General features: G+C 60.7%; 43 protein-coding genes and 1 pseudogene. 40 read left to right on the top strand and 4 right to left on the bottom strand.

Features of this window, described 5'->3' with window-relative positions:
- Positions 1-359 precede the first annotated feature (359 nt).
- The 21 genes from NKG99_RS07230 to NKG99_RS07330 all read left to right on the top strand — a co-directional run bounded on the left by NKG99_RS07230 (position 360) and on the right by NKG99_RS07330 (position 32029).
- Positions 360-1691, top strand: coding sequence for a patatin-like phospholipase family protein (locus NKG99_RS07230; RefSeq protein ID WP_352865742.1), 1332 nt, complete (start codon positions 360-362; stop codon positions 1689-1691).
- Positions 1692-1997: 306 nt separating this feature from the next.
- On the top strand, positions 1998-2969 hold the full coding sequence (locus NKG99_RS07235) for an HlyD family secretion protein (protein ID WP_352865744.1): 972 nt from the start codon (positions 1998-2000) through the stop codon (positions 2967-2969).
- The gene (locus tag NKG99_RS07240) at positions 2969-5311 is read left to right on the top strand and encodes an ABC transporter permease (protein WP_352865747.1); all 2343 of its coding nucleotides are present in this window, start codon (positions 2969-2971) and stop codon (positions 5309-5311) included. The genes NKG99_RS07235 and NKG99_RS07240 overlap by 1 nt, the downstream gene beginning before the upstream one ends.
- A 100-nt stretch (positions 5312-5411) precedes the next feature.
- The gene (locus NKG99_RS07245) at positions 5412-6278 is read left to right on the top strand and encodes an HlyD family secretion protein (RefSeq protein ID WP_352866074.1); all 867 of its coding nucleotides are present in this window, start codon (positions 5412-5414) and stop codon (positions 6276-6278) included.
- Positions 6279-6589: 311 nt separating this feature from the next.
- Positions 6590-8104, top strand: a complete 1515-nt coding sequence (locus NKG99_RS07250) for a cyclic nucleotide-binding domain-containing protein (RefSeq protein ID WP_352865750.1) — start codon at positions 6590-6592, stop codon at positions 8102-8104.
- A 179-nt stretch (positions 8105-8283) separates the two neighbouring features.
- A complete protein-coding gene (locus NKG99_RS07255) occupies positions 8284-8643 on the top strand; it encodes a hypothetical protein (RefSeq protein ID WP_352865753.1) in 360 nt (119 codons plus the stop codon).
- Positions 8644-8676: 33 nt separating this feature from the next.
- On the top strand, positions 8677-9258 hold the full coding sequence (locus tag NKG99_RS07260) for a MotA/TolQ/ExbB proton channel family protein (RefSeq protein WP_352865756.1): 582 nt from the start codon (positions 8677-8679) through the stop codon (positions 9256-9258).
- A complete protein-coding gene (locus NKG99_RS07265; protein WP_352865758.1) occupies positions 9251-9841 on the top strand; it encodes a DUF2135 domain-containing protein in 591 nt (196 codons plus the stop codon). The genes NKG99_RS07260 and NKG99_RS07265 overlap by 8 nt, the downstream gene beginning before the upstream one ends.
- Positions 9838-10323 carry a hypothetical protein gene (locus NKG99_RS07270; protein ID WP_352865761.1) on the top strand — a complete coding sequence of 162 codons (486 nt, stop codon included), beginning with the start codon at positions 9838-9840 and terminating at the stop codon, positions 10321-10323. Before NKG99_RS07265 ends, NKG99_RS07270 begins: the two co-directional genes overlap by 4 nt.
- A gap of 503 nt (positions 10324-10826) precedes the next feature.
- Complete coding sequence (locus tag NKG99_RS07275) at positions 10827-11588, top strand: ATP-binding protein (RefSeq protein WP_352865763.1); 762 nt, start codon at positions 10827-10829, stop codon at positions 11586-11588.
- A gap of 378 nt (positions 11589-11966) precedes the next feature.
- A complete protein-coding gene (locus NKG99_RS07280) occupies positions 11967-13322 on the top strand; it encodes an NAD(P)/FAD-dependent oxidoreductase (RefSeq protein WP_352865765.1) in 1356 nt (451 codons plus the stop codon).
- 547 nt (positions 13323-13869) lie between these two features.
- Positions 13870-14310, top strand: a complete 441-nt coding sequence (locus NKG99_RS07285) for a hypothetical protein (protein WP_352865767.1) — start codon at positions 13870-13872, stop codon at positions 14308-14310.
- A 408-nt stretch (positions 14311-14718) separates the two neighbouring features.
- On the top strand, positions 14719-15939 hold the full coding sequence (locus tag NKG99_RS07290; RefSeq protein ID WP_352865770.1) for an acyl-CoA dehydrogenase family protein: 1221 nt from the start codon (positions 14719-14721) through the stop codon (positions 15937-15939).
- Between the two features lie 67 nt (positions 15940-16006).
- A complete protein-coding gene (locus NKG99_RS07295) occupies positions 16007-16810 on the top strand; it encodes an enoyl-CoA hydratase-related protein (protein WP_352865773.1) in 804 nt (267 codons plus the stop codon).
- A 40-nt stretch (positions 16811-16850) separates the two neighbouring features.
- The gene (locus tag NKG99_RS07300; protein ID WP_352865776.1) at positions 16851-18077 is read left to right on the top strand and encodes a CaiB/BaiF CoA transferase family protein; all 1227 of its coding nucleotides are present in this window, start codon (positions 16851-16853) and stop codon (positions 18075-18077) included.
- A gap of 54 nt (positions 18078-18131) precedes the next feature.
- A complete protein-coding gene (locus NKG99_RS07305) occupies positions 18132-18917 on the top strand; it encodes an enoyl-CoA hydratase (RefSeq protein ID WP_352865778.1) in 786 nt (261 codons plus the stop codon).
- Positions 18918-18993: 76 nt separating this feature from the next.
- Positions 18994-19938: a 3-hydroxyacyl-CoA dehydrogenase gene (locus tag NKG99_RS07310; protein WP_352865781.1), complete on the top strand. Its 945-nt coding sequence runs from the start codon at positions 18994-18996 to the stop codon at positions 19936-19938.
- Positions 19939-19940: 2 nt separating this feature from the next.
- Positions 19941-20921 carry a 3-hydroxyacyl-CoA dehydrogenase NAD-binding domain-containing protein gene (locus tag NKG99_RS07315; protein WP_352865783.1) on the top strand — a complete coding sequence of 327 codons (981 nt, stop codon included), beginning with the start codon at positions 19941-19943 and terminating at the stop codon, positions 20919-20921.
- Between the two features lie 96 nt (positions 20922-21017).
- Positions 21018-22667: a fatty acid--CoA ligase gene (locus NKG99_RS07320; RefSeq protein WP_352865786.1), complete on the top strand. Its 1650-nt coding sequence runs from the start codon at positions 21018-21020 to the stop codon at positions 22665-22667.
- 708 nt (positions 22668-23375) lie between these two features.
- Positions 23376-26510 (top strand): PAS domain-containing sensor histidine kinase, encoded by a 3135-nt coding sequence (locus NKG99_RS07325; protein WP_352865788.1) that lies wholly within the window; start codon positions 23376-23378, stop codon positions 26508-26510.
- Positions 26507-32029: a trifunctional serine/threonine-protein kinase/ATP-binding protein/sensor histidine kinase gene (locus NKG99_RS07330; RefSeq protein ID WP_352865790.1), complete on the top strand. Its 5523-nt coding sequence runs from the start codon at positions 26507-26509 to the stop codon at positions 32027-32029. The genes NKG99_RS07325 and NKG99_RS07330 overlap by 4 nt, the downstream gene beginning before the upstream one ends.
- Here NKG99_RS07330 and NKG99_RS07335 read toward each other — a convergent pair.
- The gene (locus NKG99_RS07335; RefSeq protein ID WP_352532602.1) at positions 31992-32384 is read right to left on the bottom strand and encodes a response regulator transcription factor; all 393 of its coding nucleotides are present in this window, start codon (positions 32382-32384) and stop codon (positions 31992-31994) included. The two genes, NKG99_RS07330 and NKG99_RS07335, sit on opposite strands and share 38 nt — an antisense overlap.
- 346 nt (positions 32385-32730) lie before the next feature.
- Here NKG99_RS07335 and NKG99_RS07340 point away from each other — a divergent pair, with 346 nt between their 5' ends.
- The 10 genes from NKG99_RS07340 (at position 32731) to NKG99_RS07385 (ending at position 42931) form a co-directional block, all read left to right on the top strand.
- Complete coding sequence (locus NKG99_RS07340) at positions 32731-33366, top strand: response regulator transcription factor (RefSeq protein WP_352578356.1); 636 nt, start codon at positions 32731-32733, stop codon at positions 33364-33366.
- Between the two features lie 239 nt (positions 33367-33605).
- Positions 33606-34160 (top strand): helix-turn-helix domain-containing protein, encoded by a 555-nt coding sequence (locus NKG99_RS07345; RefSeq protein ID WP_352865791.1) that lies wholly within the window; start codon positions 33606-33608, stop codon positions 34158-34160.
- Between the two features lie 35 nt (positions 34161-34195).
- Positions 34196-35524 (top strand): glucoamylase family protein, encoded by a 1329-nt coding sequence (locus NKG99_RS07350; protein WP_352865793.1) that lies wholly within the window; start codon positions 34196-34198, stop codon positions 35522-35524.
- A 170-nt stretch (positions 35525-35694) separates the two neighbouring features.
- Complete coding sequence (locus NKG99_RS07355) at positions 35695-37407, top strand: thiamine pyrophosphate-dependent enzyme (RefSeq protein ID WP_352865796.1); 1713 nt, start codon at positions 35695-35697, stop codon at positions 37405-37407.
- Between the two features lie 263 nt (positions 37408-37670).
- Positions 37671-38702, top strand: coding sequence for a heme o synthase (locus NKG99_RS07360; protein WP_352866076.1), 1032 nt, complete (start codon positions 37671-37673; stop codon positions 38700-38702).
- A 1-nt stretch (position 38703) separates the two neighbouring features.
- A complete protein-coding gene (gene cyoA / locus NKG99_RS07365) occupies positions 38704-39582 on the top strand; it encodes a ubiquinol oxidase subunit II (RefSeq protein WP_352865799.1) in 879 nt (292 codons plus the stop codon).
- A 2-nt stretch (positions 39583-39584) separates the two neighbouring features.
- Complete coding sequence (gene cyoB, locus NKG99_RS07370) at positions 39585-41564, top strand: cytochrome o ubiquinol oxidase subunit I (protein ID WP_352866078.1); 1980 nt, start codon at positions 39585-39587, stop codon at positions 41562-41564.
- Positions 41561-42193: a cytochrome o ubiquinol oxidase subunit III gene (cyoC, locus tag NKG99_RS07375; protein ID WP_352865801.1), complete on the top strand. Its 633-nt coding sequence runs from the start codon at positions 41561-41563 to the stop codon at positions 42191-42193. Before cyoB ends, cyoC begins: the two co-directional genes overlap by 4 nt.
- The gene (gene cyoD / locus NKG99_RS07380; protein ID WP_352865803.1) at positions 42190-42582 is read left to right on the top strand and encodes a cytochrome o ubiquinol oxidase subunit IV; all 393 of its coding nucleotides are present in this window, start codon (positions 42190-42192) and stop codon (positions 42580-42582) included. The genes cyoC and cyoD overlap by 4 nt, the downstream gene beginning before the upstream one ends.
- 79 nt (positions 42583-42661) lie before the next feature.
- Positions 42662-42931, top strand: coding sequence for a hypothetical protein (locus NKG99_RS07385; protein WP_352865805.1), 270 nt, complete (start codon positions 42662-42664; stop codon positions 42929-42931).
- A 223-nt stretch (positions 42932-43154) separates the two neighbouring features.
- Here the strand turns inward: NKG99_RS07385 and NKG99_RS07390 are convergent, their stop codons facing one another.
- Positions 43155-45587: a PAS domain-containing sensor histidine kinase gene (locus NKG99_RS07390; protein WP_352865806.1), complete on the bottom strand. Its 2433-nt coding sequence runs from the start codon at positions 45585-45587 to the stop codon at positions 43155-43157.
- 504 nt (positions 45588-46091) lie between these two features.
- Positions 46092-47183 (bottom strand): Gfo/Idh/MocA family protein, encoded by a 1092-nt coding sequence (locus NKG99_RS07395; RefSeq protein WP_352865809.1) that lies wholly within the window; start codon positions 47181-47183, stop codon positions 46092-46094.
- Positions 47184-47419: 236 nt separating this feature from the next.
- Here NKG99_RS07395 and NKG99_RS07400 point away from each other — a divergent pair, with 236 nt between their 5' ends.
- Positions 47420-48337 carry a LysR family transcriptional regulator gene (locus NKG99_RS07400; protein ID WP_352865812.1) on the top strand — a complete coding sequence of 306 codons (918 nt, stop codon included), beginning with the start codon at positions 47420-47422 and terminating at the stop codon, positions 48335-48337.
- Positions 48338-48343: 6 nt separating this feature from the next.
- On the opposite strand, the pseudogene NKG99_RS07405 reads toward NKG99_RS07400, so the two are convergent.
- A pseudogene (locus NKG99_RS07405) lies at positions 48344-48448 on the bottom strand (IS630 family transposase); the annotation flags it as partial.
- A 327-nt stretch (positions 48449-48775) separates the two neighbouring features.
- Here NKG99_RS07405 and NKG99_RS07410 point away from each other — a divergent pair.
- The 8 genes from NKG99_RS07410 to NKG99_RS07445 all read left to right on the top strand — a co-directional run bounded on the left by NKG99_RS07410 (position 48776) and on the right by NKG99_RS07445 (position 57558).
- Positions 48776-49786 (top strand): LacI family DNA-binding transcriptional regulator, encoded by a 1011-nt coding sequence (locus NKG99_RS07410; RefSeq protein ID WP_352865814.1) that lies wholly within the window; start codon positions 48776-48778, stop codon positions 49784-49786.
- The gene (locus tag NKG99_RS07415) at positions 49783-50580 is read left to right on the top strand and encodes an SDR family NAD(P)-dependent oxidoreductase (RefSeq protein ID WP_352865817.1); all 798 of its coding nucleotides are present in this window, start codon (positions 49783-49785) and stop codon (positions 50578-50580) included. Before NKG99_RS07410 ends, NKG99_RS07415 begins: the two co-directional genes overlap by 4 nt.
- Positions 50581-50666: 86 nt before the next feature.
- A complete protein-coding gene (locus NKG99_RS07420; protein ID WP_352865819.1) occupies positions 50667-51632 on the top strand; it encodes an ABC transporter permease in 966 nt (321 codons plus the stop codon).
- On the top strand, positions 51629-53122 hold the full coding sequence (locus tag NKG99_RS07425) for a sugar ABC transporter ATP-binding protein (RefSeq protein WP_352865821.1): 1494 nt from the start codon (positions 51629-51631) through the stop codon (positions 53120-53122). The genes NKG99_RS07420 and NKG99_RS07425 overlap by 4 nt, the downstream gene beginning before the upstream one ends.
- Positions 53123-53172: 50 nt before the next feature.
- Entirely contained in the window at positions 53173-54123 is a 951-nt protein-coding gene (locus tag NKG99_RS07430; protein ID WP_352865823.1) for an ABC transporter permease, read from the top strand.
- Positions 54105-55160, top strand: a complete 1056-nt coding sequence (locus NKG99_RS07435; protein WP_352865826.1) for a sugar ABC transporter substrate-binding protein — start codon at positions 54105-54107, stop codon at positions 55158-55160. Before NKG99_RS07430 ends, NKG99_RS07435 begins: the two co-directional genes overlap by 19 nt.
- Before the next feature lie 703 nt (positions 55161-55863).
- Positions 55864-56679, top strand: coding sequence for an AraC family transcriptional regulator (locus NKG99_RS07440; protein WP_352865829.1), 816 nt, complete (start codon positions 55864-55866; stop codon positions 56677-56679).
- A 99-nt stretch (positions 56680-56778) separates the two neighbouring features.
- The gene (locus tag NKG99_RS07445) at positions 56779-57558 is read left to right on the top strand and encodes an alpha/beta hydrolase (protein ID WP_352865832.1); all 780 of its coding nucleotides are present in this window, start codon (positions 56779-56781) and stop codon (positions 57556-57558) included.
- Positions 57559-57671 lie beyond the last annotated feature (113 nt).

The following is a 57671-nucleotide window of genomic DNA, read 5'->3' on the forward strand; positions in this document are numbered from 1 at the left end:
CTCGAAATTCAAGGCTTGTAGGAAGCCTCCGCGCTTTTGACGTTTCTCGCAGGATTGCCGACGGTTCAGTAGAGGCTGCTTCGAGGACTCGAAGCAGCGCGTCGCTCAAACGGCAGCGAGCTGCGCCGCGCCCGATGACGTCAAGGCCGCTCGCTGCGGTTGGCTGGTCCAATCGCATGGACGTTAATTCAGATGTCGATCATGCATGAGACGTCAAAATGCCCAGTGCTTTGTACAAGCACCGAGCGTCGGCCCATGATCAAAGCATGCTCTCGTAAGCAGCGCCCAGCGTCGGGGAGGTTGAACTCGCCGCAAGTCCCTCTCGCCATCTCGCAAGCTGCTTGAGAGAGGAAAGATTCATGACGACAGTCCGGACCCCATGGTCACCGGAAGGCAGATTGTCCCGGTCATTCCGTCCCTGCCTGGCCCGTGCAGCCTGTTCTGCCGCCGTGCGCATCCTTCTTCGTGGGTGCAACTCGATACGGGTCTCCAGGAGAGCAGGGGCGCTCGCGCGAGCAATTGCGCTTAGCCTGTGCGCGAGCCATCTCACCGCATGCATTGCCGCCTTTCCTAGGGATAGCGTCCCACAGCAATTTGCGTCGGCGGCCGAGCCACCCGGCTATCAAAACGACATCCGGATCTGGGGCGATTCCTATGCCAGCTATCCAGCCGGGCGACTCGTCCGATTCCACGACGAGAGACTGAAAGCGTCGAAGTCCGATCCGTCCATAAACACTAGAGAGCTCAACGCTCTTACGCTGTCGGGCGGTGGCAGCAGCGGCGCCTTTGGCGCCGGGATTCTTGCCGGATGGGCGAAAGCCGGGACCAGACCAAAGTTCGATATCGTCACCGGGATCAGCGCGGGCGCGCTTATTGCACCCTTTGCCTTCCTGGGGCCAGCCTATGACGGCGTGCTCAAGGACGGTTTCACCGAGGTCAGCGACGCCAACATTTATACCAAGCACAGTTTTCTCGGAGCGCTCTCAAGCGGCTCGTTCACCAGCAATGCGCCACTCGCCAAGATGCTCGACGAACACATCACCGACGACATGCTTGCGGAGATCGCCAGCGAGTACGCCAAGGGGCGCCGTCTGTTTATCGGCACGACCAACCTCGATGCCGACCGGGCCGTCATCTGGGACATGGGGGCCATCGCCGCGAGCGGGCGGCCGGATCGCAGGAAGCTGTTCAACGAGGTTATCCTCGCCTCCACGTCCATTCCAGGCATCTTTCCACCCGTCAACCTGGAAGTGACCGCGGCCGGCAGGACCTATCACGAGATGCATGTGGACGGCGGCACTGCCACCGAGGTCTTCCTCATGCCAGCCGGACTGACGCTGGGCAAGCTCGACAAGACATTCCACACTAAGGTCAAGGCGCGACTGTATGTAATCCGCAACGGCCGAACCACCCCCGAGTACAGCTCGGTCAAGGCAAGCTTGCCGGATATCGCCGAGAAGGCAGTGTCGTCGCTAATCAAGACGCAAGGCATCGGCGATCTCTATCGGCTCTACGCAATCGCTAAGCGCGATGGGATCGACTTTAACGCCATAGACATCCCGCCGGACTTTACCGTCGAAGCGAAGAGCCCGTTCGACAACCGGTTCATGCGAGCGCTCTACACTGAAGGCTACGAGATAGGCCGCGGCGGCGTCCCGTGGAAAAAGACACCGCCTGGATTTTCCAGATGAGCCTGCCGATGAGACGCGGTCATGGATTGGCGGCCTTCGAAATCGCCCTGCGACGAGCGGACAGGCTCATTGAGAAAGCAGTTCGAGACGACCTGACGACAATCACCAAGCATTGCCCAGACCAAACGGAGACATATGGTGTCGCACATGTCGCGTGACCCGATGAGCAACACATCGGATTCGACTGATGAGTCATTGCCGCACGGCCGCGTTACAACGGTCCCTGGGCAGCAACCCGCCGGTCTGTCTGCGATACGACCGACTCCGGCCAGCGACCAACTCGCTGAGCCATCCAGAACCTCGAAAATGGCGGCGATCATCGTTGTGCTCACAACGCTGGCGATCGTCGGTTTGTCATTGTGGTATCTCGTTCAGCCGCAGCCGCTGCTGGTGCAAGGTGAGGCCGATGCCACGCGCATCGATATTGCGGCTCGTATCGATGGCAGGATCGGACAGCGACCGGTTTCGCGTGGCGACAATATCACGGCCGGGCAACTGCTGGTGGCGATCGATAATCCGGAGCTGTTGACGAAGCTCAGCGAGGCGCAGGCAGCAAGCGTCGTCGCTCAGGCGGATTTCACTCGCATCCAGGTCGGCACGCGCGCCGAGGAAGTTGCGGAACGCAAGGCTGAGGTCGCGTCAGCGCAGGCCAATCTGACGCTTGCCCAGCAGACCTACGACCGGGTCAAGCAGGTCACCGAGGGCGGCTTCGAATCGGTCGCAAAGCTCGACGAGGCGACCGCGTCGCTGGATGTGGCAAAGCGAACCCTAGAGCAATCAAAGCTCGCCTATCAGGAAGCTGTCGCTGGCCACACCGCCGAGGAGCGCGGCGTGGCCCAAGCTGCCGTCGCCAAGGCCGAGGCCGCGATCGCGACCTTGCAGGCGCAGGTCAATGAGATGACCGTCAAAGCGCCGATTGCGGGGCAGGTCTATCAGGTCGGTGCCGAGCTCGGCGAATATGTGTCACCCGGAGTGCCGTTGCTCTCGCTTGTTGACCTCAGCGATGTCTGGGTGGGCTTCGATCTTCGCGAGGACCTGATCAAGGGTCTGAAGGTCGGAGACCGGTTCACGGTCAGAATTCCGGCACTCGGCGACATGTCGGTAACCGTCGAGGTGCGGACCATCGCCACCCGCGGCGAGTATGCCGGATGGCGCGCAACGCGCGCGACTGGCGACTTCGACCTCAGGACCTTCGAGGTGCGGGCCTATCCTGTCGACAAGCTCCCAGACCTAAGGCCCGGCATGAGTGCTTACGCGGATTGGAAGGGGGCGCACTGATGCCGAGTGTGCGTCGTTTCGGCATTGTCGATGTCGCTGTCCGCGAGGTGGCCTGGATCCGTCGCGACAAGGTTGCCCTGCTGCTCGTCATCGTCATCCCGCTGATTGCTTTTGCGATCCTTGCCGCCACATTCAGCAATGCGGTCATCCGTGATCTTCGGGTCGACGTGGTCGATCAGGACAGGACGAAGACGTCCGAGACCTTTGTGCAGGCGATCAGCGCTGCACCGGGCGTCACCGTGGCAAGACGTTCCTCCGATCTCAACGGCGCCATGCATGCTGTTCGCTCCGGCGAGGCCATTGCCACGGTCTATATCCCCGAGAATCTCGAACGCGACATCGCAGGGGGGCACCGGCCGCAGGTCGTGGTCTTCTTCAACAAACAGTTCTTCACGCCTGGCAACGTTGCCTCGAGTTCGCTGCAGGCGGCGCTCTCGGCAGCCATCGCCGACCTGCCTCCAGGACCACACACCGCCGCCTTCACGCTGGGTCCGCTTGTCGTCGAGCAATATGTTCTCACCAACCCGGCGCTGAACTATGCGCAGTTCCTTTTGCGAGCGATCCTGCCCACGGTGCTCCATATCGTGATTGCAATCTCCGCCGGCTATGCGGTCGGCTCCGAGTTCGGGTCGCGCAACATGCGGGAATGGCTGGCGACGGCTGGGGACAGCATGCTTATCGCGCTTGTCGGCAAGCTGGCACCTTACTTCGGCATCTTCCTCGTCATGATGGCTGTCGGGCTCGGGATCATTCACGGCATTTTCGAGATACCCTTCCGCGGCGACCCTGTGCTGGTGGCCACCGGCGCTTGCCTGCTGATCATTGCCTATTTGTCGTTGGGCGCGCTGCTGCAGCTTCTCGTCAGGAACCTTGCATTCGGTCTCAGCCTGACCGGCATCATCTGTTCGCCGGCGTTCGGCTTCGCCGGCGTCGGGTTTCCCGTCTTGGCTATGAACACCTTCTCCCGCGCCTGGGGGGCAATGCTGCCGCTGCGCTGGTACATCCAGATCCTGTTCGACCAGGCGGCCCGTGGCGTATCGGCAGCGGATTCCGCCGAGCCTTTCATGATGCTGGGCGGATTGGCGGTCATCTATTTCAATCTGACCTGGCTGACGTTGCGATTTGTTGCTCGGCATCCGAGGCCAAAGCCGGTCGAATCCCCCGAACAATACAGGTCGGAAGGAAGGATCGGCATTGTTCGAGCATTCACCGACGAATATGGCCGGATTATCCGTAACCGCATGGCCTTCGGTCTGATCGTTATGGCGCCTATCGTTTACGGTGTGTTCTACCCGCAACCCTATTTAGGCCAACTTATCAAGGACATCCCCATTGCCGTCGTGGATGACGATTCCTCCGACGTCAGCCGTACGATCATCCAGGCAGTCAATGCCGACGAAGCGGTGAAGGTGGTGCTTCGGCCGACGACGTTGGCCGAAGCGCAGGCCGCGCTCGCACGCCGGGAAGTGTTCGGCATCCTGGGTATTCCGGCAGGAACCGAACGCGACATCCTGAAGGGCGATCAGGCCAGACTGCCTGCCTACGTCGATTCAGCCTATTTCCTGCTCTACAACCGGACGCTGCAGGGTATTCAGGAAGGCGTGGGCGCGGTCACGGCAGATCTTGCGGCGCGCAGCGCCCGCTCGAATGGCAGCCTCTACCGCGCGGCTCTCGTGCAAAGCTCGCCTGTAGAGATTTTGAACCAGCCGCTTTTCAATCCCACCGGCGGTTATGGCAGCTACATCGTTCCAGCCGCCTTTCTGTTGATCCTGCAGCAGACGCGACTGATGGGCTCGGCCTCAGTAGCCGGGATGGCCTATGAGCAGGGCGGCCGCAGCGCTCGCCGCCGTCGTGGAACCGTGGCAGCGGTGATCGGTCAATGCCTCATGCATCTGCTACTTGCGCTGCCAGGCCTGGCGCTGTTCCTCATCGTGCTGCCGAGGGTCTACGGTTTCTCGGCAACCGATCACGTGCTCGACCTGATCGTCCTGGCCATCCCTTTCATCCTCTCGGTCAGCCTGCTCGGCCAGTTCGTTGGCAACTGGTTCAAGCGGGGCGAAACGGCGGTTCTCCTGTTCGTCGCTATCAGTCTTCCGATCTTCTTCCTAGTCGGCGTCGCATGGCCGCTGGAAGCGATCCCGCCGATGCTTCGGACGGCCAGCCGTATTCTTCCAAGCACCTTCGGGATCGATGGCCTGGTGCGGGTCAACCAGATGGGAGCGACTCTGACGGACGTCTGGAAAGACTGGGTGGGGCTGTGGGTGCTGACAGGCGTTTACGCAGTCCTTGCTATCGCCTCATCCAGAATCGCCACGGGTCGGAGGGTGTCCGATGCTCACTAGACCACGAAATGGTTTCGCAATCGCACTGGCCGTGGCAGGCACGATACTATGCAGCGCTTGGCAGGCGTCGGCAGAGCAGGCGAAGCCGCCGATCGCCGGCATGGTCCGGCAGACCGAGATTCGCATCGCGCCCGAGACGACAGGGCGGCTAGCGACGATAGCCGTCATTCCAGGCCAGCACGTCCACAAGGGCGATCTTCTTGCCGTTCTTGACAATCCCGAGCTGACAGCAGCCGTTGGTGAAGCCAAAGCCGCCGCTGCGAGCGCCAAAGCAGAGCGGGATCGGGTCTATTCGGGTGTGCGGGTGGAAGAGGTGGCAATCGCGACCCAGGCCGTCCAGACGGCGCAAGCCAATCTTCTGCTCGCCCAGCAGCGGTATGACCGCGCATCGGCGCTTGCCGGCAAGGACTTCGCCAGCAAGCAAACGCTCGACGACAGCACGGCCTCGCTTGCAAAGGCCCAAGCTGACCTTGATCTCAAGCGGGCGCAAGTTGCCGAAGCCAGCGCGGGTCCCACCATCGAGGAGCGTGCTCTGGCCGATGCCCACGTGGCGCTGGCCGAAGCGACGGTCGCGGATCTCCAGGCCCAGTTGGACAAGACCGGACTGACGGCCCCAGCGGACGGCACAATAGGCATCCGCGTTGCCGAGCCCGGCGAGATCATTGGTCCGGGAAAGCCGGTTATGACAATGGAAGCGGATGGTCACGCTTGGTTCGCTTTCACGCTGCGTGAAGACGATCTCCACGAAATGACACTCGGCAAAACGATAGCGCTGACGGTGCAGGATGGGCGTCAAATAGATGCCCGCGTGACGGAACTGCGACCATTGGGGGAATTCGCGACCTGGCGCGCGGCCCGCGCCGTTGGCGACCATGATCTCAATTCCTTCCGACTGCGCCTTGATCCAAACGGCAGTGCCGAAGGGCTGGAGCCTGGCATGACTGTCTGGCTGACCGCCCGGCCGTAGGACTTGAAGGCTTCGTCGGATGAGGCCGGTCGGGGCCGCGACAGCAAGACCCGGGAAGCTGCCGTCAGCTTTGTGCGCCATATTCAGCAGGGCGATCGCGTGCGACCTTCCCGTAGAGGTAGTGGATCGGGATGGATCAAAAGTGTCCGCCAGGCGCGTCTTCTTCAACAAGCAGTTCTTCGCGACCGCAATGTCACCTCCAACTCGATTCGGTCGGCAGTCTCAGCGCCGCCGATCTCAATGTAGGTCCGCGTAGCGGCGCTCTCACACTAGGTCCCCTTGCCGTCGAACAATACGTGGCTCCCAATCCCATGGTTACCTACGCACCCCTATCCGAAATCATCGCAGATCCCATCGTTCAGACTGGCGTGCTCGCCACGCTGGGCGCATTGGTTACGCGAATTCTGCTCCGCAACCGACCGACCCTCCGCTTGGTCGGCCAACTGGCGTTCTTTTTGGTGCTCACGGCGCTGCTGCTGTACCACGGGATCATCCCGTATGAGGTTGATCCGGCCGACATCTCTAAGGTGCAGCGCGTATTTACGGGCATCGTCAAGGTGATCTGGTGGGTCAATGCCGCATGGTCGCTGATCGGCGTGGTCCGCGTATTTCTCATCCTCGATCACCAGCCCCGGGAGGGACGGCTTCTTCAGGATCTTGTCGTAGGCATCATCTACGTGACAGCGGTTCTCTCGATCATCGCTTACGTATTCAACGCCCCGGTTGGAACACTGATAGCCACATCTGGCGCCGTCGCTATTGTCCTCGGCCTTGCCTTGCAGAACACTCTGGGGGACGTCTTCTCGGGCGTAGCGCTCAATCTCGCCAAGCCTTACGGAATCGGCGACTGGCTTGTGCTGAGCGACGGCATTGAAGGAAAGGTGGCCGAGACGAATTGGCGGGCCACCCATCTTCTGACCGGTGCAAACGACCTGGTGGTTGTCCCGAACAGCGACCTCGCGAAGGCAAGGTTGACCAACCTCAGCAGTCCCGAGCGGAGCCACGGGGTAACACTGACGGTCCGGTTCCGGCCAACCACAGCGCCGTCCACGATGGCCGATGTGATGCACTCGGTTCTCTTGAGCAGCAATTCGATCCTGACACGACCGGAGCCGAGCGTGCAAATACTGTCGCTGGACGGAGGTGCAGCGGAACTGGAGCTTGCTTTCAGGGTTGCGGACAGGGCCCTCGCCGGCAAGGCAAAGAGCGAGGTCTTCGACCTGATCTTCCGTCATGCCAAGGCGGCCGGACTCACTCTTGCTGCGCCCATGGAAGCTGTTGGCTCCGCATTCCCGGAATCGAACGGGGTTGAGGTGCCGTTCGGTTTCCATACCACGCCACGGCGACTTCTGGACGCGATCCCCCTGTTTGCCCCGCTGACCGAGGATGAGAAGGAAGCGCTCGCTTCGACGATGACACGCCGGACTTTCCGAAAGGGAGAGGCCCTCGCAAAGCAGGGGGAGGTGCTGAAGTCGCTCATGATCGTGCGCAGCGGCGTCGTAGCCGTAAATCGGCGCGAGGGCGCGCGCGAGATGGAACTGGAGCGTCTTGCGCCGGGTGACTGCTTCGGCGAAGGCGGTCTTCTGACGGAAGCCGGCGAGCTCGGCGGCATCAAGGCTCTCACTTTCGTAGTCGTTTATGAGATCACACAAGAGGGTCTGGCGCCGCTGATGCGGGATCGCCCCGCAATCGCCGACGAGCTGGCCTTGCTTCTCTCGAAGCGGAACGCATCAGAGCTGCTTCGGCTCGGCCGAGGCGACGGGGCGAATGCCGCGACGACGATGCCGCCGCTGCGGGCGCGTATCAGGCACCTGTTCAATCTCTGACTTCGACCAACCAATCCTTGGTGGACGGCGCGTCTAACCTCAAACAGCGGCAATCCTGCGAGAACTGTCCAAAGCGCAGACGCTTCCTACAAGCTTTGAATCGTTTGCCGTGATCAAATGCTACTTACGGAAAACGAGACGGCCGAGAGGCCTACCTTCGCACAAACTCGGAGGTCCCAATGTCCAACCAAGTTTTCAAACTGGTTAAGTCACGTTCTGATTTGGCGCGCATCAAAGTGATTGGGGCGGCACTCGTGCCAGTCGCGATGTTCTCCATACCCGCGGCGGCGGAGGCCGGATCGCCTCTGTGCGCCTCGCGGCTGGAAATTCTGAAGCAACTTTCCACACGATTCAAAGAAGCACCCGTTGCCCTCGGTCTGGCTAAAAACGGCTCAGTCGTCGAAGTGCTGACCAGCGACGACGGCGAGACCTGGACGATCATGGTCAGCCGGCCGAACGGCCCAAGCTGCCTAGTCGCGGCCGGCGAAGGCTGGGAAGAATTGAAGCGGGTCGGCGCCAAGGGCGAGCGCGGCGCCTGATCGCGTGGATTCGCAAAAAGAAGGAACGCCAAGATGGTTGACGTCTATGCCCGCGAAAGCGCACTCCGACATAAGTCGCGGTCCGGTATCGTCCCGATTGCTCAGCAGCTTTGGTCAGAGCAGGCAGCTGACCTTGGATCGCACGCTGTTGCCCGCAGGGTGCAGGACACGCGCCCTGTCGACACGAACGGCGCTCCGCTCGCGTTTCTGTCGCGGTTCATCGTTCTTCAGGCAATTGGCGCCGCCGCAATCGCGGGCCTGTGGGTCGTCGGCGTTGCCGGCAAGCCGTTCGCTGGCAACAACGGGTTTCTGTGCTGGTTGATCGTAGCCATCGGCGCCCTGGGCATTCTGTGCGTCTTCTTTCGGCGCTGGCGCGATGTCGATTGGCTGGCGACGCATGTGGTGCGGATCGGGCTGCTCGGAACCGTGGTTGGGCTCATCGTCGCCTTCTCTGCGGCGCGCGCTGGCGGCACAGCCGACCCCAACGCAATCCGGCCGATGATCGCATCGGTCATCGACGGCATGTACGTCGCGCTCTATGCGACGCTGCTCGGCATAGCCACGAACCTGTGGCTAAAGATCAATCTTCGCCTGCTCGGTAATTTCGATGGATGAGGAAACTCTCACCGTCTGGCTCGACACCGCTCTTCTGATGCTGGGCGGTTTCGTCCTCATGACCATGCTCATGATGACGGTGATGAACCCGCCTGCCAAGGCGAGTGAAACCGATGGCGTCACTACGCCCGGAAACGTCACCGTCGAGACACAGTGGCCAGATAAGCTCGACGCCGATGTCGATCTGTGGGTCCAGGCGCCCGGCGATGTGCCAGTCGGCTATTCCACCAAGAGCGGCAAGGTGTTCGATCTGCTGCGCGACGACCTAGGCATGGCGCAGGACATGACCGATTCCAACCATGAAGTCGCCTATTCGCGGGGAGCTCCCTCGGGCGAATACGTCGTCAATGTTCACATGTATCGCGGCGTCAAAGTCACATATCCCGTCCCGGTGAAGATAACCGTCAATGTGAAGGCCAATTCCACCAAGTCTTCAGCGCCGCTGGCCACAACCACGGTCCAACTTCGCAAGCCCAACCAGGAGCTTACCGCCCTGAGATTCCGGCTCGATTCGACCGGCCAACTGGTGCCAGGCAGCATCAACAGCCTGTTCAAACCCCTACGTGTGGCGGCCTCCCAATGATGATCGCTCCCGTCATCTTCGCGCTGCTGCTCGGCGCGTTCATCTTCGTCATCCTGCCGCATGCGGGCATTGCCCGCCGCGCCCTCTCGGTCGGCATCTTCCTGACGCTGATCACTGTGGTCTATGTCGGCGCCAGCGAGCTTCTTGGCCGTCCGAAGCCGCTGACGCTCGAGTGGCGCGACACGGCAAAAGCGCAAGTGGTGGGCGCCGTCCCGGTTGAGAACGAAGCCATCTACGTATGGCTCACGACGCCCGGCTCGACTGAGCCGCGCTTCTATGTGCTGCCATGGAGCCAGCAAGCCGCGCAACAACTTCAAGATGCGATGGGCAAGGCGGAAGCCGACGGCACTGGGGTTGAGATGAAGATGCAGACCGCCGACGCGGGTCTCGATACCCGCGAGCCGATTTTCTACGCACTGCCGCAACCGGCCCTGCCGGTAAAGGACTATACGAGCGTCGCTAGCCCAATCGTTTCCAAGTGAGCCATTGACACGATCTCGGCGGCAGTTCCGCGAGTTCGTTCCGGGCGCGTGCATCGCCAAGGCATTCAATCATATTGACGTTCAGGTTCTGCCGGAGCCGGCAGTATCGAGTAGCCAGCGGGCCCTGTTCGAGTCGTGCGATGATGTCGACGCGGAGGCCGAGGTTCGCAAGATCATCGAAAGGACCTTGGCGGGCTCGAAAAGGGCGGATCACTTGCCGGGCTACCGTTCGTTCACTTGCGGCCATCAATTTCATCAAAGATCTGACGGTCAACGGTGTTAGGCCAAAGCTCGAGATCGGTCGGCCTCGGGCGCCTGTTGGCACTCCAACGGCGGGTGCGAGTTCGCCATGGGATGCTGAGGTAGGCCGAACCGAACGGCCAGAAAGATCCTGCGAGAAACGTCAAAAGACCAGGTGCTTCGTACAAGCTCTGAATCTTGAGGCGTGACCAAATGCAACTCTCGGAAACCAGACGTCCCGAAGCTCTCGATGGAGAGAAGCCATGGCCGACAATCTCGATATGACGACCGGGCAGCGCGTCACTGATGACAATATTGCCCTGCCGCCAGTTTCTGACCCGCGCTTGTTGCTTGCCTCCATAGTTCACGATTTCAACATACTGCTGACGCCGATCGTGTCAGTCCTGGAGGAGATGCAATGTCGCGGGGCCGGAACGGCGCGGCAACTGAAAAAGATTGACGGAGCGATCTACTGTGCCTTTCGCGCCAAGACGCTGGCGCGGCAATTGCTCGACTTTGCGAGCCCTCGACCAGTCAAGCTTGCTGCTGTCGATGTCGGTCGGCTTGTGGAACGGCTCGAGGCGCCGCTTGCAAGCTTGTTGTCGACGCACGTTCGTCTTGACCTCGACATCGCCGAGGATCTCCCAAAGGCTTTCATCGACCAGCAGCTGATTGAGCGGGCTTTGCTCAATCTCGTTTTGAATGCCCGTGACGCGATGCCGGCTGGAGGACATGTGACGATCGCTGCTGCGCAGGATTGCCTGTCTAGCAGTCGGGCGCGGAAACGAGACTCAATGATCCGCCTGACAATCTCAGACTGTGGCATCGGAATGGATGAGGCGACCCTGAAAATGGCGGGGGAGCCCCATTTCTCGACCAAGACAAATGGAACGGGCCTCGGCCTGGCGACTGTCAGGCAACTCATGGAACGCCAAGGTGGCGGGCTGTCGATCGCCAGTGTGCCTAATCGCGGCACCACCATCGATCTGTGGCTTCCGGTGATGTCAGCGTCATTCGCCGATTAGCCTTGCCGATCAGCAAGACCAAAGGCACGATGAATGTCCGCTCTTTAGTTTATGAAAGTTGGTTTGAGCACCCGTGATTTCTTCTGGGCGCGCTATCGGTCCGAGCTGTACTACATGCGGGCGCCGGACCGGCTACCGCTCGCCGTGCCGCTACGCGAGCATGCCCAAGGTGATCCCCCATGGCGCAACTGGCATCTCGCAATTCCAAGGCTGCCTGCTGGGTGAATGGATTTTGAAACGGCGCCACTGAATGTGGCAGGCCGCTTCGGGTCGCAGCAAATCCTTACAAGAAACAGGTGCCTCTCAAGAGCTATTCGATTTGCATGGTCGTCAGATCGGCCAGTTGCAAGATCCCCGGCTAATCATGAGGTGAGAGCGATGTTGGCTGAGACTGGTCCCGCCGAAAATGCCGCCGACGATGGTGGCTCACGCACCATGCGGCCGCGGGTCGTTATCCTAGGCGCCGGTTTTGCCGGAGTGGCAGCGGCGCGGGCCCTTAAGAGATCCGATGCGGACGTGGTTCTGATCGATCGCCGCAATCATCATATTTTCCAGCCGCTGCTCTATCAAGTAGCAACCGCAGTGCTTGCACCATCCGAGATCGCGGCGCCGATCCGGCAGTTGGAGGCGAGGCAGGCAAATTTGAATGTGATGCTCGCCGACGTCGTTGATGTCGATACGACCCATTGCACCGTCGATGCCCTCTTTCCCGGGATTGGCATCCGCAAGGTGCGGTTCGATCTCCTCGTCGTCGCCACGGGTACGCGTCCGAGCTATTTCGGCCACGACGAATTCGCAGCCTTTGCACCAGGGATCAAGAACCTCACCGACGCCGAGGCGATCCGAACCAAAATCCTCAGCGCGTTCGAAATGGCCGAGGCGACCGACGATGAGAACGAGCGCGCCCGCCAGATGAATTTTGTGCTTGTCGGGGCCGGACCGACCGGTGTCGAACTTGCGGCATCGATTGCACAAATGGTGAGGGTCACGCTGCGTCGGAATTTCAGGCAGATCGATCCGGCAACCAGCACGATCACCCTGATCGAGGGAGGAGATCGGGTTCTTCCGAGCTTTGCTCCGTCACTGTCGAAAAAGGTCGCCAGACACCTCACCAAGCTCGGCGTGAAAGTTGCGACCGGTGTCAAGGTGGATCGTGTCGACGCCCAGGGCGTGATCGCGGGCGGCGAAAGAATTCCAAGCGCGACCGTGTTGTGGACGGCAGGCATGGCCGCATCGCCGATCATCCAGCTGCTCGGCGCCAAAACGGACCGGGCGGGCAGGGCGGTGGTCGAACCTTTCCTCAATTTGCCGGATGAACCAAACATATTCGTGGTCGGCGACGCCGCGTCCATACAGCAGGATGGGCGACCCGTACCCGGCGTCGCGCAGGCGGCCATCCAGCAAGGTCGCTATGTGGGACGTCTGATCTCCGACCAAATCAGGGGGCGCAAACCAAAACGGGCGTTTCGGTATCGAGACAAGGGCAATATGGCGGTCGTCGGAAAGAACTTCGCCATCCTGGAGGCAGGCCATCTGAGAATGAGTGGGTTCCTGACCTGGTTCATATGGGCTTTTGTTCACCTGTTGGCTCTCCCCCAACTTCAGAATCGTTGGAGGGTTCAATCGCAATGGCTGTGGTCGTATCTGACCGGCCAGCGCAGCTCGCGGCTGATTTCTGAAGCGCCGCGACCCACAAATGCCACGGTCACGACCAAACAAACCACGGCGCCGTGATCCGTCTGGTGTGCGAACGCGACGATCTCTCGAAGCAGTCACGCCGCTGTTGGACGTGACTTCGTCCTAAACCCGTCACCTTTACACAACGACCGCACAGTCGTCGAACTTGGTGATGCGCTGGCAGATGTATGGTCCCACTTGGGACTGCCACTCGGAGACGATCTACTAGCAGCAGAGTCACAGTCGTCGGGACCTACGTCAGGACGTTTTTATGTATGAGCTCGCAGTTGTGGAACCGTCGTGAAGTGGGACTGGTGGCAACTGGTAGAGTTCATGGCCAGCAGACCAGCACTCCGCGCCAACATCCTGACACTGGTGTGTGCGGATCTTGCTGCCAAACTGCGTGAAATCACCATTGCAGTTTCCGGTCTCATTGTGGAACAGCCTGCAGCTGGGGTAACGCGGCGATAGAATTAGATAGTTGCCTTGACTTGCCGTCGAAACAAACAAGCCGGCGCATGTCCATCAAATCAAGCGACGACCGGTTCCGATAGGCTCCTGCCGCAACCGATTGAAATGTGCGGCCGCTCGCAGGAGTACGGCAATGACCAAGAAACCCACGACCGACGATAGTTTTGATCGAGCGACGGTCAAGGAAGCCGCCAACCACCTGACGAATGGTCTGATTGATCAGCTGCACGACATCCTCAAACAAAGCCCGCAGGAAAACCTGACGGGTGCCCGAAAATGCGGCCAGACGGCGCTCAACGTGATTCAGACCGCCGAGGTCCTCAGGACTGTCCACGGCTACGTCTACGCGGCATCCAGGCGGCTCCAGCAGGTCGCGTCGCTCATGCAGTCAAGGAAGGGGGCGTGTGACAAGCCTGAATACCTCGAGCTCTGTGGCCGCGAAGGCCCCGACTGTGACTGCGAGCTGGTGTGCAAATATAAGCCGAAGCACCTTCGCACCGAGGGTGAGAAGGCGTTCGCCGATGCCGAGCTACAGAGCCGCCAGTTCTTTCAGAACGAACCGCCGAATGGATAGGGCGGACCAAGGGAACGCACCGAACCTGAAACGTGGGTTTGCCGATGGGCACGCCGTCATTCATGTGGGCCAACCATCCAACCGATGTGATTGTCGGGATTAACGCACCTTGCCTCGCGATTTAGTTGCTTGGAGTGCGGACGCCATCGGCCCGACGTGGCGCGGTGGTGTTGAATGTTGCCTCAAGGCCGAACATTGATCGCCGGGCACTGCAAAGTCACTGGATCAACCTGATTTCTGACTCCGTGGGCCGAAATTCACATCCTCCATCTACGAACCCCGATGGGCAAGATCGGGCACAGGCGTCCTACCCGCCGCAGAGTTCTCCAAGAACAAGCCGCCGGCTGAAGCCATAGTCCTGCTCACACTTCATTCCGAGAGATCGGACAATTGAGCAGGAGAGCGAGAATGGCAGTGGCAATCGCAACCAAGGAAGACAAGCAGGCCAAGCCTTTGCCGGCGCCAAACAGCGACTTCTACCAACTTGTCGATGTCCTGACCCCCGACGAATTGGCGGTGGTCAAGAAGGTGCGGGCCTACATGGAGAGCAAGGTCCAGCCGATTATCAACAAATACTGGTCCGACGATGCGTTTCCCTTCGAACTGCTGCCTTCGTTCAAGGAGCTGGGACTCGGAGGCCTTGGATACGAGGGCTATGGCTGTGCCGGCGGCAGCCAGAAGCTGTTCGGCTTCGTCGCAATGGAGCTGGCACGCGTCGACGCTTCGTTCTGCACCTTCTTCGGCGTGCACAGCGGCCTCGCCATGGGCTCGATCTATCTCGACGGCTCTGAGGAGCAGAAGCAGAAGTGGTTGCCGCCGATGGCGCGCTGGGAAAAGATCGGTTGCTTCGGCCTTACCGAGCCACTGGTCGGTTCGGGCACGAGCGGAGGGCTGACTACGACTGCCAAGCGCGAGGGCGACACTTGGGTGCTCAACGGGCAGAAGCGCTGGATCGGCAACGCGACGTGGTGCGACGTTTCGATCATCTGGGCGCGTGACCTCACCGACAATCAGGTGAAAGGCTTCATCGTCGAGAACAAGACGACGCCGGGATTCAGCGTCGAGAAGATCGAGCACAAGATCGCGCTCAAGGTCGTCCAGAACGGCGTTATTACGCTGAAGGACGTCCGCGTGTCGGAAGCCGACCGCCTGCAGGGCGGCAACTCGTTTCGCGATACAGCGCGTGTGCTGCGGATGACGCGCTACATGGTCGGCTGGGCGTCGACCGGCATCCAGATGGGCGCGTTCGAGGCGACATTGAAATACACGCAGGAGCGCCTGCAGTTCGGCAAGCCGATCGCGTCGTTCCAGATGGTGCAGGACATCCTGGCCAAGATGCTCGCCAATTTGACCGCGTGCCAATGCCTGATGGTTCGCCTGGCGCAGATGGATGACGAAGGCAAGCTTGCAGACCACCATGCCTCGCTGGCCAAGGCGTTCTGCACGGCAAAGTCGCGCGAGACGGTTTCGTGGGGCCGCGAACTGCTCGGCGGCAACGGCATCGTCGCCGACTACAATGTGGCGCGCTTCTTCAACGACGCCGAAGCTCTCTACTCATACGAAGGCACTTATCAGATGCAGAATCTGATCGTCGGTAAAGCCATCACTGGCCTTGGCGCCTTCGTTTGAGCAGCGGCGAGCCGGGGTCGCTCCCCCCACCCTGGCTCGCCCCCCTTTCCTGAACAGGAGTATCATCATGGCCGTGGAAGCGGCGGGCCCGGCGCTCGCAAACGTCCTCTATGAGAAGAAGGGCGCAATCGCCTATGTCACCGTCAATCGCCCGAAGGTGCTCAACGCACTCAACACGCCGACGTGGTCGGATCTGAAAAAGGCGTTCGAGGATGCCCGCGACGATGCAGCGATACGCGGCGTCATTCTGACCGGCGCCGGCGACAAGGCGTTCATCGCGGGCGCCGACATCGGCGAGCTGGCGCAGGTATCGGCATTCGAGGCCGAGCAGTCCAGCCGCTTCGGGCAAGGAGTGCTCGACCTCATCGAGAATCTCGGCAAGCCGGTTGTCGCGGCCGTCAACGGCTTCGCTCTTGGCGGCGGCTGTGAAACGGCGATGGCCTGCACGATCAGGATCGCAGTGGAAACGGCGAGGTTCGGCCAGCCGGAAGTCGCACTGGGTCTGGTGCCCGGCGGTGGCGGAACGCAGCGGCTGCCTCGGTTGGTCGGCAAGGGCCGCGCCCTTCAGCTCATCCTTTCCGGCGAGATGATCACTGCACAGGAGGCGTATCGCATCGGGCTGGTCAACGAAATTGTCCCGGCTGCCGATCTGATCACGCGCGCTGAAGCGATCCTGCGAAAGATCGCCTCCAATGCCCCAATCGCCATCAGGTTCGCGCTCGAAGCGGCAAACAAGGGGATGGAGACGAGCCAGGGCGAAGGCCTGCTGCTTGAGGCCGCCTACTTCGGGCTGTGCGCCGCAACCGAGGACAAGCAGGAGGGCACGACCGCCTTCCTGGAAAAGCGTGCGCCACAGTTTCGTGGGCACTGAAGAAACCCGACGCATACGGTAATCAGGAAGGACAGCCCATATGGCAACCGACAACATTTTCGCTGGACTGAAGGTGGTGGACCTGGCCAGCTTCATCGCGGGGCCAGCCGCTGCGGTCATCCTGTCCGACTTCGGCGCCGACGTGATCAAGGTCGAGCCGCCAACCGGCGACACGTGGCGCATTGGCTACAAGGTTCCGCCGCAACCGCGGTCAAAAGACAACTATCCCTGGCATCTCAACAATCGCAACAAGCGTGGACTGTCGCTCGATCTGAAGTCGCCGCAAGCGCAGGAAGTCCTGCGGCGGCTGGTCGTGTGGGCGGATGTTCTGATCGTCAACACACCGCACCCGGCCCGCGAAAAACTGAAGCTGGGCTATGACGATGTCGCGGCGTGGAATCCGCGTCTGATCTATGCCGATGTCACCGGTTATGGCGACAACGGGCCTGACGCCCAGCTTCCGGGATTCGACCTCACGGCGTACTGGGCACGAAGCGGCTTGCTGTCGCTGACGCGCGATGCCGGGGCCCCACCAACATTCCCGGTTACCGGCAGCGGCGATCATGCCACGGCGGTCAGCCTCTATTCGGCAATCGTCACCGCGCTCTATCGGCGCGAACGCACCGGAAAAGGCTCGTACGTTACCACTTCGCTGCTCGCTGCAGGCGTCTGGGCTTCCGGAGTCATGGCACAGGCAGCGCTTGCCGAAGCCACGTTCTTCCCGTTGCATGATCGCGCCAACCCGCCGAACGCGACGTTGAATGTCTATCGGGCGGCTGACGACACATGGTTTCTGATCGTGCTGACACCGGACAAATGGCCGGTTCTGTCGAATGCGATTGGCCGTCCGGATCTCTTGACGGATGCCCGTTTCGCGGACCCTGCGAAACAGGCAGCGAATTCGGGGCAGCTCACCGCGATCCTGGATCAGACCTTCGCCGCGCAGCCGATGGCGCACTGGATCGAAGTCTTCGAACACGCCCATCTCACCTTCGGCGTGGTGCAGGCACCTGCCGACGTGATCAAGGATCCGCAGCTCAGAGCGAACGACATTGTCGTGCCGCTCGAGGGTGCCAGCGGCAACCTCAACCTCACGATCAGCAGCCCGCTGCAGGTGCATGGCGTCACCAAGGCTTCAGCCCGTCGCGCACCCGAGCTCGGCGAACACAACGAGGAAATCCTTGAGCAGCTCGGCTTCGGCACCAGCGAGATAGACGCTCTGCGCATCAGCGGCACCGTGCCGAAGGCACCAGGACGCGCCGCGTAGAGCGAGGTTTGAAGCTTGCCGAGCTAAACGATCATTGGACGGAAATTGAAGACGATGGATGACATAGTTACGGAACGGTCCGAAGGCGTACTTCGCGTTGAACTCAACCGGCCGGAAAAGAAAAACGCGATGACTTCGAGCATGTACGCGAAGCTCGCTGATATCTTCAATGAGGCGGCCAAGGACGACAGCGTCCGTGTCGTGCTTTGGCACGGCGCAGGGGATGCTTTCAGCGCCGGCAACGATATCCAAGACTTTCTGAAAAATCCTCCAGGTCCTGGAGAATCCCCCCAAGCCCGACTCATGAATGCACTGGTCGATTTCGACAAGCCGATTGTTGCGGCTGTGCGCGGCGCCGCGATTGGAAGCGGAACGACGGTGCTGTTGCACTGCGACTTCGTCTACGCAGGCGAAAGCACCAGATTTCAGATGCCTTTCATCAACCTTGCTGTGGTACCGGAATTTGGATCGAGCTACGCCGTTCCGGCCACGATCGGGCACATCCGCGCGGCCGAGTTGATCCTGCTCGGATCGTCGTTCGATGCAAGGCGCGCCGCGGAGTTGGGATTCGTCACGCAGATTGTGCTCGACGAGAACCTCCTGCCAGTGGCCACCGAAGCGGCGCGGAAGCTGGCAGCGAAACCGGCTGGTGCGCTGCAAGCGTCCAAGCGACTTCTGAAGCGTCCCTTTCGTGAACAGACCAAGGCGGCAATGCAGGCCGAGAACGAGGCGTTCAGCGTGCACGTCCGCTCCGAGGAGGCGAAGGAAGCGCTGACGGCCTTTATGGAAAAGCGCCCTCCTAACTTCACCAAAACCAGGAAACCTCCAGCGGCCGCATAGAGCCATTGCCGGCGAACAAACATCCAGAGATGCCACAGCTCGGCATCGCGGCCCTGAGCTATGAAAGGAAAGAGCCATGAACGACGCTTCCGCGACGAAGTCAAAATCAATATCGGGCAGCAGAGACACGGTCGGCCGACTGTTCGTTCTCGAGCTGAGTGGCGACCGTATCCATTCGATGAGCCCGGACGGCTCCGACCGGAAGGTGATTGTCACTGGTTGCCATCTGCCCGACGGCATCGTGGTCGATGTCGAGGCCGGCCATATCTACTGGACGAATATGGGAGTGCCCTACCTTGACGACGGGTCCATAGAGCGCGCCGACCTCGATGGCAGCAATCGCAGGGTCATCGTCCCCCGGGGCATCACACACACGCCCAAGCAGCTCCATTTGGAGAAGCGGAGCGGCAAGCTCTACTGGTGCGACCGCGAGGGCATGCGGGTGATGCGCGCAAATCTCAACGGCACAAATGTCGAGACCCTGGTCCAGACGGGCGAGGGCGAAGACGATAGCCGTGACGCCACCAAATGGTGCGTCGGTATCACGGTCGATCCCGTGCGTGGGCAAATCTACTGGACGCAGAAGGGTCCGGACAATGCCGGCCTCGGCTGCATCTTCCGGGCGAGTATACACCTGCCTAAGGGCGAGGACGCCGCCAGTCGAACGGATATCGAAACATGGCTCGACGAGCTACCTGAACCGATCGACCTCGAGCTCGACCTCGAAAGCCGCTTTCTCTACTGGACGGATCGCGGCAATCCGCCGGCCGGCAATACCGTCAATCGTGCCTCGATCGATACGCCGGCCAGAAATGGATACGCACCGGAGCTCGTCGTCAGCGATCTGATGGAAGGCATCGGTATCGCGCTCGACGTTCCCGGCGATCGGATGTTCGTCACCGACCTCGGTGGTTCGGTCTATACCGCAAAGCTCGATGGCTCCGAGAAGCGTACGTTTCTCTTCGCCCAAGGCAATCTGTCCGGCGTCGCCTACGCCGAAATTCCCTCGAAGGAGAAATGACCATGGCTGGCAGCAAGCAGATCTCTCAGGTCGCCATTATCGGTACGGGTGTCATCGGCGCCAGCTGGGCGGCACAATTCTTGGCAAAAGGACTCGATGTCGTTGCGACAGATATCGCCCCCAATGCGGAAGCTTCATTGAGACGCTTTATCGACGCGGCCTGGCCCGCGCTCGACAGGCTGGGGCTCGCTCCCGGCGCCTCGCCGATGCGGCTGGCCTTTACCCCGGACATGTCGGAGGCCGTCAAGGGAGCCGATCTCGTCCAGGAGAACGGACCGGAGCGGATCGACTTCAAGAAAAAGCTGTACGGTCAGCTCGACGAACTGCTACCGTCCGATGTGATCATCGCCTCGAGCTCATCGGGCTTGACAATGAGCGAGATCCAGTCCGGCTGCCCACACCACCCGGAGCGCTGCGTCATCGCGCATCCGTTCAATCCGCCGCATCTGGTGCCGTTGGTCGAAATCGTCGGCGGCGCGAAGACGTCCGAAGAGACGATCCGGCGCGCTTCCGAATTCTATACGGCGCTGGGCAAGAAAACTGTCCGCCTGCACAAGGAAGTGCCCGGGCATGTCGCCAATCGGCTGCAGGCTGCCCTTGCCCGCGAAGTGTATCATCTGGTTGGCGAGGGCGTCGTCAGTGTCGCCGACGTCGACACCGCGGTCTCCTGGGGACCGGGACTGAGGTGGGGCATCATGGGCCAGGTTCTGCTCAATCATCTCGGCGGCGGCCAAGGCGGCATGGAGCATTTTCTGCAGCAATTCACCGGTCCAATGACGGCCTGGTGGAAGGTCCTGGGTTCGCCGGAACTGACACCGGAGCTGCAGCAGAAGCTGATCGACGGCGTTCGCGCCGAAGTGGGTTCGCGTTCGATCGACGACTTGGCCGCGGAGCGGGACGAGGTCCTCCTCGGGCTTCTGGAATTGCGAAACAAGGCGGCTGAAGAAGCGGCGCAGCCGAGAAAAGCGGATCGCGTCGCCTAGAGGCGAGTCAAACTGTGACCCCACGTCACCAACGCCACTTGGCCGGCGTCCTCGCCATCGAGCGCTGACGCGCGACATATCTCTGAGGACGCCGCCATGGCCGGAAAGCCAATAGAAGTTACTAAGTCCGCCTATCAATATCCGCTGCTCATCAAGCAGCTGTGGCATACGCCGTTCCTGCAGGCGCCCGATCAGGAGATCGTCTATCGTGACCTGGGACGCTTCACCTACCGCCAGTTGCGCGAACGCATCGGGCGGCTCGCATACAGCCTCGACAGGCTTGGTGTCCGCGCCGGCGACACGGTCGGTGTGCTCGACTGGGACAGCAACCGGTTCCTGGAGGCCTACTTTGCCGTTCCAATGATGGGAGCTGTCTTGCAGACAGTGAATGTCCGTCTCCCGCCGGAACAGATCGCCTATACGATTAATCACGCGGGCTCATCGGTGCTTCTCGTCAACGACGACTTCGTCCCGGTTCTGGAAGGTATTAGGCAGCAACTGCCTGAGGTGAAGACGCTGATCCTGATGTCGGATCGAGCGGTGCCCCAGACCGGCGGGCTTTCGTTCGCCGGCGAATATGAGGACCTGCTGCTCTGCGCTTCACCGGACTACAGCTTCCCGGACTTCGACGAGAACACCCTTGCCACCACCTTTTATACGAGCGGGACAACGGGTTCGCCGAAGGGTGTCTACTTCAGCCATCGTCAACTGGTTCTGCATTCACTCGCCGAAATGGCTTTCTTGGGTACCGCTGCGAAACAAGGCCGGTTTTGCCGCGATGACGTCTATATGCCGATCACCCCGATGTTCCACGTGCACGCCTGGGGGTTTCCGTGGACGGCGACGCTTTCCGGCGTCAAGCAGGTGTATCCTGGGCGCTACGATCCCGCTTTTCTCCTCAAGCTGATCAAAACCGAGGGCGTGACCTTCACGCATGGCGTGCCGACGATCCTGCAGATGCTGCTCGGCGCCGCCACGGCGGCAAACACCGATCTCGCCGGCCTGAAGATGGTGATTGGAGGTTCCGAACTGCCGAAGGGGCTTGCCAAACAGGCGCTTGCGCTGGGCGTCGATGTCTTTGCCGGCTACGGCATGTCGGAGAGCGCACCGCTGCTTTGTCTGGCGCAGGTGAAATCCGCGGTCCTCACGGGCGACGAGAAGGAGATCGATATCCGAACCAAGGCCGGCATGCCCGCGCCACTGGTCGATATCCGTTTGGTCGGCACGGACCGCAGCGAACTGCCTCATGACGGAAAAACGCCTGGCGAAATCGTCGTGCGTGCGCCGTGGCTTACGCAAGGATATGTCGACAACGCCGAAGCGTCCGAGCAGTTATGGGATGGCGGCTATCTGCACACAGGCGACATCGGCATCATTGAGCCGGATGGCTACGTTCGGATCATCGACCGGATCAAAGACGTCATAAAAACCGGCGGCGAATGGGTGTCATCGCTCCAGATCGAAGATCTCATGTCGCAGTGCAAGGGTGTGTCGGAAGTCGCCGTCATCGGTGTCAACGACGACAAATGGGGAGAGCGGCCGCTGGCGCTCGTCGTCAGGGACCCCCACGCAGGTGACGATCTCAGCGACATGCAGATAAGGGCGCATCTGAAAGCCTTCGCCGATGCGGGGGTGATTTCGAAATTCGGAATCCCCGACAAGATCCTGTTTGTCGATGCGCTCCCCAAGACGAGCGTCGGAAAGTTCGACAAAAAGAAGCTCAGAGAGAAATACGGCGAACGCTAGTTCATTTACAACAGCGCTAGGATTCCGCAGCGCAGCGCGGCGCCGCAGCTTCGGCAATCCGTTTTTCTCCACAGGCGAGGGCGACTCTTTGGGTCGCCCTCCTCTTTTGCGATGGAGTGCGCAGAAACAACCAAATCGCAGCACATCGATGCAAGCGACCGGTATCCTTCCCGGCTAAGCTTTCGCTAATATACCGACAGCGGATCGGTCGTCTTTCAGACCGTCTTTTCGCCAGGGACTTGGAAATCTGAAGGGTTTTGTGCCCCGCTGTCTCCTCTGGGGTCTGCCGCATTGATACCGCCGCCGCCACGTCATTTCGCCGGTGACGTTTCTGTCGGTCGGGTTCTCGAGTGACCCGGAACTGTCAGCAGATTGTGACGCGGGGGTATTTTCCGCGGCTCCCAGCGGGCAAGCCAGCAGTGGATGAACTGGTTCGCTGCATTTCGGACAGCCCCTCATATCACAAACATATGGATAGGCGGGGGCGAACTCGCCTTTCCCAAGGCATTCGCATAATTTTGCAGATACCAGCCTTGCAGAGCGTCCGTCTCGGAGGATGAGGCGAGTCTCGCGGAAAGCTTCGCCCGAGAGGATATGGTCCGTCCCTGGCGCAGGGGGTAAGATGCCCGCGCCACCTTTGCCGGGTCGTCAGCGATCTCTGCGACATGGCGTCTCCGACAAAGGCAGGTCCAGATCTGGAGGCCGGCCATGGAGCGACATGTGTCAAAGGACGGTAACGGAGGCGAGGAGGCACTTTTCAGCGGCGAGCAAGAGCTTCGCCTATTGGTGGAAACGATCCCGACGCTGGTGTGGCGGGCTGAGCCCGAGGGTAATATCGAATATGTCAACAAGCGTGTGCTTGACTATTTTGGCGCGCCGCTTGGCGAAATCACTGGCTGGGGATGGGCGGAAAGAGTCCATCCGGAGGACGTCGCCTTCAAGGTGAGCAGCTGGCTCGAAAATCTCGAAACGGAAAGTCCTCACGATGTAGTCTGCAGATTTCGCGGAGCGGACGGCCGATATCGCTGGTTCAATGTACGCGGAGCACCACTGAAGGCCAGCGACGGCCGTGTGCTCCGCTGGTACGGTGTCCTGATCGACATTGACGATCAAAAGAAGGCGGAGGAGGCCCTTCGGGAAAGCGAATACAAGCTCCGTCAGATCTTTGAAACGGTACCGGGCCTCCTCTGGTCAACCGACCCGTCCGGCAACCCGACCCAAGTCAATCAGCGCCTGTCAGAATACACCGGCATGCGACTTGAGGACATCCAGCATGGTGGTTGGCAGGCCTTCCTGCACCCTGACGACTTCCCAGAAACTGCAAGGGCTTTGCATCAGGCAATTCAGGCCGGAACTTCGTACCAGGCTGCACACCGTCTGCGTCGGGCGGACGGCGAGTTTCGTTGGCACCATGCTCGTGGTGAGCCTCTGCGCGATCGGCAGGGGCGTATCATCCAGTGGTATGGCCTGTCTGTCGACATCGATGAAGGCAAGAGGGCCGAAGACCAGCTACGCCGCAGCGAAGCCCATCTGGCCGAAGCACAGAGGCTGAGTCACACCGGCGCGTCGGCCTTCAATGACTCAAAGATTCTCTATTGGTCGGAGGAGATGTACCGCATCTGGGGGTTTGATCCGGCACAGGGTATTCCGAGCCGTGAAGCTGCGTTCCAACGGGTCCACCCCGACGACCGGAACCGGATGCGCGCAGAGGTTGAGCGCGTGCTCCGCGAGAAAAGAGGCTCCTTGAGCGAGTTCAGAATCGTACTGCCCGACGGAACGGCCAAACACCTCGAATCAATCAGGGAACCTGTGTTCTCCGCAAGCGGGGAGCTTGTCGAAATTGTCGGTACACAGATCGACGTGACGGAACGCAAGCGCGCCGAGGAAGCCCTTCGGGAAAGCGAATACAAGCTCCGTCAAATCTTCGAAACGGTACCAGGTCTCCTCTGGTCATTGGACCCCACCGGCGAACCGACCCAACTCAATCAGCGCCTGTTGGACTATAGCGGCATGCGATTTGAGGAGTTCAAGCAGCGTGGTTGGGAGGCCTTCGTGCACCCTGACGACCTTCCAGAAACTGCAAAGGCTTTCCAACACGCAATTCAGACCGGAACTTCGTACCAGGCTGTGAACCGTCTCCGCCGGGCGGACGGCGAGTTTCGTTGGCACCATGCTCGTGGTGAGCCTCTGCGCGATCGACAGGGACGCATCATTCAATGGTATGGCCTGTCTGTCGACATTGATGAAGCCAAGAAGGCTGAAGAGCGGTTACGCCGCAGCGAAGCCTATCTGGCGGAAGCACAGAGGCTGAGTCACAGCGGTGTGTCGGCCTTCAACGAGACGAAGATTCTCTATGGGTCGGAGGAGACTTACCGCATCTGGGGGTTTGATCCGGCGCAGGGAGTTCCGAGCCGCGAAGCCGTGTTCCAACGAATCCACCCAAGCGACCGCGACCCGCTGAACGCAGAGGTTCAGCGCGCGGTGGGCGAGAAGAGAGGCTACTCGATCGGGTACAGAATCATACTGCCCGATGGAACGGTCAAACACCTCGAAGTAATCGGCCAAACTGTATTCTCCGCGAGCGGGGAACTTGTCGAGATTGTCACCACACAGATCGACGTGACCGAACGCAAGCGCGCCTCGGAAGCATTGCAGGAGAGCCAAGCGAAATTCCGCGACTACGCCGAAAGTGCCTCCGATTGGTTCTGGGAAATCGGCCCGGACCACAAGTTCACGCTGCTGACCGAGAATGCGTTTGGTTCAGACTCGGCTGATCGAATTGGCACGGCGTGCTGGGATGGCGCTCTCGATCTCGAAACGGAGCCGGAGAAATGGCGGCTTCTCCAGGCAACTCTCGATTCCCGTAAACCGTTCCGTGACTTCGTATATCACTCCGCTCGCCGCAACGGCTCGTCCATCCATGTGAAGGCAACTGGCAAGCCGGTTTTTGACGCTGACGGAGAATTCCGTGGCTATCGCGGCACCGGCACCGACGTGACAGCACTCATGCTTGCGCAGGAGGAGCATGAGAGGCTGCGCCAGCTGGAGTCGGATCTCGCGCACATGAACCGCCTGAGCGTCATGGGAGAACTGACCGCCTCGCTGGCCCACGAAATCACCCAACCGATTGCGGCGGCGCGCAACAATGCTCGTGCGGCCATGCACTTTCTGGACAGAAACCCGCCGGATCTGGGCGAAATCCGGGAAGCACTCGCCTCTATCGTCGACGATGCCGACCGAGCCGGAGATATCATCGACCGTATCCGTGATCAGATCAAGAAAGCGCCTCCTCGAAAGTCTCGTCTCGATCTGAACGAGGCGATCGACGAAGTGATCGGTTTGGCGCGAAATGCAATCACCACGAATGGAGTCTCGGTCCGAACCCGCCTAACGCAGGCGCTGCCTCCCGTTGAGGGGGATCGTGTTCAACTGCAACAAGTCGTGCTGAACCTGATGCTGAACGCGGTCGAAGCCATGAGTACGATCGAAGCGGGACCACGGGAGCTGTCGATCAGCGCCGAGCAAACCCAGACCGGTGACGTTCTTGTGTCTGTGCGCGATTCGGGGCCGGGCATTGATCCGGATAATCTCGATCGCGTTTTCCAGGCTTTCTACACCACGAAGTCAAATGGCGTCGGGATGGGGCTGTCGATCTCCCAGTCGATCATTGAAGCCCACGGGGGCCGGCTCTGGGCAGACATGAATGCATCGGGTGGGGCCGCACTTCGGTTCTTCTTACCGGGCGCGGGCAAGGCACTCACGAATTCTCGTCGCTCGGCCGCCCGGACTGGAGAGCCTCACGAAGACACCGTGATGGCGACATCAAAGAGGCCCGCGACGTGACGGCTTCGTCGGGACATGCGCCTGAGACCGTTTGGGAGGACGGGGAGTTCGTCCTGTCCCGTGGCCAGTGGGATGGCGAATCCTTGCCGCTCCTCGCAACCATGCCCTCATCGGCGCAGCCCTCACCAGAAACCCTTGCGCGGCTGCAGCACGCCTATGCGCTGAGGGATGAGCTCGACCCTGTCTGGGCGGCCCAACCCTTGAGGCTGGAGCTTCACCAGGGGCGGCTTACGCTCTTCAGCGAGGACCCCGGCGGCGAGCATCTGTTGCGGCTCCTGGGGCGGCCCTGGGAGATTACAGCATTTCTACGCCTCGCCATCGGCGCGGCTACAGCGCTTGGTCAGCTTCACCAGCACGGACTCATCCATAAAGACGTCAAGCCGGCGAATATGCTTGTGAATCCCGTCACCGGCCAGGTATGGCTCATGGGCTTTGGCATCGCCTCGCGTCTGCCACGCGAGCGCCAGGCCCCCGCGCCGCCGGAGGTGATCGCCGGCACACTCGCCTACATGGCGCCCGAGCAGACCGGCCGGATGAACCGCTCGATCGACGCTCGCAGCGATCTCTATTCGCTCGGCGTCACGTTTTACGAGATGCTCACCGGGACATTGCCGTTCACAGCCTCTGATCCCATGGAATGGATCCACTGCCACATTGCTCGCCAACCGCCACCGCCCGACGAGCGGGTCGTGGGCATCCCGGGGCCGGTCTCGGCGATGGTGATGAAGCTTCTCGCCAAGACGGCCGAAGACCGCTACCAGACCGCCGTGGGGCTCTCGGTCGATCTGCGCAAATGCCTGGCGGAATGGCAGTCGCATCGTCGCATAGAGCCGTTTCCGCTCGGCGTTAGCGACGTGTCGGACCGACTGATGACGCCGGAGACGCTCTACGGCCGGGAGCATGAACTCGGGACGCTGCTTGGCGCCTTCGACCGGGTCGTGGCGAATGGTGCAACAGAGCTCGTGCTCGTGTCCGGGTACGCCGGCATCGGCAAGTCTTCGGTGGTGAACGAGCTCCAGAAGGCGCTCGTCCCGCCGCGGGGCCTGTTTGCGTCGGGCAAGTTCGACCAGTACAAACGCGACATTCCGTATGCCACCTTGGCGCAAGCCTTCCGGAGCCTCGTGCGGCCGGTTCTGGGCGAGAGCGAAACCGAGCTTGGCCGTTGGCGAGACTCCCTCAGCGAGGCGCTCGGCCCCAACGGCCAGCTCATCGTCAATCTCGTTCCCGAATTGGAGCTGGTGATCGGGAAACAACCGCCGGTCGCGGACTTGCCTCCACAGGATGCACAGAACCGCTTCCAGATGGTTTTCCGGCGCTTCCTCAGCCTGTTCGCGCGGGCGGAGCACCCGCTGGCGCTGTTCCTCGATGATTTGCAATGGCTGGATGCCGCGACGCTCGACCTCCTCGAGCATCTGGTCACCCATGCGGAGGTACGGCATCTGCTGCTGGTGGGGGCTTACAGGGACAACGAAGTCGGCCCGGCGCATCCGCTCATACGGACGCTCGGCGGGATACGCGAGGCGGGAGCAAGAGTCGAGGAGATCGTGCTGACCCCTCTTGGACTGGACGATATTGGGCGACTCGTTACCGACGCTTTGCATTGCGAGCCGGAGCGCGCGCGGCCCCTGGCGCAACTGGTGCACAAAAAAACCAGCGGCAATCCGTTCTTCGCGATCCAGTTCCTTACAGCGCTGAACGAAGACGGGCTTCTCGTTTTCGACCCCGTCGCTCCAGCCTGGCGATGGGACATCGATCGCATCCGCGCCAGGAGTTACACCGACAACGTCGCGGATCTGCTCATCGACAAGATGAGGCGGCTCTCCGTCCCCGCCCAGGAAGCGATGAAACAGCTCGCCTGCGTTGGTAATGTCGCCGACGTCGCCACCCTGACTCTGGTTTACGAGGAAACGGAGGAGGCGATGCACGCAGCGCTCTGGGAGGCCGTCTGCGCCGGGCTCGTCCTCCGATCGGGCAGCACCTACACATTTCTTCACGACCGTATCCAAGAGGCCGCTTATGCGCTCATCGCCGAAGGCGAGCGTGCTATGGCGCATCTTTGGATTGGCCGATTGCTCGCGGCGCAGACCACGTCGGAAGAGCTGGAAGACAGCATTTTCGACATCGTCAACCAGTTCGACCGCGGCGCGGCGCTGATTACCGCGCCGGAGGAGCGCGAGCAGGTCGCCGAGCTCAACCTCATGGCGGGCAAACGTGCCAAGGCGGCAACCGCTTATGCCTCAGCGCTGCAGTATTTTGCCGCCGGCCGCGCTCTGGTGGCGGAGGACGAATGGGAACGGTGCTACCGGCTCACGTTCGACCTCGAACTCAACTGGGCTGAGTGCGAGTATCTATCCGGGGAGTTGGCCTCAGCTGAAGAACGTCTCTCGGTGGTGTCAACGCGCGCACGGACAACTGTTGACTCTGCTGCCGTCACCTGCGTGCGTATCAACCTCTACACGAACTTGGACCAGAGCGACAGCGCCGTGGCCGTAGGCCTGGACTATCTCCAGCGGGTTGACGCCCAGTGGTCGCGGCACGCGACGGCGGAAGACGTCCGCCAGTCCTATGATCGATTGTGGCAGCGGCTCGGGTCTGGTTCGATCGAAGCACTGCTTGACCTGCCGCTGATGAGCGATCCGGATCGGCGCGCAACCATGGACGTGCTCACGGTCCTCACGTCGCCGGCCTTGTTCACCGACTTGAATCTTTTTCGCCTCGTCGTCGGTCGGATGGCGGCCCTCAGCTTGGAGCATGGCAACAGCGACGGATCATGCCTCGCCTATGCGTGGCTGGGCGGTATCCTCGGCACGTACTTCGGAGACTACCGGGCAGGGTTTCGCTTCGGCAGGCTTGGTTTGGATCTCGTCGAGAAGCGTGGGCTCGATCGCCTCAGTGCCCGCGTCTATCTGGTCTTCGCTGTCCACGTCGCGCACTGGACGCAGCAGTTGACGATCTGCCGCGTCTTCCTGCGACGTGCCTTCGACGCGGCGCAGAATGCCGGCGACCTTACTTATGCGGCATATAGCTGCATCGACGTGATCACGAATCTTTTCGCCTCCGGAGATCCGCTGGGTGAGGTCGAGCGAGAGGCCGAGAATGGGCTCGAATTCGCGCGGAAGGTGCGGTTCGGTCTGGCGGGCGACTGCATCACCGGGCAACTCAGGCTCGTTCGGATGCTCCGTGGTCTGACACCAGAGTTTACCTCATTCAATGATGCTGAGTTCGACGAGGGCCGCTTCGAGCAACGTCTGGAGAACAATCCCGGGTTGGCCATTGGCGCGTGCTGGTATTGGATTCGCAAGCTGCAAGCGTGCGTCTACGCCGGCGACGGCGCATCTGCAGTCGCGGCTGCATCGAAGGTTGCGCCGCTGCTTTGGACGGCGCCGACGCAATTCGAGTTGGCTGAATACCATTTCTACGGAGCACTTGCTCGGGCGGCGCGTTGCGATACGACCTCAGCCGAGGAGCGGCCCCAGCATATCGAGGCGTTGGTAGCTCACGATAAGCAGATTGCGCTTTGGGCGAAGAACTGTCCGGAAACCTTCGCAAACCGCGCGGCCCTGGTAGGCGCAGAGATTGCACGCCTGGAAGGGCGGGAACTGGATGCGATGCGTCTCTATGAAGAGGCCATCAGGCTGGCGCGCGAGCACGGCTTCATCCAGAACGAGGGCTTGGCCCACGAGCTCGCCGCGCGGTTTTGCGGGGCGCGCGGCTTGGAGACGATAGCCGATGCCTATCTACGGAACGCAAGGTACTGCTATCTCCGCTGGGGTGCCGAGGGCAAGGTACAGCAACTCGAAGAACGCTACCCGCACTTGCAGGAGGAAAGGGCCCCGACCTCGCGCGCCTCGACCATTGGCGCGCCCGTCGCGCAACTGGACGTCGAGACGGCGGTCAAGGCTTCGCAGGCCGTGTCGGGTGAGATTGTACTCGAAAATTTGATTAGAACACTCATGGTGATCGCGGTTGAGCATGCGGGCGCTGAACGAGGCCTCCTGATCCTGCCGCAGGGTGATCAGTTATGGGTCGAGGCGGAGGCGACCACCGGTGGAGAGGATGTGACCGTGCGTCTGTTGAATGGCGCCCAGACTACACTCGGGCTGCCGGAGTCGCTCGTTCGCTATGTAATGCGCACCCGGGAAACCGTACTTCTCGATGATGTATCATCTAAGAATCCGTTTTCTGCCGATCTCTACATCGTTCAGTGTCCCTCCCGTTCCATTCTCTGTTTGCCATTGATCAACCAGGCCAAACTCATCGGTATTCTCTATCTTGAAAACAATCTGACGCGACACGCCTTCACTCCCGACCGCGTCACGGTCTTGAAGGTGATTGCGTCGCAAGCAGCAATCTCGCTCGAGAATTCGAGGCTTTATCGCGATCTCGAAGATCGCGAAGGGAAGATTCGGCGCCTAGTCGACTCCAACATCATCGGCGTCTTCGTCGGGGACTTCGATGGTCGGATTCTCGAGACCAATGACGCGTTTCTCCGGATCGTCGGATACGACCGCGAGGACCTCGCGGCGGGGCGCATCAATTGGAAGGATCTGAGCCCCCGGGACTGGCGCGAGCGTGACGCACAATGGATCGAAGAGCACAAACGGACCGGAGTGCGGCTGCCGATCGAGAAGGAATACTTCCGGAAAGACGGCAGCCGCGTCCCCATTCTGCTGGGCTCGGCGACCTTCCAAGAGGGAGGAAACCAATCTGTCGCTTTCGTGCTCGATTTGACCGAGCGCAGGCGGGCGGAAGAGGCGCTCCGCGAGTTGGAGTCAGATCTCGCCCACATGAGCCGCCTGAGCGTAATGGGGGAACTAACCGCCTCGCTGGCTCACGAAATCATGCACCCGATTGCCGCGTCGCGAAACAATGCCCTTGCGGCCCTCAATTTTCTAGGCAAGCAACCACCAGACTTGGACGAAGTCAGGGACGCGCTTCACTCTATCGTGGGTGATGCCGATCGAGCAGGAGATATCGTCGACCGCATCCGTGATCACATCAAGAAAGCGCCTCCCCGAAAGTCCCGTTTCGATCTAAACGCGGCGATAAACGAGGTGCTTGTATTGACGCGAACCGCATTCGCCAAGAATCGAGTCACAGTCCAGACTCGCCTTGCGGAGGCATTGTTTCCCGTCGAGGGGGATCGTGTTCAACTGCAACAGGTCGTGCTGAACCTGATTCTGAACGCCGTCGAAGCCATGAGCACGGTCGAAGCGGGGCCACGGGAGTTGTCGATCAGCACCGAGCAAACGCAGACCGCTGGCGTTCTGGTGTCCGTGCACGATTCTGGGCCGGGCATTGATCCGGACCATATTGAGCGCGTTTTCGACGCTTTCTACACCACGAAGTCCAGCGGAGTGGGGATGGGACTGTCAATCTCCCGGTCGATCATCAAGGCCCATGGGGGCCGGCTGTGGGCCGACATGAATGCATCACATGGTGCCGTACTTCGGTTCTCCTTGCCCGGCGCAGGCAAGGAACTCACGACTTCTCGTCGCTCGGCCGACCGGACTGGATAGCCTCACCGAGACACCGTATCAGATGCCGCTCATCAAACGGCTTACGAAGGTAACAAACGACCCCATCGTTCAATGCGCGGGCTTGGTCAAGGTCGTTGGGATAGGCCGTAACGAGGATCGTTGGAATCGCATAGCCCGCCTCGATGAGATGGTCATAGAGCTCAAGTCCGGTCATCGCCGGCATATTGACGTCAGCGATCAGGCAGGCGGTTTCGGCGAGACGAGGCGATGCAAGGAAATCGCCTGCCGATGGGAAGGCCGCGACGTCGTAGCCAAGCGATCTCATGAGCCTCCTCATGGATTCGCGAAAGAACTGATCGTCCTCAACGACCGAGATCAACGACGCCACCGGCATATGTGCTCCGGAAGTGCGCACAAACTGCGACGCAGGCGCTCCGACAACGCCACCTTACCCGCCTGCGATGGGTCAGCCTGCGCCCAAGAGTGAGGCTGGAGCAATACCGGTGTTCGTAAACTTTGGCTTATACCAGGACGCGAATTCCGCAGTTGCGCGGCAGGGGGGCCACCAAGCGGATGGTAGAGCGCATAAACTTTCGTTTACACCTGCGCGCGTCCTCCTATGGAGAATGAGACTTTTCACGCCCATCGGTCGGGACTAAACTCTCGGCAGAGGAGCCACGCGAACCTTGCAGACCGAGACAAAGGCTCATTTGACCGCCCTTTGATCGTGAGCAGCAGCGATGTCGGACGCGAACCCTACCATCCTGGTCATCGACGATGATCCAGCCCTGCGAGCCTCGATCGGGCGTCTGTTGCGATCGCTCGACCTGGAGGCTCGGCTTTTTGCGTCCATCTCCGAGTTTCTCGAGTCGGACCCGCCGAATGGTCCCACTTGCATGGTACTCGACGTCAGATTGCCGGGACGAAGCGGCCTTGATCTTCAACGTCAGCTCGCCATGGCGAACCGGGAAATCCCGATCATCTTCATCACAGGCCATGGCGATATTGCCATGTCGGTGCAGGCGATGAAAGGCGGCGCCATTGAGTTCCTGACCAAGCCGTTCCGCGACCAGGAGCTCCTCGACGCCATTCAGCTCGGCCTCTCTCGCGATCGTGCCCGGCGGGAGAATGAAGAGGCTCTGGTCGTTCTTAGGGAGCGCTTCGCGTCGCTGAGCCCCAGGGAGCGCGAGATCATAATTGAGGTCGCGCGCGGCCGCCTCAGCAAACAGATCGCCGGCGACATCGGCATCGCCGAAGCCACGGTGAAGGTGCACCGCAGCCGTCTGATGCGGAAGATGAAGGCCCATTCGCTTGTCGCACTCAGCCGAATGGCGGAAAAGCTGCAGCTGGTACCCGAGGAGCCGCAACACCGCTGAGCCGAAGCCGCACTGGCAGCGGTGGTTCCACTCGCATTCGATCTTCCGTCCTTAGCGTGTAATCCAAAGTTCAGCACACTGAAACCATGACGCTACTCCGCGCCACCCGCGTGCAATAGATCGCGGCATTCCAAATCATCACACTGTAGGTCACCGCGGCGAGACCGTGCTTTGTCGCTCCTTGAGAGACGGCACACGAAGTTCGTCTCGGCTAGCACGGATGTTTGTGAGGTTTCGATATGGAAAGGCCATACAGCGAGGCTGCAGCGGTTTCGTCTCCAACCGATCTGGAGTTCGGTTCCCTGGCAAACAGCCTGACCCTGCTTCTGGAGGCTGCCAAGAGCGAGCTCGAGCATGATCAGGAGGCGGCAAAGACATCGCTAGCCACAGCGTCATCCATCCTTCAGTCGGCGATGGAGCGCCGTTTAGGCGCCAAGGACTCCAGAACGGGTGGATTGGCGGGTTGGCAAATAGCGCGTGTCCGATCCTTCATCGATCGGAACCTAGACCGGACCATTCACGCGAGTGACCTTAGTGCCGTCGCGCGGCGGAGCACGGCGCACTTTTCGCGCTCGTTCAAACAAGCGTTCGGAGAACCGCCGCACGCCTATATCGTGAAGCGGCGGCTCGAGGAAGCCTGTCACCTGATGCTGACCAGTTCAGCTTCGCTGAGCCAAATCGCTCTGAGCGTCGGGTTTTCTGACCAGGCACATTTGAGCAAGCTTTTCAGGCAAGCCCTTGGCCAAAGCCCATCTAATTGGCGGCGTGAGCGCGAGACCCTGTGGCGCCGCTAACCTCCACGCGCGCGGCGCTCCGGGTGGAGAGCGATTTGCTGTCCCCCGATCGAGGGCCGAACTCGCACGGGCGCGACCGCGGGGACGCGCACGTCCCCGCGGTCGCGATCGAAACGCTGCCCAGAATCTATGTGGGCCGCAAGCACTACGCCCCTCGCTCGGACGCGTGTTCGGACGCGCTCCTCGACACCGTGCAGCGACAGACGCTCCGATATTTCTGGGATTTTGGCCATCCGACGAGCGGCCTCGCGCGAGAGCGGAGCAACGCCACACCCCATGTCGTCACGACCGGCGGGTCCGGCTTCGGCATCATGGCGATCCTTGCAGGCGTCGAGCGCGGGTGGATCGCGCGGCAAGCTGCTCTCGACCGCCTGATCACAATGGTGTGCTTTCTCGGCGAGGCCGAGCGCCACCACGGCGCCTTTCCTCACTGGATGGATGGCGACAGCGGCCTAACCATACCCTTCAGTCGCCGCGACGACGGCGGCGACATCGTCGAGACGGCATATTTGATGGCGGGGCTGCTTTCGGCGCGGCAGTATTTCGGAGGTCCGGAAGCCAAGGAGCGCATCTTGCGGAGCCTCATCGATACACTTTGGCGGGACGTCGAATGGGACTGGTTCACCCGCGACTCTGACTCGCTCTTTTGGCATTGGAGCCCGGTGCACGGATGGGCGATGAACCACGCGATCCACGGCTGGAACGAATGCCTGATTGCATTCGTCCTCGCCGCCTCCGCCCCACACCACCCGATCGAGCCGAGTGTCTACCACCGCGGCTGGGCGACCGGCCAGGCCTTCGCCAACGGGCGAAGCTTCCATGGCATATCACTTCCCCTTGGACCCGATCATGGCGGCCCCCTCTTCTTCGCGCACTATTCATTCCTCGGGCTCGACCCCAGGCGGCTTCGCGACAGCTACGCCGACTATTGGCGGCAGAACGTCGCCTATACGCGCATCAACCAGGCGCACTGCATCCGCAATCCCGAGAGATTCGACGGCTATAGTGCTGAGTGTTGGGGTCTGACCGCGTGCGACAGTGTCCACGGCTACGTTGCGCACGCCCCCGACCGGGACCGTGGCGTGATTGCTCCGACCGGTGCCCTCGCCTCTCTCCCTTACGCCCCCTCTGAGTGCAAGCGGGCACTACGCCACTTCGCTTCGCTCGGCGACCGGCTCTGGGGCGAGTATGGCTTCAGGGACGCATTCAGCCCGGCGATGGATTGGTACGCGGACTCCTATCTCGCCATCGACCAAGGGCCGATCGTGGTCATGATCGAGAATTACCGGAGCGGGCTCCTGTGGCGGCTGTTCATGAGCTGTCCGGAGATCCGGGCCGGCCTGGCGAAGCTCGGCTTTTCTTAGCGGGCGAAAGCCTCCGCCGCAATTTCACAAAAGATGATGAAGGGACGAGGGGGGCAATTCGCCCAAACTATCGTGGCAATCCGATACAAGTCCTCGCAGTCCCAACCAAGATCAGCCAGCAGGGAGGTCACATGTTGAGACCCTGAAACGATCACCAGGTGTTAGGCGGCATGAGCAGGCAGGTAGCAGACATCATCGTAGAGACGCTGCAGAGCGCAGGCGTCGAACATTGTTACGGCATCGTGGGTGACACGCTCAATCTGATCGCGCGGTCACTGGAGCGAAGCAAGATCGAGTGGGTGTCGGTGAGACATGAGGAGGCCGGGGCTTTCGCCGCTCAGGCCGAAGCACAGCTGACGGGTCGCTTGACGGCCGTCGCCGGAAGTTGCGGCCCTGGCAGCCTGCATTTCATCAACGGGATTTTTGAAGCAAACCGAAACCGCGCTCCGGTCATTCTCATCGCAAGCCAGATCATTCGCGATGAGTTGGGGTTCGATTTCATCCAGGAGGTCGATTTCAAGCAGATCTACAAAGGCTGCAGCGTCTTTTGCGACATGATCTATACGCCGGAGCAGGCGCGGCGCAAAACGGTGATCGCTTGCCAGACCGCCTTGTCGAAGCGGGGTGTAGCCGTTCTCATCGTGCCGGCGGACGTTTCCGCATCGACAGTGGTCGATGATATCCCGTACGCAGTTCACATTTCAGAGCCCGTTGTTCGTCCGAGTGATGCTGATCTCGACGAAATCGCGGGGATACTCAACAAAAGCGGGAACCTTGCCATTTATGGCGGATCCGGTTGCCAGGGGGCGCATCAGGAAGTCCTGGCCGTTGCCGAGAGGCTAAAGGCGCCGATCGCTCATACCTCGCGCGGGAAAGACTTTCTCGAGTACGACAATCCCTACAACATCGGCATGACCGGGATGCTTGGCAACGAGGCCGGCTATCACGCCTTGCTCGACTGCGACACGCTATTGCTTCTGGGAGCCGATTTTGCCTGGCGGCAGTTCTATCCCAACAAGGCGAAGATTGTTCAGATCGATATCGACCCGACACATCTCGGGCGACGGCATCCGGTCACAAAAGGTGTTGTCGGCGACGTGAAAGCAACCCTAGAAGCGTTGCTGCCGAAGCTGGGGGAGCGCACTGACGCCTCCTTCCGTGACCAATACGTGCGGCGCTATGCCAAAGCCAGGCAATCGGAAAAGACAAAGGCTGTCGCCGGTCACGGTGGGTGTATTCCTGGAACCTATCTCACCGAGGCGATCAACCGCCATGCCGCGAAGGACGCGGTATTTTCTGCGGACGATGGCACACCGGCCGCCTGGCTTGTTCGCTACATCGAAACCAATGGTCAGCGCCGCACGTTCGCCAGTCTGCTGCATGCAACTATGGCTGGCGGTTTGCCGTCGGCTCTTGGGCTGCAGAAGTCTCAGCCAGGCCGCCAGGTCATCTGTCTGGCCGGCGATGGCGGGCTCTCAATGCTTTTCGGGGACCTGATGACCGTGGTCCAGGAGGAATTGCCGATCAAGATTGCGGTGTATGACAACGGCAAGCTCGGCTTCGTGGAGATCGAGCAGAAGGCCGAGGGGATGCTCGATACATTCACGCGGCTGAAAAACCCGAACTTTGCCGAAGTTGCGCGAGCGTTGGGCCTCTGGGGCCAAACGGTTTCCAAGGCCGACGACCTCGAAGCGAGCGTCAAAGACTGGCTTGCGCAACCGGGGCCCGCGCTGCTGCACGTACACGTCAGTCCCTTGCAGCTGGTCATGCCACCATTCATGGCCGCGGCACCGGCAGTTGGCATGACGCTTTATTCAGCTCGCGCCGTTTTGCACGGTCGGGGAGGGGATGTTTGGGAAATGGTGAGGGAAAATTTCCTTTGACCCGGCATTGCCTTGCTGGAGCCGTAAATGCGGCTCGGCGGCTGCAGGCCATGATGTCGCCAGCCCAGCGGCTTGCCAACGCAGGTCGGTTTTCGCTCAGATCGTCATCCTGTCGCTCAGCCCACTCTTTGAGCACGATCGGCCCCGGTCCAGCAGCACCGTACAAGCATAACCCCCCTTGAAGATGCAAGTTTGAGGAATGGAGGCCGACCACGATGAAAATACTGCAAGGGCCTCTATTCGTATGAACTCGGAGCGGCATGATGAGCGTCAAGTCCATTGCTGACCAGTTTAGCCAGGCCCGGGAAGAGGCTGGAATATTGCAGTCGCGTGCAATTGATTTCTGCATACTCATGAAGCCGCGCGTGATGGTGCTCGCTGTCTTCACTGCGCTCGTTGGATTGATCGTCGCCCCAGATGGCCTGCATCCACTCAACGCGTTCATCGCGGTTCTCGCGATTGCTGCGGGGGCGGGGGCCGCCGGCGTGCTCAACATGTGGTACGACGCCGATATCGACGCCGTCATGACGCGCACGGCGATGCGGCCAATCCCCCGCGGCAAGATCTCGCCGATCGAAGCTCTTGTATCCGGGATTGTTCTCGCGGCAGTGGCAATAGCGGTACTTGCCGCGGCGACCAACGTCACAGCGGCCGCGCTGCTCGCGGTCGCAATCCTTTTCTACGTCATTGTGTACACGGCGTGGCTGAAGCGGCTCACGCCTCAGAATATCGTTATCGGCGGCGCCGCCGGCGCACTTCCGCCGGTCATCGGATGGGCTGCAGCGACCGGCCAAATCGGGCTCGAGCCGCTGGTCCTGTTCCTCATCATCTTCCTCTGGACGCCGCCGCATTTCTGGGCCCTGGCCCTCAACCGTGCCGATGAATATGCGCGTGCCGGCGTACCCATGCTGCCGGTCGTTGCAGGTCGCGCTGCAACGACGCGGCAGATTCTGATCTATTGCGCGCTCTTGTCCGCAGCTTCCGTGCTGCCGTGGGTGCTTGGGTTTGCAGGCCCGGTCTACGGTGCAGCAGCCATCGGATGCGGAGCAAATCTTGTCGCGCTCGCTATCCGGTTGCGCAGCAGCGACGATGCCGACCGCCGCACTCCTCGCCGCCTGTTCGCCTTCTCCATCCTCTACTTGTTCGTGCTGTTTGCGGCGCTCCTGATCGATCATGCCGATCAGCCACTACGCTCCACGCCCGTGCCCAGTTCCCGGACGCCTGCCGGAACTGCCGAAGCTCTGCCCATCCGAACCGCAGGCACTTTCGTCACCACCGGCACAGAAGAGGTTTGATATGCGGCTCAGGTTGCTCGCTACCAGCTTGATCGGCGCCGTGACACTTGCGGGCTGTTCGGAAGGCGTACTCAGTCCGCAAGGACCTATCGCAACCGCCGAGCGACAGATTTTGTTCAACTCGCTCGGCATCATGCTGGCGATCGTCATCCCGACGATCCTCGCCACGCTCGGCGTCGCCTTTTGGTTTCGCTCGTCGAACTGGCGCGCGCGCTACATGCCCGATTTCGAGTATTCGGGCCGTCTCGAACTGCTCGTCTGGTCGATCCCTGCCATGACGGTGCTGCTGGTTGGTGGCGTTGCCTGGGTCGGCGCGCATGACCTCGATCCGCGCCAGCCAATTGCTTCCGCCGTCGACCCTGTCAGGATTCAGGTGGTCTCGCTCGACTGGAAATGGCTGTTCATCTATCCCGACCAGGGCATCGCAAGCGTCAATCGATTGACCATCCCGGCTGGCACTCCGGTCAGCTTCGAGCTGACCTCCTCAGGTGTGATGAACAGCTTCTTCGTCCCGCAGCTCGGCAGCCAGATCTACACCATGGCCGGAATGGTGACACACCTTCACCTTCAGGCCGACCATCCCGGGACTTTTCGAGGGCTGTCGGCCCAGTATAGCGGCGAGGGTTTCGCCGATATGCGGTTTGCCGTTGATGCGGTGCCAGCCCCGGCCTTCTCGCAATGGGTGAACGCAACGCGCGACGCTGGCCCGATGCTCGACGCGCAAGGCTATGCCGATCTGGCCAGGCCAAGCGAAGCCGTAGCGCCTTTCACCTACCGCGACGTCGCTCCCGACCTGTTCAACCACATCCAGAGCTTTGCTGCGCAGCCGAATGATCCCGCTCGGCTCGCAGATATGACGTCACAGAGGACAGACAAATGAACCTGCTCGGCAAGCTCGACTGGAGCGCCATCCCATTCGACCAGCCGATCATCATGGGGGCAGGGGCCTTCATGGTGCTGGCCATAGTTGGCATCCTGTCGTGGGTGACGCTGAAAGGATATGTGCCGTATCTGTGGCGCGAATGGATCACGTCCGTCGACCACAAGCGGGTCGGCGTCATGTATTTCCTGCTGGCGCTGGTCATGCTGCTGCGTGGATTCTCCGACGCGATCATGATGCGGGCACAGCAGGCCGTCGCCGCCGGTGGCGCTCATGGGTATCTGCCGCCGGAGCATTTCGATCAGGTCTTCTCGGCGCACGGCACCATCATGATCTTCTTCGTGGCGATGCCGTTCGTCATCGGCCTGATGAACTTCGTCCTGCCGCTGCAGCTTGGTGTCCGCGATGTCGCTTTCCCGACGCTGAATTCGGTGAGCTTCTGGCTGACGGCCTCAGGCGTCCTGCTGATCAACATCTCCCTGGTCGTTGGCGAGTTCGCCAAGACGGGATGGATCGCCTATCCCCCGCTCAGCGAGCTGCAATTCTCCCCTGGCGTCGGCGTCGACTACTATCTTTGGTCGCTGCAGATCTCCGGCGTCGGCACACTGCTGACGGGAATTAATTTCGTCACCACAATCCTAAAATTGCGGGCACCGGGAATGGGCTACATGCGCATGCCCGTCTTCTGCTGGACTTCGCTTGCGGCCAACCTGCTCATTGTCGCGGCCTTTCCGGTTCTGACCGCCACTTTGGCGATGCTGCTGCTCGACCGCTATCTCGGCTTCCACTTCTTCACGGTCGACGGCCAGGGCAATCCGATGATGTACGTGAACCTGTTTTGGGTCTGGGGTCATCCCGAAGTCTACATCCTGATCCTGCCAGCTTTCGGCGTGTTTTCGGAGGTCGTCGCGACCTTCTCAGGCAAGCCGCTGTTCGGCTATCGCTCGATGGTGGCTGCGACGATGGCGATTTGCGTCCTCTCCTTCCTCGTGTGGCTGCATCACTTCTTCACGATGGGCGCGAGCGCCGACGTCAACGGCTTCTTCGGCGTCATGACGATGATCATCGCCGTGCCGACGGGCGTGAAGGTCTTCAACTGGCTGTTCACGATGTATGGCGGGCGCGTCCGCTTTGAGGTGCCGATCCTATGGGCGCTGGGATTTATGGTGACCTTCGTCATCGGTGGCATGACGGGCGTGTTGATGGCTGTGCCTCCGGCCGATTTCCAGCTGCACAACAGCCTCTTCCTGGTCGCCCATTTCCATAACGTCATCATCGGCGGCGTCGTGTTCGGCGCGATGGCCGGCTACAATTACTGGTTCCCCAAGGTATTCGGCTTCAAGCTCGACGAACGCTGGGGCAGGGCATCGTTCTGGTGCTGGCTGATCGGCTTTTATGTGGCTTTCATGCCGCTCTACGTGCTGGGCCTGATGGGCATGACCCGGCGCATGCAGCACTACGACAATCCTGCTTGGCAGCCATGGTTGGTGGCGGCGGCAATCGGCGTCGTCATCATTCTGGGCGGCATTGTCTGCCAGATCGTGCAACTGGTCGTCTCGATCCGTGATCGCGAGCTGCTTCGTGTGACCGGCGATCCATGGAACGGCCGCACGCTGGAATGGTCCACCGCGTCGCCGCCGCCGGCCTGGAACTTTGCCGTCCTGCCACATGTGACCGAGCGCGACACCTACTGGGTCGCGAAGCAACGCGCCAGCGCAGAGCAAGCTCAATCGGCGCCGCCGCGCCAGTACGAGCCGATCGAGACGCCGAAGAACAGTCCAGTGGGGGTCGTCAACGCCTTCTTTGCCGTCGTCATCGGTTTCGCCCTGATCTGGCACATCTGGTGGATGGCCGGGCTGGGTCTGATCGGCACCTTTTTGACGATCCTCATCTTCGCGTTTCGGGGTGAGGACGAGACCGAAGTACCGGCTTCCGAGATTGCTCTCTTCGACCGGGATCACCAGATGGAGGTTGCGGTATGAACGTCACCGTTGCTGTTGACGATGTCGCTGGCGAAGCGCTGCCGAGCGCAAGCGAAGCCGGTCCGGCCCCCAAGCGCGTTGTCGTTGCTTACGGCTTCTGGATCTTCCTGCTGAGCGACATCGTGATGTTCTCGGCGCTCTTTGCCGGTTACGCAGTCTTGCGGCATGCCACTGCGGGCGGACCGACCGGCGCCGAGTTGTTCAATCAGAGCAGGGTCGCCATTGAAACCGCCTGTCTTCTGGCGTCGAGCTACACATGCGGGCTGATGGCGTTGGCGGTCAACTCGCGGCGCCGTCTTGGCACGTATGTCGGTGCCCTGCTCACCTTGGCCCTCGGCGCCGCGTTCCTCGCACTGGAGATCCGCGAATTCGCCGACATGATCGCACATGGCGCGAGCCCCCAACGCAGCGCTTTTCTCTCGTCGTTCTTTGCTCTCGTCGGCTGTCACGGTGTGCACGTGGCTGCGGGCCTAGTCTGGCTGGTGGTGATGATGGCACAGATCGCATCGAAGGGATTTCGGCCTTCCGTGCTGCGTCGGCTGCAGTGCTTTTCGCTCTTCTGGCACGCGCTCGACATCATCTGGGTCGGGCTGTTCACGGTCGTCTATCTGATGGGAGTAACCCCATGACTGAAACACGCTACGATCGCGCTCCCGGCGACCGGTCAATAGGGGCTGACAAAGAGCCAATCTCCGCTGGCCTGCTCGTCTACACCATCGGTCTGCTTCTGGCGGCGATCCTGACAGCCCTGTCATTCTGGGTTGCCAACACATCACTGCTCTGGGCATCCGGAATTCCCCTCGGCCTTGCCGTCCTCGCGATCGCCCAGATGGGGGTTCACCTGGTGTTCTTCCTGCACATCACGACTGGCCCGGACAACACCAATAACGTGCTCGCGCTCGCCTTTGGCGTGCTCATCGTGCTGCTGGTGATGGCCGGTTCCCTTGTGATCATGGCCAGCCTGAACGGCTCCATGATGCCGCCTGCCGGCCCGATGGATATGCAAATGCACTACTGACTCTTGAGCGGACAGCCTAGGCTAGCTCACCGCCTATGACGCCACACCGCCGTGATGGTGCCACAGGATTGTCTCTCCAATGCTGGCCTTCACCGTCGAACCAGATGGTGTCGATCCGGCAGGCGAGCGATCACCCAATTGCCAGCGCGGCCGTCGATGGGATGACCGCTTAACCCAACAGGGAAGGACCAGACCACGAACTCCAAAGCCATCAGCCTTGCTGCTGCATTTGCTTTTCCTGCTATTGGCGGCGCCGCGCTCGCCGGCGCTCGATGAATCTGCCACCATTGCGCCGTTTTACATGGGTTCGAACCTGAAAATGTTGAGGCCAATGCCTGAATTGAATTAAAGGCGGCAAGTCGATGCCCAAGGAAAAGCGGGAGGAAGTGGTCAGGCTTTGCAATGACCCGTCCACGAGCTCTCGAAGAGTTCTGCTCGGTCGTGAATGCCCTGCGCAAAATGCAATGGTCCTCGATCGGGGCTCAAAGGGGTGGCGGGTTCCAGCCCGTCCGATTTTTTGTTTGATATCCCGATGCTTTCTGGATGCGACCTACCCCGAATGAAGCACGATACTATATGGTGTCCTCGTGCCGCTCTCTTGCCTGCTGAGCTTCCGGAAAAGAATTTGTGACTTCCTGTTCCGCGGTTGGCAAGATGAACTGAAAAACAGCGCCACGAGGCTCATTCGCATAGGCCCATAGGTGGCCCCCGTGGGCATCAATGATCGACCGGCAGATCGACAGCCCCATCCCCACTCCACTGGACTTCGTGGTGTAGAATGCCTGGAAAACGCGATCGAGATTATCCGGATCAATGCCCGGCCCTGAATCGCGCACGGACACGAGAACGCCACCAGTCTGGTTTTGCTCGGTGCTGATCGACAGCTCCCGTGGTCCCGCTTCGATCGTACTCATGGCTTCGACCGCGTTCAGCATCAGGTTCAGCACGACTTGTTGCAGTTGAACACGATCCCCCTCAACGGGAGGCAGCGCCTGCGTTAGGCGGGTTCGGACCGAGACTCCATTCTCGGTGACCGCGCTTCCAGCCAATAGAATCAACTCGTTGATCGCTTCATTGAGATCAAAAAGATGCTTTCGCGGAGGCGCTTTCTTGATTTGATCACGGATCCTGTCGACTATGTTTCCCGCTCGATCGGCGTCGCCCACGATAGAGGCGAGCGCTTCCCGGATTTCGCGCAGATCCGGTGGATTTCTGTCCAGAAAGTGCATGGCCGCGCGGGCGTTGTTGCGTGCCGCGGCAATCGGCTGCGTGATTTCGTGAGCCAGCGAGGCGGTCAGTTCTCCCATGACGCTCAGGCGGTTCATGTGCGCGAGATCCGACTCCAGCTGGCGCAGCTTCTCGCGCTCTGCCTGCGCAAGCATGAGTGCTGTCACGTCGGTGCCGGTGCCGCGATAGCCACGGAGTTCTCCCTCGGCGTCAAACACAGGCTTGCCGCTGGCTTTCACATAGATGGGAGAGCCGTTACGGCGAGCGGAGCTATATACGAAGTCGCGGAACGGTTTGCGTGAATCGAGAGTTGCCTGGAAAAGCCGCCATTTCTCCGGCTCCGTTTCAAGATCGAGAGCGCGATCCCAGTACGCCCTGCCGATTCGATCTGTCGAGTCTGAATCAAACGCATTCTCGGTCAGCAGCGTGAACTTGTAGTCCGGACCGATTTCCCAAAACCAATCGGAGGCGGTCTCGGCGTAGTCGCGGAATTTCGCCTCGCTCTCCCGCAATCCTTCCTCGGCGCGCATGAGCTCCTCAATATCCAGAGTCGCCCCGACCCAAAGCTGCAGCGTTCCGTCGCTGGCCCGAAGGGGTTCAGTGCGCGTGAGCAGCCAGCGGTAGTCTCCTTGAGCGTCGCGGACACGATAGCTGTGCTCATAGCCCTCGCCCGTGCGCAGACTGTTCGACCAATATTTGCGGCCTTTTTCCTGGTCGTCGGGGTGCAAAAACGGGATATGGGCGTCCCACGGTACGCCGATGTCGATGCCGAAACGCAAGGGATGATCCTTCGGAAGACCAAGGAAATCCCCTTGTCGTTTACTCACAAAGGTAAGGCCGCCTGATGGAGGCGCGTACCAGGTAAGGGCCGGAAGCACGTTTAGGATGGTCCGTAGCTGGGCCTCGAATCTGGGCCGCTCTTCGGCCTTCTTGCCTTCATCGACATCGACCGTCACACCGTACCACTGGACGATGCGACCTTGCTGATCCCGCAGAGGCTCAATCCTGAATTGATGCCAACGGAACTCGCCGTCCGCTCGGCGTAAGCGCGTCACCCATTGGTTCGGCGTTCCGGCGTGAATGGCCTGATAGAAAGCCCTCGCGGTTTCTGGAAAGTCATCCGGGTGGACAAGCACTTCCCAGCCAAGGCGCTTGAATCCCTCGAACCGCATCCCGCTGTAATCCAGGAGGCGCTGGTTCATGTGCGTCGGTTCGCCGGCGGGATCCGTTGACCAGAGGAAGGCTGGTACCGTTTCGAAGATTTGACGGAGCTTGTATTCGCTCTCCCGCAGTCCATCCTCGGCGCGCTTGAACTCTTCTATATCCAGAGTCGCCCCAAGCCATAGCAGTAGGGCTCCATCGCTTGCCCGGAGCGGTTCGAAGCGAGTGAGGAACCAGCGGTGGTCTCCTTGAGCGCTACGAACTCGATAACTATGCTCACCGCCCTCGCCCGTGCTCAGACAGTTTGACCAGTATTTGCGTGATTCTTCCTGGTCGTCCGGATGCAACAACGGGATCCAGTCGTCCCACTGTGCGCCAGTGTCGATGCCGAAACGCAGGGGATGATCTTTGGGAACACCAAGGTATTCCGCAGTTCGTTTGTTCACGAAAGTGAGGGCACCAGACGGAGCCGCGTACCAGGTATAGGCCGGAAGCACATTTAGAATGGCCTGCAGCTGTGCCACGAATCTGGGCCATTCTTCGGCCTTCCTGGCTTCAGCGATGTCAACAGACAGGCCGAAAACTGCCTCCTTAGCTCTGTCACCCTTCTTTGGCATAGATCGCTCCATGGCCCGCCTACAGATTCGGACCTGCCCTTGTCGGAGACGCCATGTCGCAGACTATCGCTACGCCTCGGCAAAGGTGGCGGTGATCTTACCCCCTGCGCCAGAGACGGACCATATGATCCTTTCGACCTCGGACGACTGGCCAAGCTTTTCGCGAGACGCGCCTCATAGGCATTCTGCGGCAAGCAGCCCGCAATGATCGGTCTCCAGGCTCTCTTGTGTCGTGGGTTTTCCGACCAAGCCGGGAGACAAGGCCGTGCCGCGTTCGGACTTCGCCAACTGGGCTCAGGAGCCGTTTCTCTTCTTTGTCGACCGACGGGTGGTCCCTCCCAGCGAAGGGCTGCAGGGGACTGCTACGACATTGCGAGCTATGACTACGACTGCACGCCGGGCTTCGGCGAGGAAGTGCTGAAGGTGACGCCCGGCAGCAATCCCGCCTTCGTCACGGCGGCGCTGCTTGGCACCTCGCGATCCAGCCAGTCAAATCATTCACCGTCATTCCTCCCGATTGGGAATGATTTGCCGCTCGCCCCGGTCGGCGGCGCGCCTTACAGCCTCGATGAGACGGGCGTTGTGAACAGCGTGTCCAAATCCGGGCGTGCTGTAGGCCCCCGCACGCAGATCACGGGCAAGACCAGCGTAGATCTCTCCGACGTTTACCGCCGCCCCCATCAGCCCGCCAGTGACTGTGGCCCGGTCGGGTGCCACGAATGGGATGTTCGAGACGAGCCTGAGGTCCCCCGCCTGGAAGCCATAAGGGTGATCGCTGGTCAGGCTGAGCCATCCTTCCGATCCCCTGATATCGAATGTGAAACGAACTTGTTCCCCCTGGCCCCCGGCGTCGAAATCGGCCGTGAACGCGGTGCCGGAACGCGTCTTTCCGATAACGCCGACGTAGTCGGCAGTTTCGCGAACGCTCTCTTCGCCGGTCTCTCTCAGTTTGACCATGGGCCAGCGAATCTCGGTCCGGGCGTCAACCTCGACAATCTGTCCTAGGACCGCTTCCACCAAATCGACCGTATGCCCGCCGCAAATGGTTAGCAGGTTGGCGCCAGAAGATGCCTTATTAAAAAAGTCATGCGCCAAGGGGATTTCTGGTCCAAATCCATAGGTTGGCGAGACGATTCTGGCGCTTAGCGGCCGCCCGATCTTTCCAGAGGACACCAACTCGGCCGCGCGTCGTGCGGCGGGATTGTGCCGGCCTTGCAATCCGATCGCCGTGTGGTTTGAACCCGCCGCGCGCGCCATCTCCTCAGCCTCGGCGACGCTGCGTCCGAGAGGCGCCTCGCAATAGACCGCCTTCCCGGCTTGGAGCGCCGCCAGAACGAGTTCGCGGTGTGCGGGCACCTTGACTGCGATCGTGACGAGATCAATCCGGTCATCTCGGATCATCTCAAAGGGATCGGAAAACCAGCGCTCCGCACCGAAGGCCTTAGCCGCCTCGCGTGCACTCTGCTCGTTGCGCGTCGCCACAGCCGCGAGCTTGAGGCCGGGAAGACCATTGATGGCCGGAATGTGCGAGACCTTCGCCCAACTTGATCTGGTGTCAGCACCGATGATTCCGACGCGAATTTCTTCCTGGGTCACTGCTTTACCTTTTCATTCAAGTGATCAATTGAAATGACGTAGCCAGTACTGACGCACTGCGTCTTCTCGGTTACTCGCTGCCGTCCTGGGTGAGGTCGAAAGTGCACATTGCCGAACGCGGACTAGCACCGCTGCCGGTCTTGCATCTCATACTCAACATATGCGTAGATCGTGGCCAGACAATCACGCCCAACCCGAACACACTGTCCGAAATTTCCGGACAATAAGGATCCCCGATGGACCGCTTCGCAAGCATCACGGCATTTGTGGGGGTCGCTGAGAGTGGCGGCTTCTCGGCAGCAGGCCGCCGCCTGAACCGGTCTAAAGCCACAGTCAGCGGCCAGGTCCAAGCGCTGGAAAATGCCGTTGGCGTGCGGCTGCTGAACCGTACGACCCGGCGGATTAGCCTTACCGAGATTGGCCGTGGCTATTACGAGCGCTGCGTACAGATTCTCCAGGATCTGGAGGAGGCCGACGAAGCGGCTGGCGCACTACAGGCTATCCCACGCGGCCAGCTCCGCGTCTATTGCCACCAGAGCATCGCCCGGTTCGTCGCACCGGTCGTCACCGATTTCCTGACCCGGCATCCTGAGGCGTCGGTAGATATTCGCATCGGATACGGGATGATCGATCTAGTGCAGGAGGCGTTCGACTTGGTGATCAGCCCGCTCTCGCCGCCCGACTCCACCCTCGTCGGACGACGGCTCGGGAGTTTGAGTCCAATTGTCTGCGGTGCTCCCGCATACCTCGAAAAGCATCCGGCACCGCAATCCCCAGCCGATCTGGCCGGCCACAACTGTCTGCGCCACCCATACGCACCGCCGTCTCCAGACGAGTGGCATTTCTTGGACGCCGCTGGCAATCCGGTGGTGGCGCGGGTATCGGGAAACCTGATCACCAGCAACCTCGAAACGATGCGCGCCGCCGCTGCGGCCGGGATCGGTCTAGTATTGACGGTCCCATTTCTGATGGCGGATCTGTTGACTTCGGGAGCGCTAGTGCCGCTGCTGCCCGAATACCGGGCGCAAGGTTTTGACATAAAAGCGCTTTATCCCCATCGTCGGCACCTGAGCGCCAAGGTTCGCGTGTTTATCGACATGCTGGTAGACCGGTTCGCCGAGCAAGAGCGCTGGCTCCAGCGAGCCGCCTGCTAGAGCGTTTCAGGTTCTGACGGAAGCATATCCTGCGTTGTTGAAATAGTTGGCGCATTCGTCTGGCTTGAATTGGTCGATGAGGTGTCTGATGGCCCGCCATGTGTCTTGGGCATTGGTCTTCAGCGCCATAGCGCCTCAGAGTGCGTGCAATTGGTCGGGACCCGTTTTCCGCGAAAGGCGTTATGGCCAGCGGCCCATGCGTGCCGCGCCAACAGGCCGAACACATGGCCGCACCGACCGACACCGTGCCAAGGGAGAGCCATCCACACATGACGCGACCACACCGTTGGCGACAAATCCTGACCTGATGCAATGCCCCTCTATCGCGACGTCTCCCGAAAACCAAGGACTGGACTCCAGAGCGGGACCTATGTACATTCATGTTATGAAACGTTTCATAATCGCTGTTGGGCGAGACCTGTGACAGTAAAACCGACAATGAATGACGTCGCCTTGCGGGCAGACGTATCGCTTGGGACTGTGTCAAAGGTCTTGAACGCCGATCCCACGGTTGGCGCGGAGCTTCGTGATCGCGTTTTTGATGCCTGTGCGAAACTGAACTATCAGCACAACCGTATAGCGGCGAGCCTGAGAAGTCGCCAGACACGCACGATCGGGATCATCATTCCCGACATTCTCAACACCTTCTACGCGGCGCTCGTCGAAAAACTGGAAAATCTTGCCTCGGCAAGTGGCTACACCGTCATGGTGGTGACCACGGGCGAGGATGCCGGCCGGGCCGCCGCACGCATCGAGGTTCTCAAGCAGCGACAGGTCGACGGCATGATCGTCATCCCGTCGCTCAATGGGTCCGAGAACCTGGAGAAGACGGTCGGATCAGGCATGCCGTGTGTTGTGGTCGACCGCGTCTCGGCCGAGAACCCTTTTCCCAGCGTCGCAACCGACAATGTCGATGCGGCTTATCAAGGCACCCGTTATTTGTTGTCGCTCGGGCACAAGCATATTGCGCTCGCCGCCAATTCGCCGAAGCTCTGGAACACCCAGGAACGCATCGCCGGTTTTGAGCAGGCGATGCGGGAGGGGCAGGGCCGGGCCGACGTGCGGATCGTCGGCATGAGCGCCGAAGAGGCGCGCGTGTCGATCGGCAATCTGTTTCGCGAGGCTGAGCGTCCGACAGCCCTGTTCACGGCTAACAACCTTGTGACGTTGGGTGCCGTCAGCGCTCAGCTCGATTGCGGCATCGATATTCCGGGTGACGTATCGCTGCTTGCCTTCGACGACTTTGAGTGGTTGCGGCTGCTGCGACCGGCAATCAGCGCCATCCAGCAACCGATCGACCAAATCGCGGTCGATGCGTGGCGATTGGTGTTTCAACAGATCAGCAAGCGACCGATCAGCGGTCAGCACGTTCGCGCTGGTGCTCAGCTGGTGATCAGGCAATCCACTGCCGCAATCACCGGGACCGGCCGCAGAGTGGGGACAAAGTGAGCGAGTTTGCGGGAAAAAGCGCCGTCATCACCGGCGGCGGGCGGGGCATCGGGCTGGCATGCGCGCGCCTGATCGCCGAGCGCGGCGGAGCGGTCATTCTGCTGGGCCACGACGCGCACATGATCGAGGGCGCCGCGGCGGAACTGCGCGCGGGTGGGCTTTGTGCGGATGCTATCGTCGCCGACATCAGCGTCGAGGCCGAGGTTGCCGCTGCCCTGTCGCGGGCTGAAGGAGTGACGGGAGGTGTCGATATTCTCGTCAACAATGCTGCGATTCAGCCCTACGGCACGGTAGCGTCGATGGGTTCTCGCCAGTGGGACGGCGTCATGGGCGTCAATCTGCGTGGCGCGTATCTCGCCTGTCACTACGCTTTGCCCCGCATGGTCGAGCGGGGTCATGGTGCAATCGTCAACATCGCCTCGGTTCAAGCGTTGGCGAACCAGGCGCGAGTCGCGGCGTATGCGACGTCGAAGGCCGGCATGCTGGCGCTGACGCGCTCGATTGCTGTCGATTTCGGCCGCGCCGGTATTCGCGCCAATGCTGTCTGCCCGGGCTGCATCGATGCGCCGATGACGCGCCTTTCCGCCACCGAGACAGCGCCGGGCCAGGAAGAAGAGACGATCCGGCGGTGGGGCAATGCTCAACCGCTCGGACGGGTTGGGCGGCCGGAGGAGGTGGCCGAGGTCGTGGCTTTCCTCGCCAGCGACCGGGCGAGCTTCTGTTCGGGCGCGGAGTTCAAGGTGGATGGGGGCCTGATGGCGGCACTTGGCGTAGCGTTGCCCGATTCGAGATGAAACGTTTCATAGCGGAAGACTCACGCTGAAGTTTGGGGAGGAAGAGCAATGAGCGAAGGCAATTGTGGGTCCTGGAGGATTGGGCCATGTCACTAGCGGGCACGATCTCGACGCCCCTAAAACGGCCGTCGCGGCAGGTGGTCGTTTCGGTGGTGGTCCTTGCGGCGGTCCTGGTCGCGCTCGGTGTCGTGGCGCCGAATTTCTTTCGCTACAGCAACATCATCAATGTCCTGTTGCAGGCATCGCTGCTGGGCATCCTGGCGATCGGCATGGCCGTGGTCATGATCGTTGGCGGGATCGATCTTTCGCTGCCGGCGAACATGGCGATGAGCGCTGTGTTGGGTGCTCTCTACATGAAGGCGACCGGGGATTGGATGGCGGGTCCGCTGATCATGATCGGCGCTGGTGCCGCCATCGGAGCAATCAATGGCTTCGCGGTTGGCCGGCTCAAGATGATCCCCTTCGTCGTGACGCTCGCCATGATGACGATGGTCTCCGGCGCCACCGTCTGGATGACGAACTCGCTGAGCATTTCGCAATTGCCGGAGACGTTTCTCGATGCATTCGGGGCACGGCCGATCCTCAAGATACCGGTGACGGTCCTGATCGTTGCCGGTCTCGGTTTCGTCTTGACGACCTTGATGCGGTCCTCGATCGCAGGGCGGTGGGCCTACGCCGTCGGGATCAACGAGAAGGCGGCTCGGGTAGCGCGCATTCCGATCGCCCGTGTCGTGCTCGGCAGTTACGTCTTTTCCGGATTGATGGCCGGCCTTGCGGCGATCCTGGTCACGGCAAGATTAGGCGCCGCATCGGCGAATATGGGCAATGACGGCATGGTGCTCGACATCGTATCGGCCTGCGTGGTCGGCGGCGTCAGCATTTACGGCGGGTCGGGCCGCGTTCTCGGTGCGTTGTTCGGTGCGCTGCTGATCACCGTCCTTTCGAACGCCATGAACCTGATGGGCGTGTCGTTCTATTTCAGCCTCGTCATCAAGGGGGCTGTCATTATCGCCTTCGTGGCGGCCGACAGACGCAACGGTGGCCGCTCATGACCGCTGACATTGTTTTGCGAATGGATGGCATCACCAAGTCGTTCGGATCGATCCCGGCGATTGCACACGCTGGCCTGGAAGCTCGCAGTGGCGAGGCCATTGCCCTCATGGGAGCGAACGGAGCGGGCAAGTCGACACTCATGAACATTCTCGGCGGGGTCGTGGCCAGCGACCGAGGCCGGATTTCCATCGATGGTGTGGACGTCACTCTGGGCTCGCCGCGGGAAGCGACGCACCACGGCATCGCCTTCGTTCACCAGGAACTGACCATGTTTCCGACGATGAGTGTCGCGGAAAACATCTTCATCGACGAGATGCCGTCTTCCCGTGGGTTCATCAGGTCCTCCGAGATGATGCGCCAGGCGCAAGTGCTGCTTGCGCGCCTCGGTTGCGAGATTTCTCCCGAGACACCAGTCGAACAGCTGAGCATTGGTGACCGGCAGCTGGTGGAGATCGCCCGCGCGTTGCGGCATCGCGCACGCATCGTGATCTTCGATGAACCGACATCGTCGCTGTCGGGGCCCGAGCGTGACCGGCTCTTCGCCGTGATCGAGAGTCTCAAGGCTGAAGGCGTGGCCATCATCTACATCACGCATTTCCTTGATGAGATTTTCACGGTCTGCGAACGCATCTCGGTGATGCGCAATGGCGAGACAGTCTGGTCTTCGGCGATGTCGGAGGTCGATGCCTCCACTGTTGTGCATCTGATGCTGGGCATTTCGGAAGCCGAGGGGCCGATCCGCGAGCCGGTTGCTGTGGCTGGCGACGCGCTGATGTCGGTCACTGGTCTCAGCCGCCAGGGTGCCTTGCATGATGTGAGTTTTTCACTTCGCAAGGGTGAGATCGTTGGCCTGTGGGGGCTGCTTGGATCAGGGCGTACCGAGTTGCTGCGGGCGTTGATCGGGCTCGATCCGATCGACGCTGGACAGATCCGATGGCGCGACGGCGCGGTCGAGGCCGATATTACGTCAGAGCAACTGCGCGCGCATGTCGGAATTGTCACCGAGGATCGCCGGGGCGAAGGCATCCTCCTGCCGCTTTCGGTCGCCGAGAACATTGCGCTGCCAAATTTGAGATCGCTGCTGAACCGATGGCGGCTCGTGTCCAAGGCTGGGGAGGGGACATTGGCCGCCGCCATGATCAAGCGGCTTCAGATCAAGGTTTCGAGCCCGGAGCAAAGCCTCGGCACGCTGAGCGGCGGCAATCAGCAAAAGGTCGTGTTTGGCCGCTGGCTGGCCACCAATCCACGTCTCTTCCTGCTGGACGAACCAACGCGCGGTCTCGACGTGAGCGCGAAGACGGAAATCATGAAACTCGTCGTCGAACTGGCCGAGCAGGGTTGCAGCTGCCTGATCGTCTCCTCGGAACTCGAGGAGCTGATGCGCGTCTGCGATCGCTATCTGATCATCAGGCGAGGGCGATTGATCGGAGAATTGCCTGGATCAGCGACCAGCGGAGAATTGATGCAATCGATCTCGGCGATCAACTGAATGTCGGGCCCAACTGAATGTCAGGCGAAGTCATGACTATAAAACGCACCATGGAAGGACTCGTCGGGTACGGCTTCTTCGTTGTCCTGGGCGCAACGTTTCTGTTGTTTTCCGTTCTGACAGAGCATTTCCTGTCAGGCGAGAATATCTTGAACATTTTCCATACGATGGCGCCATTGGCGATCATTGCCTCGGGGCTCGGTCTCGTCATCATCTCGGGCAGATTGGATATTTCCGTCGGCTCGACCGCGTTCCTGTCGTGTGCGATCGGTGCGCTTCTCATGAAGGATCATGGCCTCGACCCGATCCTTGCAACGTTTGTCGTCCTGGGGTGCGGCGCGTTTCTCGGCGCGGTCAACGGTGCCATCGTTTCGCTGCTCAAGGTCAACTCCCTGATTGCGACGCTGGGTACCATGATCGCCTATCGCGGCATCGCCCTGTCGTTGACGGATGCGCTCCTGGTGCCGTTGCCCGAGCCAATTCGCGTGTTGGGCAATGCTCGGCTGGGTCCCATTCCGACCGACATCCTCATCATGGCAGTCATTCTTGTCGTAGTGCATCTGCTCCATGCGAAGACGGCGTTTGGTCGACAACTCGTGGCAATGGGCAACGATGTGGCCATCGCGCGAAAGGTTGGGTTGCCGGTTGATCGGACAAGCTTCCTCAGCTTTGTGCTTGCAGGTGTGCTGGCGTCCATAGGCGGCATTCTAACCACGGTTCAGAACGGTGCGGTCAGCCCCTGGCTCGGCAGCGGTGTCGAGTTTACGGCACTCGCGGCGGTCGTTGTGGGCGGCATCAGCCTTCTCGGCGGCCGTGGAACCATCCTTTTCAGCATTATTCCCGGGGCTTTCATCTTCGAGATGATCCGCAACGGTCTCACCCATCTCGGTGCCACGCCCTACTCCTATCGGCTTGTCGGTGGCGCCGTGATCTTCGCAGCGATGTATGCGGATGCACTGAAGAGCGGACGCGTTTCGCTCAGATGGAGGACAGCTCCCTAGCCGGGTCCGTTCTGGATATGCGCACAAGCCAAACAACCAAGGAGGAACAAATGAAACGTTACATATTCAGTGTCGCGCTGCTACTGGGGCTCGCAACTCTATCGCCTGTTCACGCCGAGCCGCTGAAAGTCGGGTTCTCGCTGGACACTAAGGAGTCCACACTAGAGACGGCGTGGGAGACCTTCCTGAAGTCCGAGGGAGAAAAGCAGGGCAAGGCTGCCGGGTTGGAATTCGAATGGACGATCAACGTCGCAAATGCCGATCCTGCCCGTCAGGCGGCGAACATCGACGATCTGATCACTGCAGGCGTCGACGTCATCATCGCCCGTGCCTTCGACTCGGGCGCGATCGGAACGTCGATCAAAGCGGCAAAGGACGCTGGAATACCTTTCGTCACATTCGATCGCGGCTCCACAAGCGGGAAGCCGACCGCGCATGTCGGGGGCGACAGCTACGACCAGGCGCGCAGCACCGGATTGGCCTTCGCCGAAATCCTGAAGAAGGCTGGTGTGAAGGGAAAGTGTATCGAGCTTCAGGGCATGCTGACCGACATCAATGCCGTCAACCGGAGCAAGGGCTGGAATGAAGTCGGCAAGGAGACCGGTCAGTACGAGACGGTTCTCCAGGTGCCGACGGAATGGAATCCCGAGCTTTTTCTCTCGGGTCTCACCAATGCCCTGACGGCGAAGCCTGAGGCCAATTGTGTCTTCGCGGCGAGCGATTTCGCGTTTCCGTCGATCCAGGCGGCCTTGGAAAAGGCTGGCCGATGGGCCCCCACGGGTACGCCGAAGCATATGTGGCTCGCAACCAACGATCTTCTGTCAGCCGCTGTGAAGCCGATGGAAGATGGCTACATCGACGTCTCGACCACGTGGGATGCCTATTTGCAGGCCAAGGAAGCCGTTCGCGTCCTCATTGCCATCAAGAAGAGCGAAGATCCGAAATGCGGACCGGATGGCTGCCTCGCCAAGGGGCGCGTTGTGACGCCAGCGACTATCAAGGAAACGCCGGATCTCTGGTCACGGGACTTCAAATAGCCGATTCCGAATGACGGCCACGGCGAAGGTAATCTGCCTTCACCGTGACCGTCAGCAAGCGCCCATAGCAGCTACTCCGGGTAGAGTCCCTAGTGAGGGCACTCAGCACCGCTTCTGCCCGAGAAACGTTGAGGAGGCGCTCAACGGCGGCATCCGTATGCCAAAGCAGCTCGTCCGGGCGCCGAGGGTGTAGGCTGCTGCGGGATGGGCCTGTTCGATGGAATCGGGATTTCGCTTTCAGAATCCTGCAAAATCATTTTACCGATTGTCCTCCGACAACAGGCTTCGGGTCCAGTTGAACGGGCTTGTCGCGGTCGATCGACCACGCAAGGAGCGGAAGCACGCCCGCATATCGCCCAGCTGTCGCGCCCCGCCCAGTACCGGCTGGTAATGTGACCTCGATCGTAATTAGAGTCTGCGATGGCGATCAGGAAACCCCACCGCCATTAGGCGGTGGAGCATTCACACGATCGTTGCGGAAACTCCCGCCGACCAGTCTCCGCAGGCGAGCTTCGCTATGGAAGGTTCTTGCATTCGCGCTTGACAAGCAGCGGCTTGTACGACTGACTTTGCTTCTCCCGAGGGCTTCATGTGATCTATGCCCCAATCTGCCAGGCCAGCGCCCGCGAAAAACCCGGTTGCCGTTGCGGTCGGGTTGCCGTTCGCTCCAACGCTCACCACGCGCGCGGCCCGAGGAACAGGCATGGAATTCCTCGAGCTCAATTGCGAACGACGCAACGCCGGCATCACCGCACCAGTGCGCGAAAATGCCTTCTTGCTGGCACTTCAACTGAAAGAGGCCTCTGATTTCGATCTCTACGCGGACGGCAAATCGGTACTGCCAAGAGACTTTGATGCCGGCGCGGTGGCGATCTTCGACCTCAGGATGAACCTGGCCACGGACCTGCGAGATCCGTTCCATGCTGTAAATTTTTACATGCCGCACAAGACGCTTCTGGCTTTGGGCGACGAAGGGGATGTGCCGCGGCACATCCAGGAACTGCGTCATACAGTGGGCGGTACAATGCGGGATCCGGTCGCCCGCGATCTACTCTTGTCGATGCGCCCGGCTCTCGCAAGTCCTGAGGAGACTTCCTCCCTTTTTGTTGACCATGTGGCCTTGGCTCTTTCGATTCATATTGCCTGCAAATACGGGAACGTCGCGCAGTTGCCGCGACAATGGGGAGGCGGCCTCGCGCCATGGCAGGAGCGCCGGGCAAAGGAGCTCATCGATGCCAATATCGATTGCGGCCTCACCCTGGGGGTTCTTGCGCACTCCAGTGGTCTTTCAAAACGGCACTTCACACGCGCCTTTCGGCAGTCGACGGGAATGGCACCTCATCAGTGGCTGCAACACCGGCGGGTGGACAAGGCAAAGCAACTCCTGGCAAGGCCCGGCATTTCGCTCGTCGACATCGCTTTTGAATGCGGTTTCGCGGATCAAAGCCACTTCACCAAGGCATTCGCGCGTGTTGTCGGCGTTACGCCAAGGAACTGGCGCCGAACGAAGCTTGAGTAGATTTGGCCTGATTGTTCCACGTTTGACCGTTTCGTACAGGATCAAGCGACCGCGCTTCCATAACATCTCGACTGTCAAGGTTCTGAAAGGAGAATTCAGATGTCGAGTATGTACACTTTGCTTGCCGCCGCCTCCGCTCTTGCACTGGGTGTCGGCGTAACGACAACCAAGGCCCAAGCTGCCGATGTGAAATCCATTGTACTCGTCCACGGCGGTTTCGTCGATGGCTCCGGATGGCAGGGCGTCTACGATATCCTGAAGAAGGACGGGTATGACGTGACGATCGTCCAGAATCCCACGACCTCGCTGGCGGATGACGTTGCCGTCACCAAGCGTGCAATTGCCGCCGCACCGGGTAACGTAGTTCTGGTAGGACACTCTTACGGGGGCGTCGTTGTGTCTGAGGCTGGCACCGATCCCAAGGTGGCGGCGGTCGTCTACATTGCCGCCTTTGCGCCTGATGCTGGGGAGTCGGTGTCGAGCCTGATCGCCAGTCCGGCGCCGGGCGCTCCTGTGCCCCCGATCCTACCTCCGGTCGACGGCTTCCTGTTCCTGGACAAGACGAAGTTCGCGGGCTCGTTCGCTGCCGACGTCAAGCCGGATCTTGCATCCTTTATGGCTGCCTCGCAGGTTCCGTGGGGCGTAGCCGCGCTCGACGGCAAGGTCACGGCGCCCGCCTGGAAGGTCAAGCCCTCCTGGTACCTCGTGTCGACGGAAGACAAGATGATTCCGCCGGAAGCGCAGCGGGCCATGGCCAAGCGGGCCGGGGCAACGGTGACCGAGGCCAAGGGCAGCCACGCGATCTATGTCTCGGAGCCGAAGGTTGTGGCCAAGATTATCGAAAAGGCTGCGAATGGCGTAAAGACGGCGGCACAGTAATTTCTGTCGGTCGGCCGGGAAGCGGCTAGGTTAAGTAGCGCGGGCGGCTTGGCTGCCCGCTTCCACCCAAAGCGAATCCCGCGAAGGTCGAAGCTATTAGCCGAGGCTTCCCG

Source organism: Mesorhizobium sp. M1409 (assembly GCF_040317535.1).
Lineage (GTDB): Bacteria > Pseudomonadota > Alphaproteobacteria > Rhizobiales > Rhizobiaceae > Mesorhizobium.

Coding starts and splice junctions, on each gene's coding strand:
- NKG99_RS07320 (WP_352865786.1), top strand. CDS start 21,018: ATGGCCGGAAAGCCAATAGAAGTTACTAAGTCCGCCTATCAATATCCG.
- NKG99_RS07340 (WP_352578356.1), top strand. CDS start 32,731: ATGTCGGACGCGAACCCTACCATCCTGGTCATCGACGATGATCCAGCC.
- NKG99_RS07280 (WP_352865765.1), top strand. CDS start 11,967: ATGTTGGCTGAGACTGGTCCCGCCGAAAATGCCGCCGACGATGGTGGC.
- NKG99_RS07420 (WP_352865819.1), top strand. CDS start 50,667: ATGTCACTAGCGGGCACGATCTCGACGCCCCTAAAACGGCCGTCGCGG.
- NKG99_RS07430 (WP_352865823.1), top strand. CDS start 53,173: ATGGAAGGACTCGTCGGGTACGGCTTCTTCGTTGTCCTGGGCGCAACG.
- NKG99_RS07265 (WP_352865758.1), top strand. CDS start 9,251: ATGGATGAGGAAACTCTCACCGTCTGGCTCGACACCGCTCTTCTGATG.
- NKG99_RS07290 (WP_352865770.1), top strand. CDS start 14,719: ATGGCAGTGGCAATCGCAACCAAGGAAGACAAGCAGGCCAAGCCTTTG.
- NKG99_RS07325 (WP_352865788.1), top strand. CDS start 23,376: ATGGAGCGACATGTGTCAAAGGACGGTAACGGAGGCGAGGAGGCACTT.
- NKG99_RS07255 (WP_352865753.1), top strand. CDS start 8,284: ATGTCCAACCAAGTTTTCAAACTGGTTAAGTCACGTTCTGATTTGGCG.
- NKG99_RS07235 (WP_352865744.1), top strand. CDS start 1,998: ATGGCGGCGATCATCGTTGTGCTCACAACGCTGGCGATCGTCGGTTTG.
- cyoC (WP_352865801.1), top strand. CDS start 41,561: ATGAACGTCACCGTTGCTGTTGACGATGTCGCTGGCGAAGCGCTGCCG.
- NKG99_RS07285 (WP_352865767.1), top strand. CDS start 13,870: ATGACCAAGAAACCCACGACCGACGATAGTTTTGATCGAGCGACGGTC.
- NKG99_RS07345 (WP_352865791.1), top strand. CDS start 33,606: ATGGAAAGGCCATACAGCGAGGCTGCAGCGGTTTCGTCTCCAACCGAT.
- NKG99_RS07425 (WP_352865821.1), top strand. CDS start 51,629: ATGACCGCTGACATTGTTTTGCGAATGGATGGCATCACCAAGTCGTTC.
- cyoA (WP_352865799.1), top strand. CDS start 38,704: ATGCGGCTCAGGTTGCTCGCTACCAGCTTGATCGGCGCCGTGACACTT.
- NKG99_RS07410 (WP_352865814.1), top strand. CDS start 48,776: ATGAATGACGTCGCCTTGCGGGCAGACGTATCGCTTGGGACTGTGTCA.
- NKG99_RS07230 (WP_352865742.1), top strand. CDS start 360: ATGACGACAGTCCGGACCCCATGGTCACCGGAAGGCAGATTGTCCCGG.
- NKG99_RS07335 (WP_352532602.1), bottom strand. CDS start 32,384: ATGCCGGTGGCGTCGTTGATCTCGGTCGTTGAGGACGATCAGTTCTTT.
- NKG99_RS07385 (WP_352865805.1), top strand. CDS start 42,662: ATGCTGGCCTTCACCGTCGAACCAGATGGTGTCGATCCGGCAGGCGAG.
- NKG99_RS07390 (WP_352865806.1), bottom strand. CDS start 45,587: ATGCCAAAGAAGGGTGACAGAGCTAAGGAGGCAGTTTTCGGCCTGTCT.
- NKG99_RS07300 (WP_352865776.1), top strand. CDS start 16,851: ATGGCAACCGACAACATTTTCGCTGGACTGAAGGTGGTGGACCTGGCC.
- NKG99_RS07275 (WP_352865763.1), top strand. CDS start 10,827: ATGGCCGACAATCTCGATATGACGACCGGGCAGCGCGTCACTGATGAC.
- NKG99_RS07310 (WP_352865781.1), top strand. CDS start 18,994: ATGAACGACGCTTCCGCGACGAAGTCAAAATCAATATCGGGCAGCAGA.
- NKG99_RS07315 (WP_352865783.1), top strand. CDS start 19,941: ATGGCTGGCAGCAAGCAGATCTCTCAGGTCGCCATTATCGGTACGGGT.
- NKG99_RS07260 (WP_352865756.1), top strand. CDS start 8,677: ATGGTTGACGTCTATGCCCGCGAAAGCGCACTCCGACATAAGTCGCGG.
- NKG99_RS07295 (WP_352865773.1), top strand. CDS start 16,007: ATGGCCGTGGAAGCGGCGGGCCCGGCGCTCGCAAACGTCCTCTATGAG.
- NKG99_RS07270 (WP_352865761.1), top strand. CDS start 9,838: ATGATGATCGCTCCCGTCATCTTCGCGCTGCTGCTCGGCGCGTTCATC.
- NKG99_RS07445 (WP_352865832.1), top strand. CDS start 56,779: ATGTCGAGTATGTACACTTTGCTTGCCGCCGCCTCCGCTCTTGCACTG.
- NKG99_RS07400 (WP_352865812.1), top strand. CDS start 47,420: ATGGACCGCTTCGCAAGCATCACGGCATTTGTGGGGGTCGCTGAGAGT.
- NKG99_RS07440 (WP_352865829.1), top strand. CDS start 55,864: ATGGAATTCCTCGAGCTCAATTGCGAACGACGCAACGCCGGCATCACC.
- NKG99_RS07435 (WP_352865826.1), top strand. CDS start 54,105: ATGGAGGACAGCTCCCTAGCCGGGTCCGTTCTGGATATGCGCACAAGC.
- NKG99_RS07305 (WP_352865778.1), top strand. CDS start 18,132: ATGGATGACATAGTTACGGAACGGTCCGAAGGCGTACTTCGCGTTGAA.
- NKG99_RS07360 (WP_352866076.1), top strand. CDS start 37,671: ATGAGCGTCAAGTCCATTGCTGACCAGTTTAGCCAGGCCCGGGAAGAG.
- NKG99_RS07245 (WP_352866074.1), top strand. CDS start 5,412: ATGGTCCGGCAGACCGAGATTCGCATCGCGCCCGAGACGACAGGGCGG.
- NKG99_RS07355 (WP_352865796.1), top strand. CDS start 35,695: ATGAGCAGGCAGGTAGCAGACATCATCGTAGAGACGCTGCAGAGCGCA.
- NKG99_RS07250 (WP_352865750.1), top strand. CDS start 6,590: ATGGTTACCTACGCACCCCTATCCGAAATCATCGCAGATCCCATCGTT.
- NKG99_RS07240 (WP_352865747.1), top strand. CDS start 2,969: ATGCCGAGTGTGCGTCGTTTCGGCATTGTCGATGTCGCTGTCCGCGAG.
- cyoD (WP_352865803.1), top strand. CDS start 42,190: ATGACTGAAACACGCTACGATCGCGCTCCCGGCGACCGGTCAATAGGG.